This window comes from Kitasatospora sp. NPDC058492 (assembly GCF_042720685.1).
In the GTDB taxonomy this organism is placed as follows: Bacteria; Actinomycetota; Actinomycetes; order Streptomycetales; family Streptomycetaceae; genus Kitasatospora.
Genome location: NZ_JBHXMU010000025.1, coordinates 55050 through 109456 on the forward strand (window position 1 = coordinate 55050; position 54407 = coordinate 109456).

Below are 54407 nucleotides of genomic sequence, written 5' to 3' on the forward strand. Positions count from 1 at the left end.
TGTGCGCGGGCCTGCTTGACCACGACCTCGGCGCCGCTCGCGGCCTCCCGGCCGAGGAAGACCCCGCCCTTGGTGCTGTGCCGTACGGCGGCGGTGATCGCGTACCGCTCGGCGAGCAGCACGCCCGTGCCGCGTTTCACCCCCGGCCGGGCCGCACCGGTCTCCAGCGGGTCCCTGGCCCAGGTCGGCGCCCGGTAGGAGGCGCCGCGCACGTCCTCGGCCCGTTCGCCGTCCGGCCCGTGCAGGACGGACCGGTACTCCCCGTCGTGGCCGAGCTCGGCGCGGGCCGCGAAGGCGCCGTACCGGTAGTGGACCAGGCTGCCGGGCCGGTAGGGGCGGTCGGAGAGCACGGCGGGCCCGGGCAGTCCGGCGGTGGCCCGGTCGAGTCCGGCGGCCAGCCGCCGGAACTGGGCGTCGTCGGCCGGGTAGACGGTGATGAACTTTCCCGCCGAACCCCGATCGCTGTCACGGGAGTTGAGTTCGCGCAGCCGCTGCTCCCCGGCGGCGAACTTGAACGGGCACGGGTCGTCGGCGAGAGCCCGTACGACGGCCGCGAGCACTGCTTCGCCCGCCGCCGAGGCCGCGCTGACGTGGAGCTTCCAGCCCTGCTCCGGGAGTGGAACCGACGCGGGCGGCCTGGCCGTGCACCAGAAGCCCCCGGCGGTGACCTCCCAGTCGCCGCCGCCTCCCCGGCCGCCGGCCTCCGCCAGCGCCGCCCGCGTCGTCTCCGGCCACGGTCCGGCCGCATCCGGCCCGTGGCCCGCCGATTCCCCGCCCCCGGCCGTACGCAGCGATGTGCCCGCCGCCATTCGCCACCACATCCCTTCGTCTCGTCCGCCGCCCGCGGGTGCCCACCTGCTCCGGCACCCGGGCGTGCGGCCCGGCCTGATCGGTTTCCTCGGAAGGAGCGGGAGTGCCGCCCCTGAACGGGAGTGCCGCCTCGGTGTGGCGTGCCGCCCCGGTGCGGCGCACCGCCCTGGTACGGCGGTGCCGCGCCTGGGGCAGGAGCCCCGGCCGTGCCCGCCCCGGGCCCGGTCTCGCCAGGGCCCGTGTCCGGCGGAGCGCCTTCCCGACCCCCGGTCGGGGCAACTGTCGGGGCAACTCCCGTTCGCAGGACTGAAGTTACTTTCGAGGCGGGAGTGGCTCAACGTAGAGCCGGTCACTTCACTCGTAAGGGTGATCAGGAAGCGGTTTCGAATTCGTGCGAGGGCTCCCGTGTGAGCAGTGGGCGCCGGGCGCGCGGGCGCATGCGACCGGCGCCGGCCCCTCCCGGGCGCCCCCGCCGCAGGTTGACGCGCGTCCGTACGCCATCGGCACCCGTGTCCGAACCGCGCCGCCACCGCGCCGCCGCCGCATCCCCGCTGCACCGGCCGCCCCGCTGCCGCCGCCCCGCCGCCCAGGTCGCCGAACGGCCGAGGCCCGACCGCCCCCGCGCGCACGGTAGTCTCGACAGGTGCCGAAACTGTCCGACGTCATCACCGCGCTCGAAGAGGTCTACCCGCCGCAGTGGGCGGAGGCCTGGGACGCCGTCGGCCTGGTCTGCGGAGACCCCCAGGCCGAGGTCGGCCGCGTGCTGTTCGCCGTCGACCCCGTGCAGACGGTCGTCGACGAGGCCGTCGAGTGGGGCGCCGACCTGGTGGTCACCCACCACCCCCTCTATCTGCGCGGCACCACCAGCGTCGCCGCGACCACCTTCAAGGGCCGGGTCGTGCACACGCTGATCAGCAACGGCATCGCCCTGCACGTCGCGCACACCAACGCCGACCACGCCGACCCCGGCGTCTCGGACGCGCTCGCCGAGGCCGTGGGCCTGCGGGTGACCGGCCCGCTGGTGCCGGACCCGACCGACCCGCTGGGCCGCCGCGGCACCGGCCGCATCGGCCTGCTGGAGCCCCCGCTGCCCCTGTCGGCCTTCGCCGCGCAGGTGGCCGAGGGCCTGCCGGCCACCGCCGCGGGCGTCCGGGTCTCCGGCGACCCGGACCGGCTGGTGAGCCGGGTCGCGGTGTGCGGCGGCTCGGGCGACAGCTTCTTCGCCGAGGTGCGGGCGGCCGGGGTGGACGCCTACCTCACCGCCGACCTGCGCCACCACCCCGCGTCCGAGGCCGCCGAGGCGGCGCCGGTCGCCCTGGTCGACGCCGCGCACTGGGCCACCGAGTGGCCCTGGCTCGCCCTGGCCGAGCGGGCCCTGCACACCGCCGCCGACCGGTGCGGCTGGGCCGTGGAGACCAAGGTCTCCCACCGGGTCACCGACCCGTGGACCGCGCACGCTTCCATGTCCTTCACCGCCTGACCCGATTCACAGGAGCCTTCCCCTTGAACGCCGCGCCCGCCGACCAGATCCGCCTGCTCGACCTCCAGGCCTTCGACTCGAAGCTCGACCAGCTGGCCCACCGGCGCCGGAGCCTGCCCGAGCACGCCGAGATCGAGAAGGCCTCCGCCGACCACACCGCGCTCAAGGACCTGGTGGTCGCCGCCGAGGCCCAGCAGGGCGACACCACGCGTGAGCTGACCAAGGCCGAGCAGGACGTGGAGCAGGTCCGCGCCCGGTCCGCCCGCAACCAGCAGCGCCTGGACTCCGGCGCGATCACCTCGCCGAGGGACCTGGAGAACCTCCAGCACGAGATCGGCTCGCTGGCCAAGCGCCAGGGCGACCTGGAGGAGATCGTGCTGGAGGTCATGGAGCGGCTGGAGAGCGCCCAGACCCGGGTCACCGAGCTGACCGCGCGCCTGCAGCACTCCACCGTCGTCCTCACCGAGGCCGAGACCCGCCGGGACGCCGCCTTCGCCGAGATCGACACCGAGGCCGACAAGGTCAAGCGGGACCGCGAGACCGTCGCCGCCGTCGTCCCCGCCGACCTGCTGAAGGTCTACACCAAGCTGCGCCAGACGCAGGGCGGCGTCGGCGCGGCCCGCCTCTACCAGCGCCGCTGCGAGGGCTGCCGCACCGAGTTCTCCATCACCGAGTTCAACGCCATCAAGGCCGAGCCGGCCGACAAGGTGGTCCGCTGCGAGAACTGCTCGCGGATCCTGGTCCGCACCGCCGATTCGGGCGCCTGACCCGGTGGCGGCTCGCTTCATCGTCGAGGCGGACGGCGGGTCCCGGGGCAACCCGGGGCCGGCCGGCTACGGCGCGGTGGTCCGGGACGGCGACACCGGACAGATCATCGCCGAGGCCGCCGAGTTCATCGGCCACGCCACCAACAACGTGGCCGAGTACAAGGGCCTGATCGCCGGCCTCAAGGCGGCCCGGGAGCTCGACCCGGACGCCTCGGTGGACGTCCGGATGGACTCCAAGCTGGTCGTCGAGCAGATGTCCGGGCGCTGGAAGATCAAGCACCCCGACATGCAGCCGCTCGCCGCCGAGGCCCGCACGATCCTCCCGCGTGCCCGGGTGACGTACACCTGGATCCCGCGCGAGCGGAACAAGGACGCCGACCGGCTCGCCAACGAGGCGATGGACGCGGGCAAGGCCGGCCGCCAGTGGGAGCCCAGGCCGCGGGCCGCCGCGGTGGTGGACGAGCCGCCGCTGGAGACCGCCGCCCCCAAGGCCGGCTGGGCCGCCCCCGCCGACCTCGGCACGCCGACCACCTTCGTCCTGCTCCGCCACGGCGAGACCGCGCTGACCCCGCAGAAGCGCTTCTCCGGCAGCGGCGGCAGCGACCCGGAACTGTCCGACAAGGGCCGCTGGCAGGCCGCGCGGGCCGCCGAGGAACTGGCCGCCCGCGGCAGCATCCAGGCCGTGGTGGCCTCGCCGATGCGCCGCACCCGGGAGACCGCCGAGATCGTCGCCGCCCGGCTCGGCCTGGAGGTCCGGTACGAGGACGGGCTGCGCGAGGTCGACTTCGGCGACTGGGAGGGCCTGACCTTCGCCGAGGTGCAGGAGCGCCACCCGGAGGACCTGGCGGCCTGGCTCGGCTCGGCGAAGGCCAAGCCCACCGGCAGCACGGAGAGCTTCACCACGCTCACCCACCGGGCCGGCGTCGCCCGGGACAAGATCATCGCCCGGCACCCCGGCAGGACCGTGCTGGTGGTCTCCCACGTCAGCCCGATCAAGACGCTGGTCCGGCTGGCGCTCGGCGCCCCGCCGGACGCGCTGTACCGGATGGAGCTGTCCGCCGCCTCGTTCTGCGCCGTCCAGTACTACGCGGACGGCAACGCCTCGCTGCGGCTGCTCAACGACACCTCGCACCTGCGCTGAACACCCGGGGCTGAACGCCTGGCTCCGGGGACCGCCCCCCGGAGCGGGCTCAGTGCACCTCGGTGACCACCACGTCCAGCTGCCACGGCTTGCGCGCCGTGCCTTCGGCGGCGAGCTCCACCCGGTGCCCCAGGCCCCGCAGCGCGTCCAGCAGCTCGCCCGGCGTCTTCGGCTCGATCCCCGCGACCAGCAGGTCCCGCACCAGGCGCCCCTTGGTCGCCTTGTTGAAGTGGCTGACGACCGTGCGCTTGCCGTTGCGCTCCTGGAGCACCCGGACGGTCGCCGTCCGGGACGCCACCTCGCCGGCCGGCTTCCACGCCGCCGCGTACGCCGAACTGCGCAGGTCCAGCACCAGCCCGTCCGCCGCCTCCGGCAGCACGGACGCCATCGCGCCCCGCCAGTACGCGCCGAGCGCCCCCGGGCCGGGCAGTTTCACGCCCATCGAGCAGCGGTAGGGCGGGATCCGGTCGGAGATCCGTACGGCGCCCCACAGACCGGAGAAGACCAGCAGCGACCGCTCGGCCCGGCCGTACGCGGCCGCGTCCAGCGTGGCCAGACCCAGGTTGTCGAACAGCACCCCGGTGTACACCTCGCCCGCCGGACGGGCACCCGCCGCCGGCAGCCCGGCGTTGCGGGCGATCTCGCCGCGCAGCCCGGGGCTGAGCCCCAGCACCTCCGCGGCGGTGTCCTCGTCACCCCGGCAGAGACCGACCAGCGCGTCCAGCACCTCGCCGCGCGCGGCCGTCAGCCCGGGCAGCGACAGCCGGTCGAGCGCCACCGGCACCCCGTCCCCGGACGCGGCCTTGCCCTCCGAAGGCGGCAACAGCACCAGCACAGCGGACTCCTCAACACTCTGTGGCGGATGAACCCCGCCACCCTACGCAAAACCGGCCTGCCCCGGGCGGCCCGTCCTGCCCGTCCTGCCTGTCCGGCCCCGAGACGGTTGCCCCGGCCGCGGCTACTCGGCGCCGCCGGCCCCCGCGACCACGGCCGTCCCGGCCGCCAGCGCCAGGCAGAGCGGCGAGTAGTACCGGGTGTCCAGCCGCTTGAACCGCTCCGAGCGCTCGACGGCCCTCCCGAACAGCACCAGGCCGCCGGCGCCGCGCGCCAGCATCACCCCGGCCACCGCCCGCACCCCGGCCCGCCGCAGCCGCCGCGGCCCCACCGCCGGCAGCACCCCGGCCTCCGCCCCCACCAGGTACGCGGCCGTCCCGAGCAGCCCCGCCACCGCGACGCAGGCCGCCGGGGACGGTGGTCCGTCGCCCGCGCCGACCACGGTGTCCGCGAACTCCTCCGGCGTCCGCAGCGGCCACGGCGTCACCGCCCACACCGCGTGCAGCGCCCCCGTCGCCGCCAACACCCCCGACACCGCCGCCCCGGTCACCTTCACCGCACCCATTGCCCGAACCCCCTTCGTGAACGACCACTTGACCCCAGCCTACGAGTGCTCACACCCGGGCCCCACCCCGCCCGGGGGGTGGAAATCCGGTGGGGCCGCCCGGCGTTCGCCACTACGGTGAGCAGCGAGGAGAGTGAGCGAGATGACCCTGCGACCCCTGGACCTGGTGCCCGGCGACGACGACGCCGTGGAGGAGTCCCTGTCCGTGCGCCTGCCCGCCGGCCTGCCGGCGGAGACCCGGCAGGCCCTGGAGTTCGCGGTGCGGGCCGCCGCCGAGGCCGTGATGGCCGGGCGGGTGCGGGTGACCGAGGCCCCGGCCGGGTCGGACACCGCCGAGCTGGCCTTCGAGGTCCGCCAGTCCGAGGTGCCGGACGCGCTCACCGATCAGTCGCAGGAGCCCGGCCGGCAGAGCCGGTCCGAGCGCCGGGCCGCCATGGTCGCCCGGATCCGTGCCGCCAACGCGGAGACGCTGGAGAGGCTCAAGGACCTGTGACCGAGTACCTGGACCTGGAGGACGTCACCTACCTGGCCGGCGGCCCGGAGAACATCCGGGACCTCGGCGGCCTGCTCTCGGCGATCGCCCGCCCGCAGGCGAGCCTGTTCGGCGGGGACGCCTACCCGGACCCGTGGACCAAGGCCGCCGCCCTCGGCCAGAGCCTGTCCCGCAACCACCCGCTGATCGACCGGAACAAGCGCACCGCCTTCGAGGCGATGCTGCTGTTCCTGGACTACAACGGCGAGCCGTACACCGACCCGCACCCGGACGACGCGGTGGCCTTCATGCTCCGGCTGGCCACCGGCGGCTACGACGACGCCGTCGTGCTCGCGGGCAAGGACCTGAAGTCGCTGCTGGGGCGCTGAGCCCACCAGCACCGGCCGCCCAGTGGTACCGGCAGCACCGGCAGCACCGGCAGCACCGGCCGCCCGGCCGCCCGGCCGCCCGGCGCGTCCGGCGGGGTGATCCGTCCGGAATCACCCGATTCGCCCTACGCTGCCTGCATGCCTCGCCGAAAACTGCGCGTCAAGGCCGCCGACTCCGCCCGGATCAACACCGAACTGACCGAACTCCGTGCCCGCCTGGAGATCCACACCGAGTGGCCGGAGCCGGTGCTGGCCGAGGCGGAGGAGGCGGCCGAGCGCCCCCGGCTGCCCGAGCACGACGCCACCGACCTGCCGCTGTTCACCGTCGACCCGCCCGGCTCGCGCGACCTCGACCAGGCCATGCACCTGCTCCACCGCCCCGGCGGAGGCTACCGGGTGTACTACGCCATCGCGGACGTCGCCGCCTTCGTCCGCCCGGGCGGCGCCATCGACGCCGAGGCCCGCCGCCGGGTCGAGACCCTGTACTTCCCGGACCACCGCGTCCCGCTGCACCCCGCCCGGATCTCCGAGGACGCCGCCAGCCTGCTGCCCGGCGAGCCCCGGCCCGCCCTGCTCTGGCAGCTGGACCTGGACGCCGACGGCGCCGTGGTGCTCGCCGACCTGCGCCGCGTCCTGGTCCGCTCGCACCGCCGCCTCGACTACGCGGCCGTCCAGCGCGCGGTGGACCTCGGCGGCGCCGACGAACAGCTCGCCCTGCTCGCCACCGTCGGCCGGCTGCGCGAGGAGCAGGAGCGCGCGCGGGGCGGGATCAGCCTCCCGGTGCCCGAGCAGGAGGTCGAGGAGACCCTGCACGGCTACGTCCTCGGCTACCGCGCGCCCGGCCCCGCCGACGGCTGGAACGCGCAGATCTCGCTGCTCACCGGCCTGGCCGCGGCCGACCTGATGCTCGACGCGGGCGTCGGCCTGCTGCGCACCCTGCCCGCCGCGCCCGCCGCCGCGTACGAGCGGCTGCGCCGGATCGCCGCCGCGCTGGACGTGGACTGGCCGCAGGCGCTCCCGTACCCGGAGCTGATCCGCTCCCTGGACCCGGACGCGCCGATGGACGCCGCCTTCCTCAACGCGTGCACCGGCCTGCTGCGCGGCGCCGGCTACCACGCCTTCGACGAGTCCCGGGGCCTGCCCGCCCCGGCCGACCCGGGCCACGCCGCGCTCGCCGCGCCGTACGCGCACTGCACCGCGCCGCTGCGCCGGCTCGGCGACCGCTTCGCGCAGGAGGTGTGCGCGGCGGTGGCGGCGGGGGAGGAGGTGCCGGACTGGGCGCGCGAGGCGCTGCCCGCCGTGCCGGGCCTGATGGCGAGCGGGGACCGCCGCGCGGCCGAGGTCGAACGGGCCTGCGTGGACCTGGCGGAGGCGGAGCTGCTGGCCGGCCGGGAGGGCGAGGACTTCACCGCCGTGGTGATCGACGTGGACGAGCGGCGGCCCGCGGCCGGCACGGTGCAGCTGCGCCGGCCCGCCGTCCGGGCCCGCTGCGACGGCGCCGATCCCGGGGCGGTGCTGCCGCTCGGCGGGCTGATCCGGGTCCGGCTGACGCAGGCCGACCCGCTCACCCGCACCGTCCGCTTCGCCGCCGTCTGACCCCCTCCGCTTCCACACGCCCCCGGCGCCCGCCCGGCGCCGCCACCCGGACGGTCCGTCACACGGCCCCCGAGCACCGCCCAGGTGGGAGGATCGGTCCCGTGCCCGAAGCCCAGCCCTCCGTCGCCCCGGGGCGCCGCCGCCGACTGCTCGTCCTGGCGATCTGCTGCCTGAGCCTGTTCATCGTCGGCCTGGACAACACCGTGGTGAACATCGCCCTGCCGGCGATCCAGCGGGATCTGGACGCCCCGGCGTCCGGGCTGCAGTGGATCATCGACGCCTACACCCTGGTCCTGGCCTCGCTGCTGATGCTGTTCGGCTCGGTGGCCGACCGCTTCGGCCGCCGCCGGGTGTTCCAGACCGGGCTGCTGTGCTTCGCGCTCGGCTCGCTGCTGTGCAGTCTGGCGCCGAGCCTGGAGTGGCTGGTGGCGTTCCGGGCGTTGCAGGCGGTCGGCGGTTCGATGCTGAACCCGGTGGCGATGTCGATCATCACCAACACCTTCACCGACCCGAAGGAGCGGGCCCGGGCGATCGGCGTCTGGGGCGGCGTGGTCGGCATCTCGATGGCGCTCGGCCCGCTGCTGGGCGGCTTCCTGGTGGACGGCGCGGGCTGGCCGTCGATCTTCCTGATCAACGTTCCGGTCGCCGTGGTCGCGATGCTCCTGACCGCCCGTTACGTCCCGGAGTCGCGCTCGCCCCGGCCGCGCCGGCTGGACCCGGTCGGGCAGCTGCTGATGATCGTCCTGCTGGGCTGCGGCACCGCGGCCATCATCGAGGGCCCGGGCAGCGGCTGGACGTCCCCGCTGATCCTCGTCCTGGCGGTCGCCGCCGTGGCCGCGCTGGTCGCCTTCCCGCTGTGGGAGCGGAGGGTGGCCGAGCCGCTGGTGGACCCGCGGTTCTTCGCCAGCGCGCCGTTCACCGGCGCCACCGTCACCGCGGTCTGCGCCTTCTCGGCCCTGGGCGGCTTCCTCTTCCTCAACACGCTCTACCTGCAGAACGTCCGGCACTACGACCCGTTCGAGGCGGGCCTGTGGACGCTGCCGATGGCCGCGATGATGCTGGTCTGTGCGCCGCTGTCCGGCCGGATCGTCGGCAGTCGGGGTCCGCGCGGCCCGCTGGTGGCGGCCGGGCTGGGCCTGGTCGCGAGCGGGCTGCTGCTGACCAGGCTGGCCGCCGACTCCCCGGCGGCGCTGCTGCTGGCGGCGTACGCGCTGTTCGGCTTCGGCTTCGGCATGGTCAACGCGCCGATCACCAACGCGGCCGTCTCCGGCATGCCGCGCGCCCAGGCGGGGGTGGCCGCGGCGGTCGCCTCGACGAGCCGCCAGATCGGCCAGTCGCTGGGGGTGGCGGTGATCGGTACGGTCGTCACCTCGGCCGTGGTCGGCCCGGTGGCGACGGGCTTCGCCCCGGCCAGCCACGCCGGCTGGTGGATCCTGGTGGGCCTGGGCGGCGCGATCCTCCTCCTCGGCCTGGCGACCACCACCCCGTGGGCGACCGCGACCGCCGTCCGGGTGGCCGCCCGCCTCGGCGGCGAGCCGCCCGTGGTCCGCTCCGGTGTACGGGAGGCCCCACCCGAGCGGCTACGATGACCACTACGGCGGAAGAGCCGGCCGGGCGGCCGCGACGGGTCCTTGACCCGCCGAGGAACGTCCGGGCTCCACAGAGCAGGGTGGTGGGTAACGCCCACCCGGGGTGACCCGCGGGACAGTGCCACAGAAAACAGACCGCCCACCGCTTCGGCGGCGGGTAAGGGTGAAACGGTGGTGTAAGAGACCACCAGCGACCGGGGTGACTCGGCCGGCTCGGTAAACCCCACCTGGAGCAAGGTCAAGATCGGCGCCCTCGGGCGCCGTGCGCGGATGACTGAGGGCTGCTCGCCCGAGTCCGCGGGTAGACCGCACGAGGCTGTCGGCAACGGCAGTCCTAGATGGATGGCCGCCTCCCCGGGCCGCGCGAGCACCCCGGGAGACAGAACCCGGCGTACAGGCCGACTCTTCCGCCGCCCTAGCTTGACTGAGGCCCCCTGATCTGCGAAGCCGCAGGTCAGGGGGCCTTTGTCGTGGGGCCGCCCCGGTCGCGCGAGCGGCTCGGGAGACAGAACCGGGGGTACAGGCCGACTGTTCCGCTTCCCGCCGTTACGCGGGGCGGGCGCCGACGGCGTCGCGGATCTGGTCGCCGAGGCCGCCGTTGACGCGGGCGCAGTTGGCGCAGCAGAAGAAGCGGCCGGCCACTTCGACGCCGTGGCCGACGATGCGGACCTGGCACTGCTCGCAGCGCGGCGCGAGCTTCTCCATCGCGCACTCGAAGCTGTCGAAGGTGTAGGTGTCGCCGGTGATGGTCTTGATCTCGAAGGCGAGCCAGTAGTCGTTGCCGCAGGTGACGCAGGTGGCCATGGCGGCCGTCTCCTTCCGGTGGGGGCCGGCCGGCCGGGGTGGCCGGGCAGCCGTTCCCAGTGTCGGAGGGCCGTGCGGGGGCGGCCACTCGGCGGCGTCGTCAGGCGGAGCGGCCGGCCAGTTCCTCCAGGGCCCGGACGGCGCGGTCGGCGTCGTCGGCGGTGACGAACAGGTGGTCGTGGTGGAAGCCGGCCACCACGTTGCAGCTGATCCCCTCCTCGGCGAGGCGCCCGGCGACGGCCGCGGTGAGGCCGACGGCCTCCAGGGCGGAGTGGATCTGCAGGGTGATCCAGGCGGCCACGTACTCGTAGCGCAGCCCGAGTGCGTCGGCCTCCTCCTGGGCGACGACGACCGTGACCCCTTCGGGTTCGGCGACGGTCACCACCGGCCGCATGCCCGCGGGCACCTTGGCGGGCAGCGTGCAGTACACGTACCGCCCCGGGTTGAGCAGCGGGCGCATCCCGTGCAGCAGCTTCGCGAGGTCTCGTTCACCGGCCATGCCCGTCACCGTAGCGGCCGGACGGGGCCCGGGCGGCGGGGTGGGGCGCCGGTGCGCCGTTCGTGTCGGAATCCGTTGACGAGCGACAGTCGCCGATATATCGTCGAGCTATCGAGACAGTAACTCGACTGGCTCGGTGAACGAGGAGGTGAGCGCCATGCGCTCAGGAAACCGAGGAAATCCGGGAATGCGGTTCAGCGGCGAGGGTCCGCGCGGTGGCTGGCGCCGCGGGCCGGGGCCGGACTTCGAAGGGCGGGAGTTCGAGGGCCGGGAGGCCTTCGGCGGCTTCGGCCCGCCGCCGTTCGGCGGCGGTGGCCCAGGGCGGCCGATGGGCGGTCCGTTCGGGCACGGCTTCGGCGGGCACGGCGGGCGCCGCGGCGGTCCGCACGGGCGGCGCGGCGGCCGGGCGCGGCGCGGGGACGTCAGGGCCTCGCTGCTGGCGCTGCTCAAGGAGCGGCCGATGCACGGCTACGAGATGATCGCCGAGATCTCCGAGCGGACGGGTGGGGCCTGGCGGCCGAGCCCGGGCTCGATCTACCCCAACCTCCAACTGCTGGAGGAGGAGGGCCTGATCACCGCGGAGGAGGTCGGCGGCAAGCGGCTGGTGTCGCTCACCGAGGCGGGCCGGGCCGAGGCCGAGGCGGGGCCCGCCGAGCCGTGGGCGGAGGCCGGCCGGGAGGTCGACTGGGAGGCCGTCCAGGAGGTCGGCCAGGCGCTGGCCGCGGTCGACCAGGCGATCCGCCAGGTGATGGCGACGGGCACCGAGGCGCAGCGCGCCAAGGGCCTGGCGGTGCTCACCGAGGCGCGCAAGAAGCTCTACCTGATCCTCGCCGAGGAGGACTGACCGGCGTGGGGGGCTGGGCACAGGCGGTGCGGCTGCTCAGGGGTGGACCGTGAACAGGGCCACGCAGGCGAGCAGCAGCACCGCCCAGCCGAACCAGAGCCAGCCGTTCGGGCCGATCACCACGGTGTAGACGCACACCGCCACCAGCAGCGCCCCGGTGACGCCGGCGACCTGCCGGTTGTGGTGCGCGACCGCCTGGGGGCGGCTGCGGGGGTGCCGTGCCGTTCTCGCCATGCCGTCCTCCCGGGGAGGCTGGGGGCGGCGGCCGGCGCGGGCGGTGCGGCCGTCAGCCGGACGCGCGGGCGGTGGCCGCCTCGTCGAACTCGTAGCGCCAGTGCCAGCTGATGCCCCGCACCTGCTTGGACCGGACGTACACCAGTGTGCGCGCGGGGGAGTCGCCGTGCGCGGGGACCGGCACCTTGTAGGTCTTCGGCACGCCGAACATCGGCCCCAGCGGGATGGGGAGGATGCGGCCGTCCAGGGGGCCGCCGACGAATTCGGTGTCCGCGCTCTTCACCCCACCAGGGTCTCACCTCCGCACGGGTGACCGGCGCACACGCCCGGGCCCGTCCGGCGGATCCTGCCGGGTGCGGGGAGTGTGACCGGAGAGGCACCGCCCCCGGTCATCCGGAGGCCCCGCGCACCCTTATCCTTCCTGTTACGCCCCCGGGGTTCACCCGGGTCAGCGGGCCCCGTACGGGCCGGGCGGGGCGCGGATCCGCGCGCCCTCCGGCCGACCTGGCGCGGACAGCGTGCTGCCGCGACTGCGTACCGTGACCCGGGCGTCGGCCCTCCGGTGACCCCGGTTCCCGGTCGGCAGGGCGTGGACAGCAGGGCCGAGCACCGCCCCGGGAAGCAGCGGGGGGCGCTGTGCGTTGCGTCGGAGTGGTACGTCGAACGCTGTGCCGCACCAGGTACGGCAGTGCGCGGAAGGGGCCCGATGGAAGCCGGCGGCAGGTGGACGACCTGGTGGCAGAAGCGTGAGCGTCAGCGGGCCCGGTCGGGTGACGTGGACGGCCCCGCCGCCCGACTCGATCAGCTGCTCGGCGCGGTGCGCGCCGGATTCCCGCTCGCGCCGGCCGCGCATCCGGCCGGCTACCGCTGTTCCTGCGACCGGGTGGCCTGTCCGGCCCCCGCCCAGCACCCGGTCTCCTTCGCCTGGCAGACCCAGGCCACCACCGATCCCGAGCAGCTCGCCCGCTGGCTCGCCCGCGATCCGCAGACCAACTTCATCACCGCCACCGGGCGCGCCCACGACGTGCTGGACGTCCCGGTCGAGGCCGGCCGGCTGGCCCTGGAACGGCTGACCGAGCGGGGCGTCGAGGGCCCGGTCGCCGCCGTCGGCGAGGACCGCTACCTGTTCTTCACCGCCACCCGGGGCACCCCGCAGGACGAGGACGAGTGGTGGCCGAGCGTCCTCGACTCCACCCCGGACACCATGTCCGAGCACCCCGGCCTGCGCTGGCACTGCCGCGGCTCGTACACCCTGCTGCCGCCGGCCGCGCTGCCGGACGGCTCGCAGGTGCGGTGGCTGCGCGGGCCCGAGCAGCCGCTGCCGGACCCGCTGCGCGTCCTGGACGTGCTCACCGACGCCTGCACCGAGGTGGGCGCCGTCGCCGAGGAGCAGTGGCTCATCGGCTGAACCGGCGCCCCACGGCTCGGCGGCTCGGCGGTTTCCAGGGGCCGCCCGGCGCCCGGCCGGGGTCACGGCAGGGTGAGGACCTCCGCGCCGTCCGCCGTGACCACCAGGGTGTGCTCGAACTGGGCGGTGCGCTTGCGGTCCTTGGTGACGACCGTCCAGCCGTCCGGCCAGATCTCGTAGTCGTAGGTGCCCAGGGTGAGCATCGGCTCGATGGTGAAGGTCATCCCCGGCTTGATCACCTCGGTGGCCCGCTCGCTGTCGTAGTGCGGGATGATCAGGCCGGAGTGGAACGACGTGTTGATGCCGTGCCCGGTGAAGTCCCGCACCACGCCGTAGTCGAAGCGCTTGGCGTAGGACTCGATGACCCGCCCGATCACGTTGATCTGACGGCCGGGCTTGACGGCCTTGATCGCCCGGTCGAGGGATTCGCGGGTCCGCTCGACCAGCAGCCGGGACTCCTCGTCGACGTCGCCGACCAGGTAGGTGGCGTTGAGGTCGCCGTGCACCCCGTGGATGTACGCGGTGGCGTCGATGTTGACGATGTCGCCGTCCTGGAGCACGGTCGAGTCCGGGATGCCGTGGCAGATCACCTCGTTGATCGAGGTGCAGACCGACTTGGGGAAGCCGCGGTAGCCGAGGTCGGACGGGTACGCGTCGTGGTCGCACATGTAGGTGTGGGCGACGGCGTCCAGCGCGTCGGTGGTGACGCCGGGGGCGATCAGCTTGGCGGCCTCCGCCATCGCCTGGGCGGCGATCCGGCTCGCGATCCGCATCTTCTCGATCGTCTCGGCGGTCTGCACCTCGGGCCCGGTGTACGGCGTCGGGGCGGGCCGCCCGACGTACTCGGGGCGCGCGATGTGCGCCGGGACCTTGCGGGTGGGGGACTGGATGCCGGGTACGAGAGCCATGGCCGCGAGTCTAACGGCCGCCCCCGGCGCGCCCGGGCGGTGTGCGCGGAGGCCCCGGCCGGGGAATGATCGGTACGACCCCATCGCGTCGACGGGAGGGCACCATGCCCCTGGGATTCCACCGCAAGCCGACCGGAAAGCCCGGCGAGTGGTTCTACTGCATCAAGCACGGCAAGGTCGAGGAGGGGCCGGAGTGCCCCGCCAAGGACCGCCTCGGCCCGTACGACAGCCCGGAGGAGGCCGCGCACGCCCTGCAACTCGCCGACGAGCGCAACCGGGAGTGGCGGCAGGGGGACGAGCGCTGGAACGACACGCCGAAGGACGGCGGCGGCGAGTAGCGGCCGGGGCGGCGTCCGGCTTTCTGCTGTCAAGCCGGCGCCGTCAGCAAGTCGGCGTCAGTCCGTCGCCGCGGCGGCCTCCCGCTCGCCTTGCTGCCCCCGCTCGCGCTGCTGTTCCCGCTCGCGCTCCGCGCGCTCGTGCCCGGCGCGGACGGCGGCGGTGTGCGGGTCGGTGCGGTCGTCGTAGGCGAGCAGCTTGGGCAGCGCGGCGGCCACCACGAGGACGGCGGCGACGCAGATCAGACCGCCGCTCCAGACGGCGGCGCGGACGCCGACCAGCCCGGCCATGGTGCCGGCCCGGACCTGGCCGAGCTGGGGGCCGACGGAGTAGCTGAGCAGTTCGACGCCGGCCATCCGGCCGCGCACCTCGTCCGGGATGGACTGGTTCCACATGGTCGAGCGGGCCAGCCCGCTGATCTCGTCGGCGCCGCCGGCCAGCGCCAGGCCGAGCAGCACCAGCCAGATGCTCCCGGACAGGCCGGCCAGGGCCATGGCCGCACCCCAGCCGACGGCGGCGACCACCAGCAGTCGGCCGTGCCGGTGGATCCGGGACGTCCAGCCGCTGGTCGCCCCGACCAGCAGGGCGCCGGCCGCGGAGGCCGCGTACATCGGGCCGAGCGCCCAGTCCGCGCCCAACTCGGAGGCCAGGAAGGGGAAGACGGCCACCGGGAAGGCGAACAGCATCGCGCAGAGGTCGATCGTGTAGGTGCCGAGCAGGTCCTTGCGGCTCCACGCGTACCGGATGCCGGTGAGCACCGCCCGCACCGACGGCCGCTCGGCGCCGGTGGCCGGCGGCACCGCCCGGATCCGGACGAGCAGCAGCAGCGAGGCGGCGAAGGTGAGCACGTCCAGCGCGTACGCCGTCCCCACCCCGGAGAACGCCACCACGACGCCGGCCAGCGCCGGCCCGGCCACCGAAGCGGCGTTGCGGTACAGGGAGTTGAGGGCGAACGCGGCGGTCAGGTGCTGGTGCGGGACGATCCGCGGGGTGAGCGAGTCCAGGGCCGGGCGCTGCAACCCGTCGCAGGCCGCGACCAGCGCGGCGACCAGGTAGATCGGCCAGAGCAGCGGGGACGGCAGCAGCGCGTTGAGCAGCAGCAGGCCGGCGAGCAGGCCCAGCCCGGCCTCGGCGCGCAGCACCAGCTTCCGGCGGTCCAGGGCGTCGGCGAGGGCGCCGCCCCACAGGCCGAAGACGATCAGCGGGACGAGCTCGAAGGCGCCGATCAGGCCGACCGCGAAGGAGGAACCGGTCAGTTCCTTGATCTGCATCGGTACGGCGACGTAGGTCAGGTAGCTGCCGAAGCTGGTGACGCAGCCGGAGAGCCAGAGGAAGCGGAAGTCGCGGGAGGCGCGCCAGGGCGAGAGGTCGGGCGCGAGCGAGCGCAGCAGCGTGCGAGACCGTCCGGAGGTGCCGGGGGGATGCGGGGGTTCGTCGTCGTTCACGAACCAGCATCCTCGAACGCGGGCCGCCGGGTTCGCAAAGGGTTTTTCAGCCCGGCACACGGCCGTCACGGTCGGCGTCCGGCCGTCACGGCCGGGCCGGGGTGGGCCGGGGTGGGCCGGGCCCGGCCCGGGCTACCAGCGGCTGATCGCGGGCGGTACGGTCAGCCGGCCGGCGAGTTCGGCGAGCCGGTCCAGCGCGGTGCGGCGGCCCGGGGGCCGCCCGGCGGCGGCGCTGACCAGGTGCTGGGCGAGGTCGAAGGGCTCCTCGTCGGCGGTGCCGACGGCGAGCCGCTCGTGCGCGAGCCCGCCGAGGTCGCCCGGCTCGGCGGGGGCGGCGCCGTCCAGTGCGAGCACGGTCGCGCCGTGCCGGCGGGCGTCCTGCACCCGTTCCAGCAGTGTCGGGCCGGCCGCCTCCGGCGCCACCACCAGGACGGTGGCGCCGCGCCCGGCCGCGGTGAGCCGGCGCAGGCCGTGCGCGAGGTGCGTCGGGGCGCCGGCCGGCGGAGCGTGCCGCAGCAGGGTGGGCACCAGTCGGGGGACGGCCGACCAGGCGGCCTCGTCCGCCAGGTGCGCGGCCAGATGCCAGGGCTCGTACGCCTCGGTGCCGACCAGCAGCAGCTCGCCGGCCCCGCGCCGCGACACCGAGCGCCGCAGCGACCCGGCGAAGCCGCCGACCGCCTCCAGCCAGCCGGTGCCCGCCAGGTGCTGCCGGAGTGCCGAAACTCTCACCGCGTCCATGCGGCCCACAATGTCGCGTCCGGCCGGGGGTTTGACAGGATCGGCCCATGACTTCCCTCGATTCAGCGACAAACCCGGCCCACGAACTGCCGGACGTCTCACAGCTGGTGATCGGTGTCCTCGGCGGCACCGGCGACCAGGGGCGCGGCCTGGCCCTGCGACTGGCCAAGTCCGGCCAGCAGGTGATCATCGGCTCGCGCGACGCGGCCCGGGCCGAGGCCTCCGCCGCCGAACTGGGCCGCGGCGTGCGTGGCGCCGACAACGCCACCGCCGCCCGGGAGAGCGACGTGGTGATCGTCGCGGTGCCCTGGGACGGGCACGCCGCGACCCTGACCGCGCTGCGCGAGGAACTGGCCGGCAAGATCGTGGTCGACTGCGTCAACCCGCTCGGCTTCGACAAGCAGGGCGCGTACGCGCTGAAGCCGGAGGAGGGCAGCGCCGCCCAGCAGGCCGCCGCGCTGCTGCCGGACTCCCGGGTCACCGCCGCCTTCCACCACCTCTCGGCGGTGCTGCTCCAGGACGAGTCGGTGGAGCAGATCGACACCGACGTCATGGTGCTCGGCGAGGAGCGGGCCGCCACCGACATCGTGCAGGCGCTGGCCGGCCGGATCCCCGGCATGCGGGGGATCTTCGCGGGCCGACTGCGCAACGCGCACCAGGTGGAGTCGCTGGTGGCCAACCTGATCTCGGTCAACCGCCGCTACAAGGCCCACGCGGGCCTGCGGGTGACGGACGTCTGAGACCGGACCGTCTGAGATCGGACGGTCCGGGAGCGAACGGTCTGGGACCGGACCGTTCGGGACAGTCCGCTCCGAGATCCGGTCGAGCCGTGTCGGCCTCACCCCTGGACCAGTTCCGGAGGTGAGGTCGGCGACAATGGGTGCGGCCGTAATCCGGCCGACCGCACCCGGCCCTAGGAGCCTCCCGCCATGCCCCGCACGTCCCTCTTCGCCCTGATCGTCGTCGTCCTCGCGCTGGCGGCCGCCGTGGTCTCGCTGACCCAGGGCTTCTGGCTGGGCCTGATCTGGCTCCCGATGGCCGGTGTGGCGAGCAACGTGCTCTGGATGAACCGCCGCCGCGCGAAGATCGCCGAGGCCACGGCCGCCGCGGCAGCCGAGCAGGGCTAGCCGAGCTGGCTAGTTCTTCCAGAAGCTGAACAGGTACCGGCCGAGCGTCGCGTAGTCCTGGTCCACGCCGAACAGGCTCATCAGGTCGTGGATGACCCCGAAGAAGAACGAGTTCACCTCGGGCTGCCACAGCAGCGCGAACACGGCCAGCAGCCCGTACGGCGCGAACGGCTCGACCGCGCGCCGGGTCTTGTAGGACAGCCAGGGCTCGACGATCCCGTAGCCGTCCAGGCCGGGCACCGGCAGCAGGTTCAGCAGGGCGGCGCTGAGCTGGAGCAGGCCGAGGAAGCCGAGCGCGGCCGCGAACGGCGAGACGTTCAGCTCGTAGCCGTTCCAGACCGCGTGCACCGTCGGGTCGTCCAGCCAGCCGGCGCCGATCGGGACCAGCAGCAGGGCCGCGCACACCACGTTCACCAGCGGCCCGGCCGCCGAGATCAGGCTGTGCTTGAGCCGGCCCTGGATCCGGTCCCGCTCGATCCAGACCGAGCCGCCGGGCAGGCCGATGCCGCCCATGATCACGAACACGATCGGCAGCACGAAGCTGAGCAGCACGTTGGTGTACTTCAGCGGGTTGAGCGTGAGGTAGCCCTTGGCGCCGACGCTGATGTCGCCGCCGTGCAGCGCGGTGCGCGCGTGCGCGTACTCGTGCAGGCACAGCGAGACCATCCAGCCCGCCACCACGAACAGGAACACCCCGAACGAGGCGTTCCCGTAGCCCGAGTACACCGCCCAGCCGGAGGTGGCGAGGACGGCGAGGAGCACCCAGAACACCGGGCTGATCCGGCGGTCCTCGCTGCGTGAGCGCTGCGTGGCGGCGAAGGTCATGGTGTGGGTGCTCCGGGTGTCCGAGGAAAAGCGGGCAGGGGATCGATCATGCCGGGCGGGCCGGTGACCGGACAAGCCGTCCCGGGTGAACGTCCGAGGGCCCCGTCCGGGTTCCGCCGCCGGTGAGGGGCCCCTGGACAATTGTGCGCCCCGAGCGCCGCCCATCGACCAGAATGGACCGGTGTACTACGGCATCCTCGGGACCACGACGGCCCACCACGACGACGGCACCCCGGTGCCGCTAGGCGGCGCCCGGCTGCGGGCACTGCTCACCGCGCTCGCCCTCCGGCAGGGCCGCCCGGTGCCCGCCGACCTGCTGGTGGACGAGGTGTGGGAGGCCGAGCCGCCCCAGGACTCCTCCGCCGCGCTCCAGACCCTGGTCGGCCGGCTGCGCCGGACCGTCGGCCGGGACGAGATCGGCTCCGGCCCGGCCGGGTACTGGCTGACCGACCCGGCCACCGACCTCGCCGAGTTCCAGCGGCTCGGCGCCGAAGGCCGCCGCGCCCTCGACACCGGGGACCACGCGCTCGCCGCCGACCGGCTGCGCGCCGCCCTGGCGCTGTGGCGCGGCCCCGCCCTGGCCGACCTGCCGGACCGCAGCGGCCCGGCCGCCCGGCTGGAGACCCAGCGCGAGGAGGCCCGCCGCCACCGGATCACCGCCGAGCTAGGGCTCGGCCGGGCCGCCGAACTGGTCGCCGAGCTCACCGAGCTCTGCGAACGGCAGCCGCTGGACGAGCCGTTGCAGCAGCTGATGATCCGGGCGCTGCACGAGAGCGGCCGCACCGCCGAGGCGCTGCGCCACTACGAGCGGACCAGGCGCGCCCTCGCCGACGAGCTCGGCGTCGACCCGGGGCGCCAACTCCAGGCCCTGTACGCCACGTTGCTGACCCCGGCCGAGGTCGAACCGGCCCCCGCGCCGACCGCGCCCGCGACCGTGCCCGCGCCGGAGCCCATACCGGCCCCGCCGGCCGCCGAACGGTCCGGGGCGCTCCAGCCCCCGCGCGTCGGCGGAAACCTGCGCGGCCGGCTGACCAGCTTCGTCGGCCGCGAGGGCGATCTCGCCGCGCTGCGCGGAACGTTGACGAACAGTCGGCTGATCACCCTGACCGGCCCCGGCGGCTCCGGCAAGACCAGGCTCTCGATCGAGGCAGGCCGCGCCGAGCAGTCCGCCGGGCACTGGCCGGACGGCGTCTGGGTGGCCGAACTCGCCCCGCTGGAGAGCCCGGACGCGGTGCCCGCCGCCGTCGTCTCCGCGCTCGGCCTGCGCGAGATCGTGCTGCACAGCGGCGGCATGGTCGCCGAGGTGATCGAGAAGCGCGCCGAGGACCCGGTCCGCCGGCTGGTCGAGCACTGCGGCCACCGCCGGATGCTGCTCGTGCTGGACAACTGCGAGCACCTGATCCAGGCCGCCGCCGACCTCGCCGACGTCCTGCTCGCCGAGTGCCCCGAACTGACCGTGCTCGCCACCAGCCGGGAGCCGCTCGGCGTGCCCGGCGAGACCGTGCTGCCGGTCGAGCCGCTGCCCGACCCGGTGGCGCTGCGCCTGCTCACCGAGCGCGCCATCGCCGCCCGCCCCGGCTTCGACCCGGACACCGACCCGGCGGCCTGCGCCGAGATCTGCCGCCGCCTGGACGGCCTGCCGCTGGCCATCGAACTCGCCGCCGCCCGGCTGCGGGTGATGACGGCGCGCCAGATCGCCGACCGCCTGGACGGCCGGTTCGCCCTGCTCACCGCGGGCAGCCGCACCCTGCTGCCGCGCCAGCAGACCCTGCGCGCGGTGGTCGACTGGAGCTGGGACCTGCTGGGCAAGCGCGAACGGGCGGTGCTGCGCCGGCTCTCGGTGTTCGCCGGCGGCTGGCAGCTGGAGGACGCCGAGGCGATCTGCGCCGACGGCACCGAGGTGGTCGGCGGGGAGGTCGCCGACCTGCTGCTGTCGCTGGTCGACAAGTCCCTGCTGGTCGCCGACCTGGACGACGGCAGCCTGCCGCGCTACCGGATGCTGGAGACCATCCACGAGTACGCGACCGAGCGCCTCGCCGAGTCCGAGGAGGAGCGCGACGCGACCGGGGCCCGCCACCTGGCGCACTTCCGGAGCGTCGTCGCCACCGCCTTCCTGAACATGCACGGCCCCCAGCAGCTGCACTGGCTGACGGTGCTGGAGCGCGAGCTGGACAACGTCCGGGCCGCGCTGAGGCGCGCCATCGACCTCGCGGACGAGGAGCAGTCGCTGGTCCTCACCCTCGGCATGAGCTGGTACTGGTCGCTGCGCGGCTACAGCATGGAGGCCCGCGGCTGGTACGACGCCGTCGCGGCGCTCGGGCCGGATCCGTTCGGCCCGCAGCCGCCCGTACCGCTGGAGCGGGACGTGCTCTCCTACGGCCTGCCGATGCCCGAAGGGGTCGTCGAGGAGGCCCGCCGACTGCTCGCGATGTACCGGCTGATGGGCATGTTCGAGGGGAACCTGGACGTGCTCGGCAACCCGGTGGCGATCGCCGTCGCGGAGCAGCTGCTGGACGTCTACACCCCGGAGCTGCCGCAGGCCTACCGGTTCCCGGGCCTGATACGGGTGTTCGGGGCGTTCCTGGCCGGCCGGCTGGAGCTGATGAAGAGCCTGCTGGACGACGCCGTCCGCGGCTGCGAGGAGCACGGCGGGCCGAACGACCTCGCGTTCATCCTGCAGCTCCGGGCCAAGATGCTGAACGACTGGCCGGGCGGGGCCGACCAGGGAATCCTGGACGGCGCGCGCTCCCTGGAGCTGTACGAGCGGGCCGGCAACCTCTGGGGGGTCTCCCAGGCGCTGGCGGCCCAGGGCGAGTCGCTGGCCAACCGGGGCGATCCGGCGGCCGCCGCCGCAGCGTACGAGCGGGCGATCGAGCTGGCCGAGGAGCTGGGGACACCGCACGAGGTGCCGATGCTGCGGGTGAACCTCGGCTCCGCCCTGCTGGAGCAGGACATGGAGCACGGCGAGCGGATCATCCGGGAGGCGCTGGCCGGGCTGGACTCCCACAGCGCGGACCACTCCTCCACCGGCGCGCTGCTGTTCGGCGGCCTCACACTCTGCGGCGTCCACATGCTGCGAGGCGAGCACGAGCAGGCGCTGGCCGAGCTGGACCGGATGGAGGCGACCAGCGTCGGCAGCTTCGCCCCCGGGATCGTGACCGGGATGCTGACCACCACCCGGGGCTGGATCACCGCCCGGGCGGGCCGGCCGGACGAGGGGCTCGCGGCGCTGCGCGAGGGGCGGACGCTGCTCCGTCAGACGGCGAGCACCAGTGGCTTCGGCGAGCAGATGACGGTCATGGTGGTGCCCGCGGTGGTGGGCGTGCTGCGTTCCTTCGCCGAGCGCGACGGTGACCTGGAGCGGGCCCGGCAGGCCACCGTGCTGCACGGGGCGCACCACGTGCTGAACGGCCCGAAGGGCGGCTACCTGGACCGCGTCGAGCGCGGCCGGGCGGCGGCCTCCCTGCGGGCCCTGCTGGGCGACGCCGCGTTCGAGGCCGCCCACGCCGCCGGCGAGGGCCTGACCCCGGAACAGATCCGGGAGCGGATGTACGAGTGGATCGGCTGACCGGCGTCCGTCCCTGGTCACCGGTCAGCCGTTCCGTCGGCCGGCCCCGTCCCCTGGTGCCGGCCGGTCGCCCCCCGGCCCTCCCCCGCGGAGGGCCGGCGGCCGTTCTCAGGTCCGCTTGCGGAAGCGGGCGACGGCGAGCGGCGCGAAGATCGCGGTGGTGGCCACCGACCAGATCAGCACGACCATCACCGGGTGGGCCAGCGGCCCCTGGCCGTTGAGCAGGGAGCGGGAGGCGTCGGCGAGCGCCGACAGCGGGTTGACCTTGGTGAAGGCCTGGAGCCAGCCCGGCATGGTGTCGGTCGGCGCGAAGATCGAGCTGCCGAACTGCATCGGCATCAGGACCAGCATGGCCACGCCCTGGACGGCCTGGGCGCTGCGCAGCGCCATGCCCAGCAGCATCGAGACCCAGACGATCGACATGCCGAACACCAGCGACAGGCCGACCGCGGCCACGACCTCCAGCGGACCGGTCTTCACCTCGAAGCCGATGCACATCGCGAAGCCGATCAGGATCACGAAGGAGAGCAGCGCCCGGCAGGTCTCGGCGGCCATCTTGGAGAGCAGGACGGAGGCCCGGCCGATCGGCAGGGTCCGGAAGCGGTCCATCACGCCGGTCTGGAAGTCGCTGTTCAGGCCGGTGCCGACGGCCATCGCGAGGGTGAGGCCGGTCTGCCCGAGCAGGCCGGGGATCATGTACTGCTTGTAGGAGTCCTGGTTGCCGGAGACGGCGCCGCCGAAGACGTAGACGAACAGCACCGTGAAGATGACCGGCATCAGCACGGCGTCGAACATCGACTCCGGGTCGGCCTTGATCCGCATCAGGTTGCGCCGGGTCAGCGCGCCGACGTGGCGGAAGGTGCCGGACAGGCCGACCCGGGAGTCCTCCACCCGGGCGGGGGCGATGGTGGCGGTGGTCATGCGACGGGCTCCTTGGCGAGGCTGGGGACGGCGTCCGCGGTGTCGGCGGGCTTGCCGGTGATGGCGAGGAAGACCTCGTCGAGGCTGGGCACCTTGGTGTCGATGCCGGCTATCGCGAAGCCGCGGCCGCCGAGCACCCCGATGACGGTGGTCAGCTGCTCGTCGTCGGTGATCGGCACGGCGAGCAGGCCGGTGTCGGTGGAGACGGTGGCGCTGGTGATGCCGCGGTCGTGCAGGCAGCGGGCCATCTCGGGCAGCTCGGCCGGGTGGGCGGCGCGGATCTGGAGGGTCTGGCCGCCGACCTTGGCCTTGAGCTCGGCCACGCCGCCGTTGGCGATCACCCGGCCGCGGTCGATGACGGTCAGCTCGTCGGCGAGCTGCTCCGCCTCCTCCATGTACTGGGTGGTGAGCAGCACGGTGCTGCCCTCGGCGACCATCCGCTGGACCTCGTCCCAGACCTCGTTGCGGGTGCGCGGGTCCAGGCCGGTGGTGGGCTCGTCCAGGTAGAGCACCTTGGGGCGGCCGATCATGCTGGCGGCCAGGTCGAGGCGGCGGCGCATGCCGCCGGAGTAGGTCTTGGCGGTCCGCTTGGCGGCCTCGGTGAGCGAGAAGCGCTCCAGCAGTTCGGTGGCCCGGGCCTTGGCCTCGCGGCGGGGGAGGTCGAGCAGCCGGCCGATCAGGTAGAGGTTCTCGTACCCGGAGAGGAGTTCGTCGACGGAGGCGTACTGCCCGGTGAGGCCGATGGTGCGGCGCAGCTGCTTGGGCTGGCGCAGGACGTCGTAGCCGCCGACGAACGCGGTGCCGGCGTCGGGCTTGATCAGGGTGGAGAGGACCCGGACCAGGGTGGTCTTGCCGGCGCCGTTGGGGCCGAGCACGCCGAGCACGGTGCCCTCGCGGACGGTGAGGTCGACCCCGTCGAGGGCCTTGGTGGTGCCGTAGTGCTTGACGATGCCGCGGACTTCGACGGCGTTGCCCGCGGCGGTACCCCGGTCGTTCGGGGCGGTGGCGATTCGTGTCATGCCCCCAGGCTGTCCGGCCCTGCTGTCAGCGGGCTGTCATGAGGGGGGCGGGCCCGGCGCCGCGCTGTCAGACCGCTGTCACCGGGGGAGCGGGCACGGCAGCGGCCCCGCTCCCCGGGCGGGGGAGCGGGGCCGTCGGGGGCCGTCAGTGGAAGCTGTGCTCCGCCGCCGGGAAGGCGCCGCCGCGGACGTCCTCGGCGAACGCGCGGGCGGCGTCGCCGAGGACGGTCCGCAGGTCGGCGTACTGCTTGACGAACTTGGGCACCCGGCCCGCCGTCATGCCGGCCATGTCGGTCCAGACCAGGACCTGGGCGTCGGTGTCGGGCCCGCCGCCGATGCCGACGGTCGGGATGGTCAGCTGCTCGGTGACCTGGGCGGCCAGCTCGGCCGGCACCGCCTCCAGCACGACCGCGAAGGCGCCCGACTGCTGGACGGCCTTGGCGTCGCGCAGCAGCTGGTGCGCCGCCTCGTCGCCGCGGCCCTGCACGGGGTAGCCGCCGAAGGCGTGCACGGACTGCGGGGTGAGGCCGATGTGCGCCATCACCGGGACGCCGGCCTCGACCAGCAGCTCGATCGAGCGGGCGCTGCGCTCCCCGCCCTCCAGCTTGACCGCGCCGACCCCGGCCTCCTTCATCAGCCGGGCCGCGTTGCGCATGGCCTGCGCGGGGGACTCCTGGTAGGAGCCGAACGGCAGGTCGGCGACGATCATCGCGCGCTTGGTGCCGCGGACGACGGCGGCGGAGAGCATCACCATCTGATCCATGGTCACGGGCACGGTGGTCTCGTAGCCGAGGTGGCAGTTGCCGGCGGAGTCGCCGACCAGCAGGACGGGGATGCCGGCCTCGTCGAACACCCCGGCGGTGAGGGCGTCGTAGGCGGTGAGCATCGACCACTTCTCGCCGCGCTGCTTGGCGGTGGCGAGGTCGCGGACGGTGATGCGGCGGTTGGTGACCCCGCCGTAGAGGGTGGCGGTCGCCGCCTGGTTCTGGGCAGGCGAAGGCGAAGAAGCGTTCATCGAACGGACTCCTGAAGGGTTGTCGTCTCGTGGCGCCGTACGGCGTCCCCGGATCACCTCCATGCTTGCACGCCCCGGCGTGCGCGCAAAGGGGCGTGCAGGCGCGCGGGTGCGATCTGCGGCACACCGGCCGCCGGCCGGCGGGCTTTGCCGCGTTTTTACGAAACGGATTCGTCTCGTATCGAAATGGCCGCTACCCTGGTGCCGGGGGGTTACGAGACGACCATGGCTCGGAATTGCCCGCCAGTGCCACACCACCACGGACGGGAAGACCAATGACCACCGCAGCCGCGCCACCCCGCGTGCCGGAAGCCATCCACCGCCGCCGCTGGGCGATCCTCTGCACCCTGGTGCTCGCCCTGCTCGTCGTCGTCCTCGACAACTCGATCCTCAACGTCGCGATGAAGACCATCGCGACCCCCGCGCCGGTCGGGCTCGGCGCCAGCCAGAGCGACCTGGAGTGGTCGATCAACTCCTACACCCTGGTGTTCGCCGGGCTGCTCTTCACCTCCGGCCTGCTCGGCGACCGCTTCGGCCGCAAGCGCGCGCTGCTCGGCGGCATGGTCGTCTTCGGCATCGCCTCGCTGCTCTCCGCACTGGCCGCCTCGCCCGGTGAACTCGTCGGCTACCGCGCCCTGATGGGCGTCGGCGCCGCGCTCGCGATGCCCGCCACGCTGGCCATCATCATGAACGTGTTCGAGCGCTCCGAGCAGCCCAAGGCGATCGGCATCTGGGCCGGCGCGGTCGGCCTGGCCATCGCCATCGGCCCGATCACCGGCGGCCTGCTGATCGAGCACTTCTGGTGGGGCTCGGTCTTCCTGGTCAACGTCCCGATCGTGATCGTCGCGGTGATCGCGATGGTCGTCCTGGTGCCCGAGTCCAAGGACCCGAACCCCGGCAAGCTCGACCCGATAGGCGTGCTGCTGTCGATCATCGGCCTGGTCGCGCTGATCTACGGCATCATCAAGGGCGGCGAGCTGGCCGACTTCACCGCCGCCGAGGCCTGGGTGCCGACGCTGATCGGCGTGCTGGCGCTGGCCGCCTTCGTCTGGTTCGAGCGCCGCACCCGCTTCCCCGCGCTGGACGTCACCTGGTTCCGCAACAAGGTGTTCAGCGCCTCCGTCGTGGTCGTCGGCGTGGTCTTCTTCGCGCTGATGGGCGTCTCCTTCTTCGGCGTCTTCTACATCCAGAGCGTGCGCGGCTACAGCGCGCTCCAGGCCGGCCTGCTGATGCTGCCGCTGGCCGTCGCCCAGCTGCTGTTCGCGCCGCGGGCCCGGCTGGTGGTCGACCGCTTCGGCGTCGCCGCCACCGCCGCCGTCGGCATGCTGCTGATCGCGGTCGGCTTCGTCGGCTACACCCTGCTGGGCGTCGACACGCCGATCTGGGTGCTGATCGTGCTCGGCCTGCTGATGGGCACCGGCATGGCGCACGTCATGCCGCCGGTCACCGTCGCGATCATGGCCTCGCTGCCCCGCGAGAAGGCCGGCGCGGGCTCGGCCGTCAACAACACCTTCCGCCAGGTCGGCGGCTCGCTCGGCGTCGCCGTGCTCGGCGCGGTGCTCTCCACCGTCTACCGCGACGGCATGGCCGACACGCTCAACCAGCTGCCCGACGACCTGCGCGGCAAGGCCGGCGAGTCGCTGGAGGCCACCCTGGCCATCGCCGAGCGGATGGGCCCCAAGGGCGCCGCGCTGATCGGCCCGGCCGACGACGCCTTCGTCAGCGCCATGCACGTGGTGGCCTCGCTCTCCGCGGGCATCACGGTGGTCGGCGCGCTGATCGCCTGGTTCCTGCTGCCGCGCCGGTCGGCCGCCCCCGGCGGCCCGGCCGGGAAGGCCGCCGAGCAGCCCGACCAGAGCCGCAAGGCCGTGGCCGCGGACGCCTGACCCGCGATCGCGCTGAGCGACAATGGCCCTGTCACCCGGGTGGATCCCCGGGTGGCAGGGCCGAGGTCCAGGACGGCGGCCGCCACCCGGCCCGGTCCACGGACCACCATCGGAACCCGGTCCACGGACCACCATCGGAAACGGAACGGCGCTCGTGCGCCACGCGGACAGCGAGGGAGTACAGCGGGGATGAAGACGGACACCCCGGCCGCCGGGGCCGGACAGCCCTGCGCCGCCGTACGCCGCGGCCGCCCGCGCAGCGAGGCCGCCGAGCAGGCCATCTTCGTCGCCGTCGAGGACCTGATGGCCGGCGGCACCGCGCTGTCCGAGCTCACCATCGAGGGCATCGCCGCCGCGGCCGGCGTCGGCAAGGCCACCATCTACCGGCGCTGGCCCAACAAGGAGGCCCTGCTGGTCGACGTGGTCAGCCGGCTGGAAGTCCCGATGCCCGCGCCGACCGACGGCACCGCCCGGGACCACCTGATCGAGATGGTCGACTACATGCGCCGGCGCGGCCTCGCCAAGCGCTCCCGCTGGGTGCTCAAGGCCGCCCTCGGCCAGATGCAGAGCCTGCCCGACCTGTACAGCGCGTACCGAGACCGGGTGATCAAGCCCCGCAGGGAGGCGGGGCTCGCCCTGATCCGCCGCGCCATGGACGAGGGCGTGCTGCGGACCGACCTCGACGTCGAGCTGCTCGGCGACATGCTGATGGGCCCGATCCTGTACCGCAGCATCCTCTGGGACGACTCCGACCTGGAGGACCCGGACCTGGCCCGCCGGATGGTCGACTCGCTGCTCGAAGGCCTGGCGCCGCACGCGGCCTCCGGCTCCCGCGGCTGAACGCGCTCCCGCGCCCCGGACCCCGCGCCCCGGTCCCGTACCCGCAGCGACCTGCACCGACCTGTGTCCGACCCGCGCCCGGCGTGGCCTGGCTCACCAAACCGGGCCACGCCGGAACCCGCTCCGACGGCCCCGCGTCTGTCCCGGCATAGGCTGAGCCGGGTATCCGATCAAACCGGCACCAGTCCGGCACCCGCCCGTACCGCACGGGCCGGACACCGGACCGGCGACGGCACGAACAACGGGAGCCACGGATGACGCAGGCGGACAGGACCGACCGGAGCACGGCCGGCCCCTGGGACGAGGCGGGCGCCCCGGCCCCCGCGGGCCGTCCCGGAGGATTCCTGGGCCTGCGGCACTGGGGCCGGGACGGCCGCGGCGCCACCACCTGGCGGCGCGGCCTGGTCGTCGCGGTGCTGGCCGTGCTCGCCGCCCTGCTGATGGCCCTCCACGCCGACGTCCCCAACAGCGCCGGCAACCTCGGCAGCCTGCTGGAGACCTTCCTGCCCTGGATCGGCCTGGCCGTCCCGGTGCTGCTGGTCCCCGCGCTGCTGCGCCGCTCCGCCACCGCGCTGATCGCGCTGCTGCTGCCCGTCGCGATCTGGCTCAACCTGTTCGGCGGCCTGCTCAGCGACAAGAGCGGCGGCACCGGCGACTGGACGGTGGTCAGCCACAACGTCGCCGCCGCCAACCCCGACGTGCCGGGCACCGTCCGCGGCCTGGTGGCCTCCGGCGCCCAGATCGTCGCCCTCCAGGAACTGGCCGGCAAGCCGCTGCGCGACTACGAGAGCGGGCTCGCCGAGGCGTACCCGTACCACGAGGTGGAAGGGACGGTCGGCCTCTGGTCGAAGTACCCGATCAGCGGAGTCTCGCCGGTGGACCTCAAGATGGGCTGGACCAGGGCGTTCCGGGCCCAGGTCGCCACCCCGCAGGGCCCGGTCGCGGTGTACGTCGCGCACCTGCCGTCGGTGCGGCTGAAGGCCGAGGGCGGCTTCACCGTCGACCAGCGGGACGTCAGCGCGCAGGCGCTCGGCGACGCGATCCAGGCCGAGCCGGTGAAGAAGGTCCTGCTGCTCGGCGACCTCAACGGCACCATGAACGACCGCAGCCTGGCGCCGGTCACCTCGCAGATGCGCTCGGCCCAGGGCGCCGCCGGGGACGGCTTCGGCTTCAGCTGGCCGGCGTCCTTCCCGATGGCCCGGATCGACCAGATCATGAGCAAGGGCGGCCTCGCGCCGGTCGACTCCCGCACCCTGCCCCGGGACGGCAGCGACCACCTCGCGGTGGCCGCCACCTACCGGTTCAACTAGGGGCCCTCAGCCCCGCCGCCAGCGGTTGGTGATCGGCAGGCGGCGGTCCCGGCCGAAGTTCTTGACCGAGATCTTGGGGCCCGGCGGGTACTGCCGCCGCTTGTACTCGGCCGTGTCGACCAGCCGGACCACCCGGTCCACCACGGCCGGGTCGAAGCCGGCCGCGACGATCGCGTCCCGCCCCTCGTCGCCCTCGATGTAGCGGGCCAGCACGCTGTCCAGCAGGTCGTAGTCGGGCAGCGAGTCGCTGTCCTTCTGGTCCGGCCGCAGCTCGGCGGACGGCGGCTTGGAGATGGTGTTCTCCGGGATCGGCGGCACCTCGCCGCGCCGCCCGGCCTCCTCGTTGCGCCAGTGGGCCAGCCGGAAGACCAGCGACTTGTAGACGTCCTTGATCGGCCCGAACGCGCCCACCGAGTCGCCGTACAGGGTCGAGTAGCCGACGGCCAGCTCGCTCTTGTTGCCGGGCGCGAGCACGATGTGCCCCTCCTGGTTGGAGATCGCCATCAGCAGGGTGCCGCGCAGCCGGGACTGCAGGTTCTCCTCGGCCAGGCCGGTCAGCTCGGTCGCGCCCAGGTAGGCGTCGAACATCGGGGCGATGGAGACGGTGCGGTAGTGCAGCCCGGTCCGGCGGGCCAGCTCGGCCGCGTCGTCCCGGGAGTGCTGCGAGGAGTAGCGGCTCGGCATCGAGACGCAGTACACGTTCTCGGCGCCGATCGCGTCCACCGCGATGGCCGCCACCAGCGCCGAGTCGATGCCGCCGGAGAGGCCGATCAGCACCGACCGGAAGCCGTTCTTGGTGACGTACGCCCGGGTGCCGGAGACCAGCGCGGCCCAGATCTCCGCCTCGTCGGACAGCCGCGGCGCCACCTCGGGGGCCGGGGCGTGCGCGGGCGCGGCCTGCGGCTCGCCGCCCAGGTCGGTGCGGACGAGGTGCAGCCCGTCGCTCAGCAGCAGGCCGTCGGTGTGGTCGTCGCCGGCGGCCGGCAGGTCGAGGTCCAGCACCAGCAGGTGCTCCTCGAACTGCGGGGAGCGGGCCAGCACCTCGCCGTCCGCGCCGACCACGATCGAGTCGCCGTCGAAGACCAGCTCGTCCTGGCCGCCGACCATGTTGACGTAGGCCAGTGGGCAGCCCGCCTCGGCGGCCCGGCGCCGGACCAGCTCCAGCCGCTGGTCGTCCTTGTTCCGCTCGTACGGCGAGCCGTTGACCACCAGCAGCAGCCCGGCCCCGGCCTCGCGGGCCGCGGTGACCCGGCCGCCGTCCTGCCAGATGTCCTCGCAGATGGCCAGCGCGACGTCCACTCCGTGCAGCCGCAGCACCGGCAGCTGCTCGCCCGGGACGAACCAGCGGTACTCGTCGAACACGCCGTAGTTGGGCAGGTGGTGCTTGGCGAAGCGGGTCACCACCTCGCCCCGGTGCAGCACGGCGGCGCAGTTCTGCGGGGAGCCGGCCGGGCGGCCGAACCTCGGCGAGGCGTGCTCGGAGCGTCCGAGGTAGCCGACCACCACCGGCACCTCGCCCAGCCCGTCGGCGGCCAGCCGCCCGGCCAGCTCGACCAGCGCGCCCCGGGACGCCTCGACGAAGGAACTGCGCAGGGCGAGGTCCTCGACGGGGTAGCCGGTCAGGGCCATCTCGGGGAAGGCGACCAGCTGGGCGCCGGCCTCCACGGCCTGCCTGGTCCAGCGCACCACCTCATCGCTGTTGCGGGCGATGTCACCGACCCAGGGGTCGATCTGGCTCAGGGCGAGACGGAGATTGGGCATGCCCCCGAGTGTAATCGTCGAACTGACGCAATGTGCTGTCCGGGGGGTCGGACCAGGGTCCGGACTGCCGTCCCGCGCGGTGATCGGCCATGATGGGGGCAGTCGCGTCCGGGGGTCTTCCGGGCGTAACACGAGCGTAAAGAGCAGAGGTGAGACTGTCCCCATGGGCAAGCAGCAGCAGTTCGTGCTTCGGACGCTTGAGGAGCGTGACATCCGGTTCGTCCGGCTGTGGTTCACCGACGTGCTCGGGTTCCTGAAGTCGGTCGCGGTGGCTCCGGCCGAACTGGAGCAGGCCTTCGAGGAGGGCATCGGCTTCGACGGCTCGGCGATCGAGGGCTTCGCCCGGGTCTACGAGTCCGACATGATCGCCAAGCCGGACCCGACCACCTTCCAGATCCTGCCGTGGCGCTCGGAGACCCCCGGCACCGCCCGGATGTTCTGCGACATCCTGATGCCCGACGGCTCGCCGTCCTACGCCGACCCCCGGTTCGTGCTCAAGCGCACCCTGGAGAAGGCCTCCGCCCAGGGCTTCACCTTCTACACCCACCCCGAGATCGAGTTCTTCCTGCTGAAGAACCTGCCCGGCGACGGCACCCCGCCGATCCCCGCCGACCAGTCCGGCTACTTCGACCACACCCCGCGCGGGGTCGGCCACGACTTCCGTCGACAGGCCATCACCATGCTGGAGTCGATGGGCATCTCGGTGGAGTTCTCCCACCACGAGGGCGCCCCCGGCCAGCAGGAGATCGACCTGCGCTACGCCGACGCGCTGTCCACCGCCGACAACATCATGACCTTCCGTCTGGTCATGAAGGAGGTCGCGCTGGAGCAGGGCGTGCACGCCAGCTTCATGCCCAAGCCGTTCTCCGACCACCCCGGCTCGGGCATGCACACCCACCTGTCGCTGTTCGAGGGCGACCGCAACGCCTTCCACGAGACCGGCGCCGAGTACCAGCTCTCCAAGGTCGGCCGCTCCTTCATCGCCGGCCTGCTCAAGCACGCCGCCGAGACCGCCGCCGTCACCAACCAGTGGGTGAACTCCTACAAGCGGATCTGGGGCGGCTCCCAGCGCACCGCCGGCGCCGGCGGCGAGGCCCCGTCCTACATCTGCTGGGGCCACAACAACCGCTCGGCGCTGATCCGGGTGCCGATGTACAAGCCCGGCAAGCAGGGCTCCACCCGGATCGAGGTCCGCTCCCTGGACACCGGCTGCAACCCGTACCTCGCCTACGCCGTCACCCTCGCGGCCGGCCTCAAGGGCATCGAGGAGGGCTACGAGCTCCCGCCGGGCGCCGACGACGACGTCTGGGCGCTGACCGACTCCGAGCGCCGCGCCCTCGGCATCCAGCCGATGCCGCAGAACCTCGGCGAGGCGATCGACCTGATGCAGCGCAGTGAGCTCGTCGCCGAGACCCTCGGCGAGCACGTCTTCGACTTCTTCCTGCGCAACAAGCGGCAGGAGTGGGAGGAGTACCGCTCCGAGGTGACACCGTTCGAGCTGCGCAAGAACCTCCAGGTGCTCTGAGCGCCTGAGCGGCTCAAACACCTTCGGGCCCGCTGTCGTTCGATCGGATGACAGCGGGCCGTCCGCTCGGGTGGATCGTTTCCCCAATGGCGGCATGTGAAGATCCTGTGACGGACGGTTGTGGTCCGATGGGCGTGCTCGTCCGTTCCGTCCCGAGAGGATCCCATGCCCTCCTCCGCTGTCAGCCGCGCCGCCGCGGCCCGTCTGCTCGCCCGCCGGACCGTCGTCGCGGGCGCCGCCCTCGCCGCCGTCGCGAGCCAGCTGCTGGCCACCCCGATCGCCGACGCCCGTGGCTCCGGCTCCGGCTCGTCGAACCCGCACCCGCGCGCCGAGACCATCTCCGAGAACCCGCTGCCGTTCACCACCCGCTTCCAGGGCGACTTCCACGGCTCCGTCACCAGGATCAGCAACTCGCTGATGACCTGTGACGAGACCAAGGCACCCCTCGACCCGGAGCAGCCGCCCTGCGAGGACGCCCGCAAGGGCCTCGGCAGCATGCCGATCAACAACAAGTACGAGATGAAGTACATCAACATCGACCCGGGCTCCATCGGCCCGCTCGGTGACCCGATCTACTCCGCCAGCTCCGCCGACCTCGGCCTGATCGACGGCTCCAAGGTCAAGTACGCCCGGCTGTACTGGGGCGGCACCCGCGGCATCGGCGACACCGTGCTGCCGGAGAACCAGATCGACGAGGTGTACCTCAAGGTCCCGGGCGAGAAGCAGTACCGGGACATCGCCAACGACCAGCCGTCCATCGGCTACATCACCACCGACGTGGAGAGCAGCTACCAGGCCTCCGCCGACATCACCGACCTGGTCAGGAACGCCGGCAACGGCACCTACACCGTCGCCAACATGGACTCGGTGGTGAAGCCGCACAGCTGGGGCGGCTGGACGATCGTCGTCGCGTACGAGAACGACTGCAAGCCGATGCGGCACATCCACCTGTGGGACGGCTTCCAGGTCGAGCTGCCGGACAGCCCGACGCGGCAGATCAAGCTCGCGGGGCTGCAGACGCCGCAGAGCGGTCAGCTCCACGGCAAGCTCGGCTGGGTGGTCTACGACGGCGACCTCAAGTGGACCGGCGACACCCTGTCGGTCAAGTCCACCAACGGGCCCGAGACGCTGTTCTCCGACATCAACCACGCGCCGAACGACGCCTTCAACTCCACCATCGAGGAGTTGACCCCGGAGGACCAGTTCGTCCGCAACCCGTACAACCGCAACAACTTCGGCTACGACTCCAACCGCTGGGACATCTCGCCGTACCTGCGCAACGGGGACACCGACCTCACCGCCACCTTCAACACCCAGAAGGACGGCTACGACATCGGCGTCTTCTACGCCTACGTCAACCTGGACGGCTCCACCGACGCCTGACCGGCCGCCGCCCGGCGCCGCTGCCGCCCCACCCGCACCGCGCGGGCCGGCAGCGGCGCCGCCGCGTTCCCGCCGGGCCGGCGCGGCGAGCCGCGCAGCAGCCGCTCGCACGGCCGCTCCACCCAGCGGTACAGGCCCGCCGCCACCGCCAGCGACCCCCCGGCCAGCAGCAGCCAGACCCCGAGCGCCGCCGCCCCGGGCGCCGGGCGGCCCAACTCGGCGAGCCAGCAGCGGATGCCGATCTCGTGCACCAGGTACCAGGCGTAGGACCACTCGCCGAGCCGCACCGCCGTCCGCCCGGCCAGACCCCGTCCGACCGGACCCTGTCCTCCTGGCGGCCGGGGCGCCGCACCGGCCGCGTCCCGCTGGGCCGCCGCCACCAGCAGCGCCGCGAACAGCGCCGCCGGCACCAGCTGGGAGGCGCTGTAAGGGCCCCACCACAGCGCGTCCGGGACGGCCGCGTGCCAGGGCGCCAGCAGCAGGTGCCAGCCCGCCACCGCCGCGGCCGCCGCGCCGAGCCGCACCCGGGGGACCATCCCGTGCCGCACCGCCAGCCCGACCGCCACCCCGAGCACGAACTGCGGGGTACGGGCCAGCGGCAGGTAGTCCAGCAGCCAGCCGCGCACCGTCGGATCGGCCGGCAGCAGCGGGCCCGCCGCCCACAGCGCCGGGCCGAGCGCCGCGCACACCGCCGCCACCGGCAGCCAGGCCCGGCGGCGCGGCGCCAGCAACCGCAGCAGCAGCGGGAACAGCAGGTAGAACCAGGCCTCGGCGCCCAGCGACCAGGACGCCGGATTGCCGCCGTACACCGTCGCCTGCGCCCACGGATGCACCAGCAGCAGCGACCAGAGCGTGGCCGCCACCGGCAGCGCCGTGCCGATCGCGGCGTCCGCGCCCAGCGACAGCACGGTGCTCAGCACGTGCAGCGGCCAGATCCGGGCGAACCGGCGGCGGGCGAACGCCCCGGCGGGGACGGGCGAGCCGCCGTACGTCCAGGCCAGGACGAAACCGGACAGGACGAAGAAGAACGTCACCCCCGAACGCCCGTACCAGGCGAGCGGGTCGAGCACCGGCAGCCCGCCGACCTTGCGGGACAGGTGGTAGAGCACCACCAGCAGGGCCGCCCAGAAGCGCAGCCCGGTGAGCGAGGGCAGGCGGCTGGGCATCGGCGCTCCGGAACGGGATGGGACGGGGGTGGCACGGGATGGGACGGGGTGGCACGGTCTGCGCGGGGAGAACGAGCGCGGCGGGCCCGAGGTCACGGACGGACGGCGCGGCGCGCGGCGGCGGGCCGTCCGGCGGTCGTGTCCGGCGCCGGGCCGTCAGGGCGCGTAACCTGCTGGGGCGGACGGATGGAGGGGCCATGGCGGTGGACGAACAGCGGGCCGGGAGCCGGGTCAGCCGGCCGGAGATCAGACTGGTCAGGCGCGGGTTCACCGACCCGGCGCAGGCGGTGCGGCTGCTGGCGGGCCCCGGCCTGGAAGGCCTGGCCGACGACCCCGTGCTGCTGGACGCGCTCGGCGCCACCGCCGACCCCGACCTCGCCCTGCTCGGTCTGGCCCGGCTGCTGGAGGCCGCCGACCAGGCCGAACGGCACACCCTGCGCGACACCCTCACCACCTCCAAGCCGCTGCGCGACCGGCTGCTCGGCGTGCTCGGCGTCTCCACCGCGCTCGCCGACCACCTGGCCCGGCACCCGCACGACTGGCACATGCTGGTCACCTTCGAGCTGCGCGACATGCACCCCGGCCCGGAGGACTTCCGCCGCGCGCTCGCCGAGGGCGTCCGGCGCGGCCGGGAGGGCGGCCGCAGCCCGGCGGACGCGCTGCGCGTCGCCTACCGCCGCTGCCTGCTCGCCATCGCGGCCCGCGACCTCACCGGCACCACCGACCTCGCGCAGACCGCCGCCGAACTCGCCGACCTGGCCGGCGCCACCCTGCAGACCGCCCTGGACCTCGCCGCCGAGCAGGACCAGGACGCCGCCCGGGCCTGCCGGCTCGCCGTGATCGGCATGGGCAAGTGCGGCGGCCGCGAACTCAACTACGTCTCCGACGTGGACGTCATCTTCGTCGCCGAGCCGCGCGAGGGCGTGGACGAGCACGAGGCCGTCAAGGCCGCCACCAGGCTCGCCGCCGCCCTCACCCGGCTCTGCGCGGACACCACCGGCGAGGGCACCATCTGGCCGGTGGACGCCAACCTGCGCCCCGAGGGCCGCAACGGCCCGCTGGTGCGCACCCTGGCCAGCCACCTCGCCTACTACCAGCGCTGGGCCAAGACCTGGGAGTTCCAGGCGCTGCTCAAGGCCCGCCCGGTCGCCGGGGACGCCGAACTCGGCGCCGCCTACCTGGAGTCGCTGGCCCCGATGGTCTGGCAGGCCGCCGCCCGGGACAACTTCGTCACCGACGTGCAGCAGATGCGCCGCCGGGTCATCGACTCGATCCCCGCCACCGAACTGGACCGCCAGCTCAAGCTCGGCCCCGGCGGGCTGCGCGACGTCGAGTTCTCCGTCCAACTGCTCCAGCTGGTGCACGGCCGCACCGATCCGGCGCTGCGCAGCGGCAACACCCTGGAGGCGCTGGCCGCGCTCTCCCGCGGCGGGTACGTCGGCCGGGCGGACGCCGTCTCGCTGGACACCGCCTACCGCTTCCTGCGCTCCCTGGAGCACCGGATCCAGCTCTACCGGCTGCGCCGCACCCACCTGATGCCCACCGGCGCGGAGGATCTGCGCCGGCTGGCCCGCTCGCTGGCCGCGCTGATCAACGACGACACCCGCTCCGACCCGGTGGCCGCGCTGCAGCGCGAGTGGAAGCGGCACGCGGTGGAGGTCCGGCGGCTGCACGAGAAGCTGTTCTACCGGCCACTGCTCGACGCCGTCGCCGAACTGCCGCCGGGCGCGGCCGGGTTGACCCCGGACGCGGCCCGGGCCCGGCTGGAGGCGCTGGGCTACGCGGACCCGGCCGCCGCGCTGCGCCACCTCAGTGCGCTCGCCTCCGGGGTGAGCCGCAAGGCCGCGATCCAGCGCACCCTGCTGCCGGTGCTGCTCGGCTGGTTCGCCGACTCGGCCGATCCGGACGCCGGGCTGCTCAACTTCCGCCAGGTCTCCGACGCGCTCGGCCGCACCCCCTGGTACCTGCGGCTGCTGCGCGACGAGAGCGCCGCCGCCGAGCAGCTGGCCCGGGTGCTGTCGGCCGGCCGGCTCGCCCCCGACCTGCTGCTGCGCGCCCCCGAGGCGGTCGCCATGCTGGGCGACCCGCAGGGCCTGGCGCCGCGCGGCCGGGCCGCCCTGGAGCAGGAGATACTGGCCGCCGTCGGCCGGGCCGGATCCACCGCCGCGGCCGTCGCCGCCGCCCGCTCGGTGCGCCGCCGGGAGCTGTTCCGTACCGCCGCCGCGGACGTCCTCGGCCGCCTCGGCGAGGACCCGGCGGAGGCGCTGGACACCGCGGGGGAGGCGCTGACCGCGCTGAACGCCGCCACCCTCCAGGGCGCGCTGCGCGCCTGCACGGCCGGCTGGGAGGCCGAGCACGGCGACCTGCCGACCCGGATCGCGGTGATCGCGATGGGCCGGTTCGGCGGCCACGAGCTGGGCTACGGCTCGGACGCCGACGTGCTCTTCGTCCACGAGCCGCTGCTCGGCTCGCTGGAGCAGGACGCCGCCCGGGCCGCCCAGGCGGTCTGCAACGAGCTGCGGACCCTGCTCGGCGCGCCGTCCACCGAGCCGCCGCTGCTGGTCGACGCCGACCTGCGGCCGGAGGGGCGCAGCGGCCCGCTGGTGCGCACCCTCGCCTCGTACGCGGCGTACTACCGGCGCTGGTCGCACGCCTGGGAGAGCCAGGCGCTGCTGCGCGCCGAGCCGGTGGCCGGGGACGAGGAGCTGGGTGCGCGGTTCCGGCAGCTGATCGACCCGCTGCGCTACCCGGGCGTCGGGGTGCCGGAGCGGGACCTGGTGGAGATCCGCCGGATCAAGGCGCGGATCGAGGCCGAGCGGCTGCCGCGCGGCGCCGACCCGACCACGCACACCAAGATCGGCCGCGGCGGGCTGGCCGACGTGGAGTGGACGGTGCAACTGTTCCAGCTCCAGCACGGGCACGAGCTGCCGGCCCTGCGCACCACCCGGACCAGGGCCGCGCTGGCGGCCGCCGCCGGGGCCGGGCTGGTCGGGCGGTCGGACGCGCAGGTGCTGGACGCGGCCTGGGTGCTGGCCTCCCGGGTGCGCTCGGCGGTGATGCTGGTGCGCGGCCGGCCCGGCGACAGCTTCCCCGGGGAGGCCCGGGAGCTGGCCGGGGTGGCCCGCTACCTCGGGTACGGCGCCGGGCACAGCGGCGAGCTGGTGGACGACTACCGGCGGACCACCCGGCGGGCCCGGGCGGTGGTGGAGCGGCTGTTCTACGGCGGCTGAGACCGGCGGCTGAGGCCCGGGGGCTGAGGCCGGCGTCGAGGCCCGCGGCTGAGGCCCGGGCATGCGAAAGGGGCCCCGGGTGGGGCCCCTTCGGTTCGTCCAGGTCCGGCAGCTCTACCGGCGGGCGCTGCTCACCGCGGGTTCGCTCCACTGCTCGGGGACGGTGATCGGCTCCTCCGCCGTCTCCCGGGCGGGCACCTGGGGCAGTTTGTAGACCCAGGAGCGGTACATCCAGCGGGCGGTGAGGAAGCCCAGGGCGAGGCAGAGCTCACCGCCGACGGCGTCCATCCAGAAGTGGTTGGCGGTCGAGACGATCACCGTCAGGGTGGCCAGCGGGTAGAGCAGGCCGAGCACCCGGACCCACGTCCGGCGGGCCAGGTAGAAGATGGCCAGCCCGCACCACATCGACCAGCCGATGTGCATCGAGGGCATCGCCGCGTACTGGTTGGACACGTGCGCGGCGGGCCCGGAGGCCATCGAGCCCCAGGTGCCGTGGACCTTCACGGTGTCGATGAAGCCGCCGTCGGTCATCAGCCGGGGCGGGGCCAGCGGGAAGAAGTAGAAGCCGATCAGGGCGATCGCGGTGGTGGCGAACAGCACGGTGCGGGCGGCGACGTAGCGGCCGGGGTGGCGGCGGTAGAGCCAGACCAGCACGCCGATGGTCACGATGAAGTGCAGGGTCGCGTAGTAGTAGTTCATCCCGGTGATGAGCCACCCGACGCTGTCGACGGCGTGGTTGATCGAACGCTCGACGGCGATGCCCAGCGACTGCTCCAGGTCCCAGATCCAGCGCGTGTGCTTCTGGGCTATCGAGGCCTGCTCCGGGACGGCGTTGCGGATGATCGAGTAGATCCAGTAGCTGATCCCGATCAGGGCCAGTTCGAACCAGATCTTCGGCCGGGCCGGTGAGCGCCGTTGGTCGCGGATGCGGCCGCGCAGTGCGGCGATACGGGACTGGGTGGCGCGGGCGGCTCCGTCGGGCAGGCGTCCCGAGGAGGCCGGCCGTGCTCCGGAACCGTCACCGAGCGCCGCTTCGGCCCGCTGTGCGCGGCCGTGTTGGATCTTGGTCGGTTCCCCCATGGACGAGAAGTCTGCCAGACGTCCCGTCGCCGTCCGATCATCCCCTGGCAGTGGATTCTTCACCGGCTGTCCCCCTTGAGGGCTAGGGGGAGGCTCCCACCGGGGTAGGGGGTGAGGTCGGGTCTGGTGCTTACCGGTGGGACAGGCATGCGTCCCATTGTTACGCCGACCGCTCCAAGGGCGTAATCGGGGTGGCGGCAACGGTCCTGGCCTGGAGTTTCCCGGAAAGAAACCGTTTCTGCATCTTGCTGAAACATATTGCAGGCCGCTAGCTTCCAGGGAACTCGCTCACCCCTTCCCCTAAGGGAGACCCTCAGTGGCCGATGTCCGGCTCCGCCCCCGGCGGAGCACCCCCCGACGCAGACCCGGCCGCACGGCCGTCCTGCTGGCCGCCGCGCTGACCGCCGCCACCCTCGGCAGCGCCCCCGCGGCCCTCGCCGCCGCCCCGCCGCCCCCGCCCTCGGACGCCGCCCTGGCGGCCACCGCCGGGCGGCACGACCTCAGCCGCGAGCAGTTCTACTTCGTCCTGCCCGACCGCTTCGCCAACGGCGACCCCGCCAACGACACGGGGGGCATCACCGGCGGCCGGCTGGACCACGGCTTCGACCCGGCCGACAAGGGCTTCTACCACGGCGGCGACCTGGCCGGCCTGATCCAGCGGCTCGACTACATCCAGAACCTCGGCACCACCGCGATCTGGATGGCCCCGATCTTCAAGAACAAGCCGGTCCAGGGCAGCGGCGACCAGGCCTCGGCCGGCTACCACGGCTACTGGATCACCGACTTCACCCAGGTCGACCCGCACTTCGGCACCAACGACCAGCTCAAGGACCTGATAGCCAAGGCCCACGCCCGCGGCATCAAGGTCTTCTTCGACGTCATCACCAACCACACCGCCGACGTCATCGACGACGCCGAGCAGCAGCACGGCTACCGCTCCGTCGGCGCCTACCCGACCCTCGACGCCGACGGCAACCCCGTCGACGAGACCGCGACCGCCGACGCGGGCGCGCCCTGGCCGCGGCTCACCAAGGACTCCTTCCCCTACACCCCGGTCTTCCGCAAGCCCGCCGACGCCACGGCCAAGACCCCGTCCTGGCTCAACGACCCCGCGCTCTACCACAACCGCGGTGACTCGACCTTCGTCGGCGAGTCCGCCACCGAGGGCGACTTCAGCGGCCTGGACGACCTCGACACCCAGAACCCCCGGGTGGTGAAGGGCTTCGAGAAGGTCTACCAGCAGTGGGTCAAGGACGCCGGCGTGGACGGCTTCCGGATCGACACCGTCAAGCACGTCAACATGGCGTTCTGGCAGCAGTGGGCGCCCGCGCTCAAGGACTTCGCCGCCAAGCAGGGCAACAAGAAGTTCTTCATGTTCGGCGAGGTCTACTCCGGCGACCCGGCGATCACCTCGCCGTACGTCACCAAGGGCAAGCTCCAGGCCACCCTGGACTTCCCGTTCCAGGGCGCCGCCCGCGGCTACGTCTCCCAGGGCGGCTCGGCGAAGAACCTCGCCGACGTCTACGGCCAGGACTACCGCTACACCACCGCCGACACCGACGCGTACGAGCTGCCGACCTTCCTCGGCAACCACGACATGGGCCGGTTCGGCTCCTTCCTGCTCGCCGACAATCCGGGCGCCGACGAGGCCACCCTGCTGAAGAAGGACCGGCTCGGCACCGAGCTCCAGTTCCTCACCCGCGGCCAGCCCGTCGTCTACTACGGCGACGAGCAGGGCTTCACCGGCGCGGGCGGCGACCAGGACGCCCGACAGGACATGTTCGCCTCCAAGACGCCCTCCTACAACGGCGACCGGGTGCTCGGCGGCCCCTCCGGCCCGGCCGACCGGTACGGGCAGGGCGGCGCGCTCTACCAGGACGTCGCCGCGCTGGCCAAGCTGCGCCGCGACAACCCGGCGCTCGCCGACGGCGCCCAGATCGAGCGCTACGCCGCCGACGGCGCGGGCGTGTACGCCTTCTCCCGGATCGACGCCGGGCAGCGGACCGAGTACCTGGTGGCGGTCAACAACGCCGCCGAGGCGAAGACCGTCACCCTGGACACCTTCTCCGCCGGGATGGGCTTCGACCGGATCTACCCGGCAACGGGCGGGAAGGCGACCTCCGGCGCCGACCGCAAGGTCACCGTGACCGTGCCGGCGCTCTCCTCGGTGGTGTTCAAGGCCGGCGCCGGGCTCGCCCCCACCACGGCGGCGCCGCAGCTCTCCGTGCAGCCGCCGGCCGACGGTTCGAGCGGCACCGTCACCGTCGGCGCCACGACCGGCGGCGGCTTCAACCGCGTCACCTTCGCCGCCCAGATCGGCACCGGGCCCTGGCAGACCCTGGGCACCGCAGACACCGGGAAGAACCTGGTCACCCAGGACCTGGGCGCCACCGCCCCCGGCACGGCCGTCCGCTACAAGGCCGTCGTCCAGGACTCCAGCGGCCGGCTGCGCTCCGCCACCGCGAGCTTCACCACCGGCGCCCCCGCACCCAAGCCGGTGCCCACCGCCGCCGCCCGCCCGTACGCCGTCGTGCACTACAACCGGCCGGACGGCGACTACGACGGCTGGAACCTCTACGCCTGGGGCGACCTCGCCGACGGCGAGGCCACCCCGTGGCCCGCCGGGCACGCCTTCACCGGCCGGGACGCGTACGGGGCCTTCGCCTACGTGAAGCTCAAGCCCGGCGCCTCGGACGTCGGGTTCGTCGTCGAGAAGAACGGCGTCAAGGACGTCGACGCCGACCGCCACGTCGACGTCGGCGCCACCGGCGAGGTCTGGCTCCGGCAGGGCGACCCGGCCGTGCGCACCGCCGACCCGGGCCCGGTGAACACTCCGCCCGCCAACACCGCCGTCCTCCACTACAACCGGGCCGACGGCGACTACGACGGCTGGGGCCTGCACGACTGGACCGGCGCCGCCACCCCCACCGACTGGGGCAAGCCGCTGATGCCGGTGCGCCGCGACGCCTTCGGCGCCGTCTTCGAGGTGCCGCTGGCCCCCGGCGCGACCAGCCTCAGCTACATCCTGCACAAGGGCAACGACAAGGACCTGCCCACCGACCAGTCCCTGGACCTCGCCGTCGACGGCCGCGAGGTGTGGCTGCTCGGCGGCCGCGAGGGCCACCTGCTGCCGCAGAACGCCGCCGCCTCCGCGCAGGTGGACCTCGGCAGCGCCAAGGCCCAGTGGATCGACGCCAGGACCGTCGTCGTCCCGGCGGCCTACGGCGCGGGCGACGCGGCCCTGGCCGGCGGCACCAGCGCCCAGCTGGTGTACGACCCCGAGGGCGGCATCCGCGCCGACAAGGGCGTGCTGACCAAGCCCGGCCGGTGGATCCGGCTCAACGCCGCCCAGGGCGGCCTGACCGCCGCGCAGAAGGCCGCGTTCCCGCACCTGGCGGGCTACCGGGCCTTCACCGTGGACGCCCGGGACACCGCCCGCGTCCCGGCCGCGCTGCGCAGCCAGCTGCTGTTCACCGAACACCTGCCCAGCGGCGCCGTGCTGGCCGCCACCGGCGTGCAGACCCCCGGCGTGCTGGACGACCTCTACGCGCGCCGCACCGGCCGGGTGGACTTCGGCCCGGCCTACTACAACGGCAAGGTGGCGCTGTCGGTGTGGGCGCCGACCGCGCAGGAGGTGTCCGTCCAGGTCTTCGACAGTGCGACCGGCGGCACCCCGAAGACGCTGCCGCTGAAGCTGGACGACGAGACCGGCGCCTGGGAAGTCGTCCGCGACAAGGGCGAGTTGGACGGCAAGTACTACCTGTACCAGGTGAAGGTCTGGGCGCCCTCCGTCCAGCAGGTGGTGGTCAACACCGTCACCGACCCGTACTCGGTCGCGCTGTCCACCGATTCCAGGCGCAGCCTGGTCGCCGACCTCGCCGCCAAGGAGCTCAAGCCCGCGGGCTGGGAGGAGCAGAACGTCCCCAAGCCCGTCCCGCCGGCGCAGCAGCAGATCCAGGAACTGCACGTCCGGGACTTCTCGGTGGAGGACACCACCGTCCCGGCCGCCGAGCGCGGCACCTACCTGGCGTTCACCGAGTCGCAGTCGGCCGGCATGCGGCACCTGCGGGAGCTCGCCCAGGCCGGGGTGACCACCGTCCACCTGCTGCCGACCTTCGACATCGCCACCATCCGGGAGAACCGGGCCGACCAGAAGCTGCCGGCCTGCGACCTCAAGTCCCTGCCCCCGGACGGTCCGAAGCAGCAGGAATGCGTGGCGGCCGTCGCCGCCGACGACGCGTACAACTGGGGCTACGACCCGTTGCACTACACCGTGCCGGAGGGGTCGTACGCCACCGAGACGAACGGGACGGCGCGCACCGTCGAATTCCGGCGGATGGTGCAGGCGATGCACGAGGCCGGGCTGCGGGTGGTGCTCGACGTGGTCTACAACCACACCGCCGCCAGCGGCCAGGCCGAGCACTCGGTGCTGGACAAGGTCGTCCCCGGCTACTACCAGCGGTTGGACGACAACGGCAAGGTCACCGCGGACAGCTGCTGCGCCGACACCGCGCCCGAGCACGCCATGATGAACCGGCTCGTGGTCGACTCGGTGACCACCTGGGCCCGCGAGTACAAGGTCGACGGCTTCCGCTTCGACCTGATGGGCCTGGACCCGAAGTCCACCATGCTGGACGTGCAGGCCGCGCTGCGGAAGATGACGCCCGCCTCGGACGGCATCGACGGGAAGAACGTCTTCCTCTACGGCGAGGGCTGGAACTTCGGCGTCGTCGCGAACAACGCCCGGTTCGAACAGGCCACCCAGCTCAACCTGGCCGGCACCGGCATCGCCACCTTCGACGACCGGCTCCGCGACGCCGCCCGCGGCGGCAACTTCATGCTGAACTCCGCCCCGCAGCAGGGCTTCGCCTCGGGCCTGTACACCGACCCCAACGGCTCGCCCGCCAACGGCACCCCGCAGGAGCAGAAGGACCGGCTGCTGCACCAGATGGACCAGCTGAAGGTCGGACTGGCCGGTAACCTGGCCGGCTACTCCTTCACCGACAGCTCGGGCCGGGCCGTCACCGGCGCGCAGGTCGACTACAACGGCGCCCCGACCGGGTACGCGGCCAAGCCGGGCGAGGCGGTGGAGTACGTGGACGCCCACGACAACACCGACCTGTTCGACGCGCTCGCGTACAAACTGCCGACCGGCACCGCGCCCGCCGACCGGGCCCGGATGCAGGCGCTCGGGCTCTCGCTCACCGCGCTCACCCAGGGCGCGGGCTTCGCCCAGGCCGGCAGCGACCTGCTGCGCTCCAAGTCGCTGGACGCCAACTCCTACGACTCGGGCGACTGGTTCAACGCCATCCACTGGGACGCGACGCAGGGCAACGGCTGGGGCCGGGGCCTGCCGCCGGCGGCCGACAACAAGGAGATGTGGCCGACCGCGCAGTCCCTGCTGGCGAACCCGCGGCTGACCGTGGGGGCGGCCGAGATCCGTGCGACCTCCGCGCAGTACCAGGAGTTCCTGCGGATCAAGCAGTCCTCGCCGCTGTTCTCGCTGCCCACCCTGGCCGCCGTCCAGCAGCGGCTGTCCTACCCGCTCTCCGGCACGTCCGGTGAGACGCCCGGGGTGATCACCCTGCACCTGGACGGCACCGGGCTGAAGGGCGCCGAGAAGGGCGTCACCGTGGTGTTCAACGCCACGCCCACCGCGCAGGCGCAGACCGTGGCGGCCCTGAAGGGGACGGGCCAGGCCCTGCACCCGGTCCAGGCGGGCGGCGCGGACGCGGTGGTGAAGCAGTCCGGCTTCGACGCCGCGACCGGCACCTTCACCGTGCCGGGCCGCACCGTGGCGGTGTTCGTCCAGGGCTGATCGACGAACTCCGGAACCCCCGGGTCCCGCACCGCCGTTGTGGCGGCGCGGGACCCGTTTCGTTTTGGCCGCCCGGTGGCCGGAAAGCACCGATGGCACGGCCGGAAGCGTGATGTGCCGCCCCCGCCCGGTGCCGTCGGCCGCCGGGTGGCGCGGGTGGGGGCCCTGAGCGCTGGTCAGTGACTTCCGGAAGTGATCGAACATTCCCCGGATCATGAAAACCGTGTTCATGAGTTCTCAAAGGGGTAACACAACTGATGAACAGTCATGCATACGGTTTCGGTAATGAATCGGCCATTCCGTGGCATGCATCTGTCATTGACGACTCGTTTGCTGCCACGATTCCTGCGGCTGCAGACGAGGGGGCCCCACCCCCCGGTGCAGCCGACCAGATCAGGTGCAGCGCGTCCCAAACCTGCCACGACTTGTGAGCACCGCAACCGCACCCCCGTCGCACACCCCGGGCGGGGGCCCCCACTGCGCCGCAACCCCGCGGCCCAGGTTTCTCTCCACCGGTGCGAACCCGCGCCGGTCGGAAAAGGAGTCCGCATGTCCCGTTACGCTCACGCCCGGAAGGCCGCGGTTGTCATGGCCGCAACCACCGCGCTGCTGGTGACCGGCATACCGGTCATCGCGCAGGCCGCGACGCCCGACGCCCCGTCCGCCGTCGCCGCCCAGCAGTCGGACCGGGCCGCGCTGATCGCCTCCGCGAACCAGCAGTCCGCGTCCTTCGCCCAGGCCCTCGGCCTGAGCGGCCAGGAGAAGCTGGTCACCAAGGACGTCGTCCTGGACACCAACGGCGGCCGCCACCTGCGCTACGAGCGCACCTACGCCGGACTCCCGGTGCTCGGCGGCGACCTGATCGTCCACCAGGACGCCGCGGGCGCCACCAAGAGCGTGACCAAGGCCAGCGAGGCCAACCTCAGCGGCGTCAGCACCACGCCGGCCCAGGCCGCGCCGAAGGCCCAGGCCGCCGCGCTCGCCGCCGAGCAGGGCGCCGCCGTCGACACCGCGCCGCGCCTGGTCGTCTGGGCGGCCGACGGCACCCCGAAGCTCGCCTGGGAGACCGTCGTCTCCGGCCGCGAGTCCGACGGCACCCCGAGCAAGCTGCACGTGGTCACCGACGCCGCGACCGGCGACGTGCTCAGCAAGGCCGACGGCATCAAGCGCGGCTCCGGCAACGGCGTGTTCGTCGGCAACGTGCCGCTGACCACCACCCAGAGCGGCTCGACGTACTCGCTGAAGGACGCCACCCGCGGCGGCCAGTACACCACCGACATGAAGAACGGCACCTCCGGCAACGGCACGCTGTTCAGCAAGTCGAGCGACACCTGGGGCAACGGCCAGGCCAGCAACCGCGAGTCCGCCGCCGTGGACGCCCAGTTCGGCGCGGCCGCCACCTGGGACTTCTACAAGAACACCTTCGGCCGCAACGGCATCCGCAACGACGGCGTCGGCGCCATGAGCCGGGCCCACTACGACACCGGCTACGTCAACGCGTTCTGGGACGACAGCTGCTTCTGCATGACGTACGGCGACGGCTCGGGCGACACCCACCCGCTGACCGAACTCGACGTCTCCGGCCACGAGATGAGCCACGGCGTCACCTCGGCCACCGCCAACCTGAACTACTCGGGCGAGTCCGGCGGCCTCAACGAGGCCACCTCGGACATCTTCGGCTCGATGGTCGAGTTCTACGCCAACCTGCCCGCCGACAACCCGGACTACCTGATCGGCGAGCTGATCGACATCAACGGCAACGGCACGCCGCTGCGCTACATGGACAAGCCCTCCAAGGACGGCACCTCCGCCGACTCCTGGTACTCGGGCGTCGGCAACCTGGACGTGCACTACTCGTCCGGTGTCGCCAACCACTTCTTCTACCTGCTGGCCGAGGGCAGCGGCGCCAAGGTGATCAACGGCGTCAGCTACAACAGCCCGACGGTCAACAACATCACCGTCGGCGGCATCGGCCGGGACAAGGCCCAGCAGGTCTGGTACAAGGCGCTGACCGCGTACATGACCTCCACCACCAACTACGCCGCCGCCCGCACCGCGACCCTGAACGCGGCCACCGACCTGTACGGCGCGAACAGCGCCGAGTACAACGCGGTCGCCACGGCCTGGGCCGCCGTCAACGTCGGCTCGCTGCCCAACCCCGGCGGCATCACCGTCACCAGTCCGGGCAACCAGTCCACCGCGGTCGGCGGTGCGGTGAACCTCCAGATCAAGGCCTCCGGTGGTACCGCGCCGCTGTCGTACAGTGCGACGGGCCTGCCGGCCGGGCTGGCGATCAACGCCTCCACCGGCGCGATCACCGGTACCGCCACCACGGCGGGTTCGTCGAACGTGACGGTGACGGTGAAGGACTCGGCGGGCAAGTCGGGTACCGCGAGCTTCACGTGGACGGTGACCGGTGGCGGTGGCGGTACCTGCACGCCGGCGCAGCTGCTGGGCAACGCGGGCTTCGAGACGGGTTCGGCGGCGCCGTGGACGACCAGCTCCGGTGTGGTGGACAACAGCTCCTCGCAGGCGGCGCACGGTGGTTCGTGGAAGTCGTGGCTGAACGGCTACGGTTCCTCGCACACCGACACGCTGGCGCAGACGGTGACGATCCCGGCGGGCTGCAAGGCGACGCTGAGCTTCTGGCTGCACATCGACACCGCTGAGTCGGGCAGCACCGCGTACGACAAGCTGGCCGTGTCGGTGAACGGCACCACGTTGAAGACGTACTCCAACGCGGACGCCGCGGCGGGCTACCAGCAGCGGACCTTCGACCTCTCGTCCTACGCGGGCCAGACGGTCACCCTGAAGTTCACCGGCACCGAGGACGCCTCGCTGCAGACGAGCTTCGTGATCGACGACACCTCCATCCAGACCGGCTGAGTCCGGACCGGGCCCCCGCGGGCCCGGTGAACCAGGACAGGTGAGGGGCCCGGCGGCTACGGCTGCCGGGCCCTTGTCGTGCGTCCGGGCCCAGGCGGTGCAGAAACGTTTATCCCAGGCCCTTGACGCTCTCTCCCGGCGGCCCTAGGTTCAGCGCTGCAAGTTTCCGGCAAGTTACAGAAACTTCCTGCACAGCTCTTCCTGCACAGCTCATCCCCGGCTGCCCCCACCCCAGCCACCCCCAGGAGACGACGTGGTCACCACCGCCCCCACCCGCCGGACCGCCCGCGCGGCCGGCGCCCTCGCCGCCTCGGCGGCCCTGGCGCTCTCGCTCGCCACCTCCCTCGGCGCCCCCGCCGCCCAGGCCGCCCCACCCGCCAACAACGGCAAGGACGTCACCGCCACCCTCTTCGAGTGGCGCTTCGACTCCGTCGCCCAGGCCTGCACCTCGACGCTCGGCCCGAAGGGCTACGGCTTCGTCGAGGTCTCGCCGCCCCAGGAGCACATCCAGGGTCCGCAGTGGTGGACCTCCTACCAGCCCGTCAGCTACCGGATCGCCGGGCGGCTCGGCGACCGGACGTCCTTCAAGAACATGGTCGACACCTGCCACGCCGCCGGGGTCAAGGTCATCGCCGACGCCGTCGTCAACCACATGACGGCCGGCTCCGGCACCGGCACCGGCGGCACCGCGTACACCAAGTACGCCTACCCCGGCACCTACCAGGACCAGGACTTCCACTCCTGCCGCCAGCCGATCACCAACTACCAGGACCGCTCCAACGTGCAGAACTGCGAGCTGGTCAACCTCGCGGACCTCGACACCGGCAGCGCGTACGTCCAGCAGACCATCGCCCGCTACCTGGACGACCTGGGCTCCCTCGGCGTCGACGGCTACCGGATCGACGCCGCCAAGCACATCGCCGCCGGCGACCTCGCCGCGATCAAGGCGAAGACGGCCAACCCCAAGGCCTACTGGGTGCAGGAGGTCATCTACGGCGCCGGCGAACCGGTCCAGCCCAGCGAGTACACCGGCACCGGCGACGTCGACGAGTTCCGCGTCGGCACCGACCTCAAGCGGATGTTCACCAGCGACAAGCTCGCCAACCTGTCCGGCTGGGGCGCCTCCTGGGGGTACCTGCCGAGCGGGCAGGCGCGCTCCTTCATCGACAACTGGGACACCGAGCGCAACGGCTCCACCCTCAACTACACCTACGGCAACACCTACACGCTGGCCAACGTCTTCCTGCTCGCCTCGCCGTACGGCGCGCCCAACGTCTACTCCGGCTACGCCTTCACCAACAACGACGACGGCCCGCCCAACGGCGGCACCGTCAACGCCTGCTACCAGGACGGCTGGAACTGCACCCACGCCTGGCGGCAGATCGCCAACATGGTCGGCTTCCGCAACGCCGTCGCGGGCACCGGCGTGACCAACTGGTGGTCCAACGGCAACAACGCGATCGCCTTCGGCCGCGGCAACAAGGGCTACGTCGCGCTCAACCACGAGAGCGGCCCGATCACCCGGACCTTCCAGACCGGGCTCGCGGCCGGCACCTACTGCGACGTCCAGCACGGCGACCCGCAGCCGGGCGGCGGCTGCACCGGCCCGACCTACCAGGTGGGCGCCAACGGGCAGTTCACCGCGACGGTCGGCGCGGGCGACGCGATCGCGCTGTACGTCCCGGGCGGGGCGGCCAGCACCTCCGGCGCCTCGTTCAACGTCAACGCGACCACCGTCAACGGCCAGAACGTCTACGTGGTCGGCGACGTCGCCGCGCTCGGCGGCTGGGACCCGGCCAAGGCGCTGCCGCTCTCCTCGGCCGGCTACCCGGTCTGGTCGCTGTCGCTCGCGCTGCCGGCCGGCACGGCCTTCCAGTACAAGTACGTCCGCAAGGACGCGAGCGGCGCGGTGACCTGGGAGTCCGGGGCCAACCGGACGGCGACCGCGCCGGCCTCGGGCCTGGCCACCCTGAACGACACCTGGCGGCCGTAGGCCCTGTCCGGCCACCCTCGGGCCGCCCCTGGACCCCCGTCGGCCTGGCCTGACGGGGGTCCCTCGTGCGGGTGGCCTGCCGGTTCAAACCTCGGCCGGCGAGGCGGCGCTGACACGATCGCGGGATGAGAACCACCCCCCTCGTCCTCTCCGCTACCGCCACTCGCACGACGAGTGATCGCCATCGGGTCTAACTCCCGGCCCTGGACGTGGGGTTGGGTTAGGGTGGGGACATGGTTGCAAACTGCAAGGAAGAAGTGGCCGTGAACGAACCGGAGTTCGTCAGCGCTCCCGCCCTGATTCTTCAGTCCCTCGCCGCCGACCCCGACCGGCGGGCCATCACCACCGCCGACGGCATCGAACTCACCGCGGGTGACTTCGCCGCCGCCACCTACCGCCTCGCCCACGAGCTCATCGCCCGGGGCGTGGTGCGCGGCGACACCGTGACCCTGCTCGCGGGCAACACCGCCGAGGCGCTGAGCGGCCGTTACGCGGCAGGCCTCGCGGGTGCGCGGGTGGTGAACCTCTACGACGGCATGAGCGCCTCGACCCTGGCCGAGATCGCGACGAGCGTCGACACCGCAGTCCTGCTCGTCGACGCCGAACGGTACCCGGTGGCCGCCGAGTTGCTGCCCCTGATCGACGTGCCGACCGTCCTCCGTCTCGGCCCCGGACCGGCGGCCATCGGCGAGGACGTGATCGCTGCTGCGGCCCACCGGCCCGCCGAGCCGCCGGCCGTCCGGGTCGACCCGGACGACGACTGGGGCATCCGGCACACCGGCGGGACCACCGGAATCCCGAAGGGCATCCGCAGCCTGCACGGCGCCTACCGGAAGGTCTTCGACACTCCCGGCCGCATGGAGAGCGACGCACCCCGCTTCCTCGCCGCCACCTCGCTCGCCCACCTCGCCGGGCTCTTCTCCGACCTGACGCTCCACCACGGCGGCACGGTGGTCCTCCAGCGGTCCTTCGACCCCGGCGCGGTGCTGGCCGCGATCGAGCGCGAGCGCATCACCGACCTGTGGGTGCTGCCGCCGCTGCTCTACCAGCTGCTCGACCACCCGGCGATCGGCCGCACCGACCTGTCCAGCCTGCGCCGGGTCTCGTACGGCGGCTGCGCGGCCTCGCCCACCCGGGTGCGCGAGGCGCTCAAGGTGTTCGGGCCGGTCCTGTGGAGCGGCTACGGGCAGTCGGAGGCGCAGAACATCTGCATGCTCGCCCCGCACGAGCACGACCGGGTCGGGCACGGCGGCCAGATCGCGGTCGGCCGCCCCCTCCCGGGCATCGAGGTGGCGATCCGGTCCGCCGACGGCACCGAGTTGTCGACGGGGGAGCAGGGCGAGATCCACGTCCGCTCGGACACCGTCATGGCCGGGTACTGGAAGCGGCCCGACCTGACCGCCGAGGTGCTGCGCGACGGCTGGCTGAACACCGGCGACATCGGCTACTTCGACGCGGACGGCTACCTCTACCTGGCCGACCGGCTCAAGGACAAGATCATCGTGGTCGGCGGGCACGTCTACCCGTCCGAGGTCGAGGACCTGCTGCTCACCCACCCGGCGATCGCGCAGTGCGCGGTCTTCGGGGTGCGCGACGCGCAGGAGGCGGAGCACGTCCACGTCGCCGTCGTCGCCGCGTCGGGGCAGCGGCCGGACCTGGAGGAGGTCCGCGCGTTCGTCACGGCCCACAAGGGGCGGATCTACGCGCCGGAGGCCCTGCACGTCGTGGCCGCGATCCCGCTGACGGCGGTGGGCAAGCCGGACAAGAAGCGGCTGCGCGAGTCCGTGGCGGGCTGACGGCGGGAGGCCGGTGCCGGGCCTCAGACAGGCAGCCCTAGCCCCGTCCGACGTACGGCATGGCGGTCGCCATCACGGTGGCGAACTGCACGTTGGCCTCCAGCGGCAGTTCGGCCATGTGCCGGACGGTGCGGGCCACGTCGGCCACGTCCATGGTCGGCTCGACCGCGAGCTGCCCGTCCGCCTGCCGCACCCCGGTGCTCATCGCGGCTGTCATGTCGGTCGCCGCGTTGCCGATGTCGATCTGCCCGCAGGCGATCCGGTACGGGCGGCCGTCCAGCGACAGCGACTTGGTCAGCCCGGTGACGGCGTGCTTGGTCGCGGTGTAGGCGATCGAGTGCGGGCGCGGGACGTGCGCCGAGATCGAGCCGTTGTTGACGATCCGGCCGCCCTGCGGGTCCTGCGCCTTCATCTGCCGGAACGCGGCCCGGGCGCAGAGGAACGCCCCGGTCAGGTTGAGGTCGACCACCGCCCGCCAGGCCTCGACCTCCAGGTCCTCCACCGGCACGGCCGCGCCGAAGGTGCCGGCGTTGTTGAACAGCAGGTCCACCCGGCCGAAGCGCTCGACGGCTGCGGCGAACAGCGCGTCCACCGCCGCCGGGTCGGTGACGTCGGTCGGCACCACCGCGGTCGGCGTGCCGCTCAGGCGGGCGGTCTCCCGCAGCGGCTCGGCCCGCCGGCCGGCCAGCACCAGCCGCCAGCCGGCCGCGGCCAGTTCGACCGCCACGGCCCGGCCCACTCCGCTCCCGGCTCCGGTGACGACGGCGATCTGCTGGGGCATGGCGTTCTCCTGGGTCTGCTCGGGTCGGTTCGGCTTCGGCTTCGGCTGGGCGCGGGTCGGTTGGGGCGTGAGCCGATCGTTGCGGATACGGGGGCCGCCGTCACTGGTCGAAGGCCCCAAAATTCGCACCCCCGGACAGGCCGCGGACCGTGCTCCCCGCCGTCCGGCCCCCGCCGTTCGGGGGGAGTGGTGAAGGCCTTTACCTGATCGCGAACAAACATTGGATTTCCGGTGGCCACCGCGCAACCGGGCCACCCCGGTCCACGTCATAAGATCGCAGGAAGGCGCGCCACCGCGAGGGAGGACGCGCCGCCACCCCGGGGACCGCACCAGCGCCGCGCCCCCGGGTCTGTCCGGCCCCACCGGGGGGCCACAGCCCGGTCAGACGGACCGGGCGTGTCATCGGTCGGAGAGTCCTCACCGTGCTTAGGCAGTCGTCCCGTTCCCGCGCCGTCCTGACCGGCGCCGCCGTGCTCGCCCTGGCCGCCTCGCTCGCGGCCTGCGGGAGTTCCGGCGGCGGGAAGGGGGACGGCGGCAAGGCGGCCGGCACCCCGGGTGCGACCGGTACCGCTGCCACGGGCGGCTCGCCCGGCGCGGGTGGCGGCGGTACGCCCGCGCCCACCACCGCGGAGCCCGCGGCCGCCACCGGGAAGGTGCTGATGCCCACCGGTCCGGCCGCAAACCTGAGCAAGGCCCGGGACACGTCCGCCGGTCCGATCATGATGACCACGGTGACCGGCGCGAAGTCCGGCGTCTCCGGCAAGGTCTGGGTCTGGCTGCCGCCCGAGTACAACGACCCCAAGTTCGCCAAGACCGGCTTCCCGGTGCTCACCCTCTTCGCGGGCGGCCAGAGCAACGGCTACAACACCTGGACCGACAACCAGCTGCCGATCCAGGAGGAGAACGAGCAGCTGGTCAAGGCGGGCAAGTCCCACCCGTTCATCATGATCATGCCGGTGCAGAACTTCAACAGCGACGAGCACAACGCGCTGGACTGCTCCGACATCCCGGGCCAGCCCAAGATGGGCACCTGGATGTCCCAGGACCTCCCGGACTTCGTCCGCGCCAACTTCCGCACCGTGAAGGGCCGCGACGGCTGGGGCGTGATGGGCGCCTCCACCGGCGGCTTCTGCAGCGCCAAGCTCGCCCTCCAGCACCCGGACGTCTACAAGGCCGCCGTCCCGATCGACGGCTACTACGTTCCCGACTCGGGGCTGTGGAAGGGCCACGACGCCGAGCGGCAGGCCAACAACCCCGACGTGCTGGTCGCCCAGGGCAAGGCCGACGTGAAGATGCTGGTCACCGCGGGCGGCGCCAACCCGTACGAGACCAAGCTGGTCAAGGGCTGGGTCGCCAAGGCCGCCCCGCCGGTGTCGCTGGAGTACTACGAGCAGCCCGGCGGCAAGCACCTGACCTCGGACTTCAAGAAGATGATCCCGGACACGCTGCAGTGGCTCACCAAGAACCTGGCGGGCCCGGAGGCCGACTGATCCCAGCGGCGCGACGACCCGTACGGCCGTCTGTACAGCCACCCGCACGACGACCCGCACGCCGTGGGGCCGGGGGGGCCCCCGGGGCCCGGGCCCCCCGCGGCGGGGGGGGGGGGCGGGCCCCCCCC

42 protein-coding genes and 1 other RNA gene (1 of these 43 only partly in view) are annotated in these 54407 nt (G+C 73.3%); 25 read left to right on the forward strand and 18 right to left on the reverse strand.

What is annotated here, in order from left to right; translation table 11 throughout:
- Positions 1 to 809: the start of a lanthionine synthetase LanC family protein gene (locus tag ACFWPI_RS18450; RefSeq protein ID WP_380370557.1), read on the reverse strand. Its footprint begins 2413 nt before the window's first position; 809 of the gene's 3222 nt are visible here — the first part of the coding sequence; it begins with the start codon at positions 807 to 809; its stop codon lies beyond the left edge, outside the window.
- A gap of 644 nt (positions 810 to 1453) precedes the next feature.
- Here ACFWPI_RS18450 and ACFWPI_RS18455 point away from each other — a divergent pair.
- The 3 genes from ACFWPI_RS18455 to ACFWPI_RS18465 are packed head-to-tail and all read left to right on the forward strand — an operon-like array spanning position 1454 to position 4198.
- A complete protein-coding gene (locus ACFWPI_RS18455; RefSeq protein WP_380370560.1) occupies positions 1454 to 2290 on the forward strand; it encodes a Nif3-like dinuclear metal center hexameric protein in 837 nt (278 codons plus the stop codon).
- A gap of 23 nt (positions 2291 to 2313) precedes the next feature.
- A complete protein-coding gene (locus ACFWPI_RS18460; RefSeq protein WP_063347374.1) occupies positions 2314 to 3057 on the forward strand; it encodes a zinc ribbon domain-containing protein in 744 nt (247 codons plus the stop codon).
- Between the two features lie 4 nt (positions 3058 to 3061).
- The gene (locus ACFWPI_RS18465; protein WP_063347373.1) at positions 3062 to 4198 is read left to right on the forward strand and encodes a bifunctional RNase H/acid phosphatase; all 1137 of its coding nucleotides are present in this window, start codon (positions 3062 to 3064) and stop codon (positions 4196 to 4198) included.
- Between the two features lie 49 nt (positions 4199 to 4247).
- Here the strand turns inward: ACFWPI_RS18465 and yaaA are convergent, their stop codons facing one another.
- Together yaaA and ACFWPI_RS18475 are read right to left on the reverse strand one after the other, a co-directional pair.
- Positions 4248 to 5033, reverse strand: coding sequence for a peroxide stress protein YaaA (gene yaaA, locus ACFWPI_RS18470; RefSeq protein WP_380370563.1), 786 nt, complete (start codon positions 5031 to 5033; stop codon positions 4248 to 4250).
- 123 nt (positions 5034 to 5156) lie between these two features.
- Positions 5157 to 5597 (reverse strand): DUF3995 domain-containing protein, encoded by a 441-nt coding sequence (locus ACFWPI_RS18475; RefSeq protein ID WP_079135552.1) that lies wholly within the window; start codon positions 5595 to 5597, stop codon positions 5157 to 5159.
- Between the two features lie 142 nt (positions 5598 to 5739).
- Between ACFWPI_RS18475 and ACFWPI_RS18480 the strand changes: the two genes are divergently transcribed.
- From ACFWPI_RS18480 to rnpB, 5 genes are all read left to right on the forward strand, one after another.
- A complete protein-coding gene (locus ACFWPI_RS18480; RefSeq protein ID WP_380370566.1) occupies positions 5740 to 6090 on the forward strand; it encodes a hypothetical protein in 351 nt (116 codons plus the stop codon).
- Positions 6087 to 6458 (forward strand): type II toxin-antitoxin system death-on-curing family toxin, encoded by a 372-nt coding sequence (locus ACFWPI_RS18485; RefSeq protein ID WP_063347370.1) that lies wholly within the window; start codon positions 6087 to 6089, stop codon positions 6456 to 6458. Before ACFWPI_RS18480 ends, ACFWPI_RS18485 begins: the two co-directional genes overlap by 4 nt.
- A 138-nt stretch (positions 6459 to 6596) precedes the next feature.
- Positions 6597 to 8054 carry an RNB domain-containing ribonuclease gene (locus ACFWPI_RS18490; RefSeq protein WP_380370568.1) on the forward strand — a complete coding sequence of 486 codons (1458 nt, stop codon included), beginning with the start codon at positions 6597 to 6599 and terminating at the stop codon, positions 8052 to 8054.
- A 101-nt stretch (positions 8055 to 8155) separates the two neighbouring features.
- Positions 8156 to 9643, forward strand: a complete 1488-nt coding sequence (locus ACFWPI_RS18495; RefSeq protein WP_380370571.1) for an MFS transporter — start codon at positions 8156 to 8158, stop codon at positions 9641 to 9643.
- Positions 9644 to 9656: 13 nt separating this feature from the next.
- Positions 9657 to 10053, forward strand: an RNA gene (rnpB, locus tag ACFWPI_RS18500) — RNase P RNA component class A.
- 136 nt (positions 10054 to 10189) lie between these two features.
- Here rnpB and ACFWPI_RS18505 read toward each other — a convergent pair.
- Complete coding sequence (locus tag ACFWPI_RS18505; RefSeq protein WP_063347367.1) at positions 10190 to 10447, reverse strand: hypothetical protein; 258 nt, start codon at positions 10445 to 10447, stop codon at positions 10190 to 10192.
- A 100-nt stretch (positions 10448 to 10547) separates the two neighbouring features.
- The gene (locus ACFWPI_RS18510) at positions 10548 to 10946 is read right to left on the reverse strand and encodes an ACT domain-containing protein (protein WP_063347366.1); all 399 of its coding nucleotides are present in this window, start codon (positions 10944 to 10946) and stop codon (positions 10548 to 10550) included.
- Between the two features lie 187 nt (positions 10947 to 11133).
- Between ACFWPI_RS18510 and ACFWPI_RS18515 the strand changes: the two genes are divergently transcribed.
- Positions 11134 to 11790 (forward strand): PadR family transcriptional regulator, encoded by a 657-nt coding sequence (locus tag ACFWPI_RS18515; RefSeq protein WP_107452848.1) that lies wholly within the window; start codon positions 11134 to 11136, stop codon positions 11788 to 11790.
- Positions 11791 to 11826: 36 nt separating this feature from the next.
- Here ACFWPI_RS18515 and ACFWPI_RS18520 read toward each other — a convergent pair whose 3' ends face one another.
- Positions 11827 to 12024, reverse strand: coding sequence for a hypothetical protein (locus tag ACFWPI_RS18520; protein WP_063347364.1), 198 nt, complete (start codon positions 12022 to 12024; stop codon positions 11827 to 11829).
- A 52-nt stretch (positions 12025 to 12076) separates the two neighbouring features.
- Complete coding sequence (locus ACFWPI_RS18525; protein WP_063347363.1) at positions 12077 to 12307, reverse strand: hypothetical protein; 231 nt, start codon at positions 12305 to 12307, stop codon at positions 12077 to 12079.
- 423 nt (positions 12308 to 12730) lie between these two features.
- On the opposite strand from ACFWPI_RS18525, the gene ACFWPI_RS18530 reads away from it, so the two are divergent.
- Entirely contained in the window at positions 12731 to 13432 is a 702-nt protein-coding gene (locus tag ACFWPI_RS18530; protein WP_063347362.1) for a bifunctional DNA primase/polymerase, read from the forward strand.
- Positions 13433 to 13494: 62 nt separating this feature from the next.
- On the opposite strand, the gene map is transcribed toward ACFWPI_RS18530, so the two are convergent.
- A complete protein-coding gene (map, locus tag ACFWPI_RS18535; protein WP_380370577.1) occupies positions 13495 to 14340 on the reverse strand; it encodes a type I methionyl aminopeptidase in 846 nt (281 codons plus the stop codon).
- 104 nt (positions 14341 to 14444) lie between these two features.
- Here map and ACFWPI_RS18540 point away from each other — a divergent pair, with 104 nt between their 5' ends.
- Complete coding sequence (locus ACFWPI_RS18540) at positions 14445 to 14678, forward strand: hypothetical protein (protein ID WP_063347360.1); 234 nt, start codon at positions 14445 to 14447, stop codon at positions 14676 to 14678.
- A gap of 57 nt (positions 14679 to 14735) precedes the next feature.
- Here the strand turns inward: ACFWPI_RS18540 and ACFWPI_RS18545 are convergent, their stop codons facing one another.
- Entirely contained in the window at positions 14736 to 16121 is a 1386-nt protein-coding gene (locus ACFWPI_RS18545; RefSeq protein WP_380370581.1) for an MFS transporter, read from the reverse strand.
- A gap of 132 nt (positions 16122 to 16253) precedes the next feature.
- Complete coding sequence (locus tag ACFWPI_RS18550; RefSeq protein WP_380370584.1) at positions 16254 to 16859, reverse strand: hypothetical protein; 606 nt, start codon at positions 16857 to 16859, stop codon at positions 16254 to 16256.
- 47 nt (positions 16860 to 16906) lie between these two features.
- Here ACFWPI_RS18550 and npdG point away from each other — a divergent pair, with 47 nt between their 5' ends.
- On the forward strand, positions 16907 to 17599 hold the full coding sequence (gene npdG / locus ACFWPI_RS18555) for an NADPH-dependent F420 reductase (protein ID WP_380370587.1): 693 nt from the start codon (positions 16907 to 16909) through the stop codon (positions 17597 to 17599).
- Between the two features lie 189 nt (positions 17600 to 17788).
- Positions 17789 to 17986 (forward strand): hypothetical protein, encoded by a 198-nt coding sequence (locus tag ACFWPI_RS18560; RefSeq protein WP_063347357.1) that lies wholly within the window; start codon positions 17789 to 17791, stop codon positions 17984 to 17986.
- 9 nt (positions 17987 to 17995) lie between these two features.
- Here ACFWPI_RS18560 and ACFWPI_RS18565 read toward each other — a convergent pair whose 3' ends face one another.
- Positions 17996 to 18811, reverse strand: a complete 816-nt coding sequence (locus tag ACFWPI_RS18565; RefSeq protein ID WP_063347356.1) for a site-2 protease family protein — start codon at positions 18809 to 18811, stop codon at positions 17996 to 17998.
- A 181-nt stretch (positions 18812 to 18992) separates the two neighbouring features.
- On the opposite strand from ACFWPI_RS18565, the gene ACFWPI_RS18570 reads away from it, so the two are divergent.
- Positions 18993 to 22379 carry a BTAD domain-containing putative transcriptional regulator gene (locus ACFWPI_RS18570; protein ID WP_380370591.1) on the forward strand — a complete coding sequence of 1129 codons (3387 nt, stop codon included), beginning with the start codon at positions 18993 to 18995 and terminating at the stop codon, positions 22377 to 22379.
- Between the two features lie 108 nt (positions 22380 to 22487).
- On the opposite strand, the gene ACFWPI_RS18575 is transcribed toward ACFWPI_RS18570, so the two are convergent.
- The 3 genes from ACFWPI_RS18575 to panB all read right to left on the reverse strand — a co-directional run bounded on the left by ACFWPI_RS18575 (position 22488) and on the right by panB (position 25334).
- The gene (locus tag ACFWPI_RS18575; RefSeq protein ID WP_363372188.1) at positions 22488 to 23300 is read right to left on the reverse strand and encodes an ABC transporter permease; all 813 of its coding nucleotides are present in this window, start codon (positions 23298 to 23300) and stop codon (positions 22488 to 22490) included.
- Entirely contained in the window at positions 23297 to 24319 is a 1023-nt protein-coding gene (locus tag ACFWPI_RS18580; protein ID WP_063347353.1) for an ATP-binding cassette domain-containing protein, read from the reverse strand. Before ACFWPI_RS18580 ends, ACFWPI_RS18575 begins: the two co-directional genes overlap by 4 nt.
- 145 nt (positions 24320 to 24464) lie before the next feature.
- Positions 24465 to 25334 (reverse strand): 3-methyl-2-oxobutanoate hydroxymethyltransferase, encoded by an 870-nt coding sequence (gene panB / locus ACFWPI_RS18585; RefSeq protein ID WP_063347352.1) that lies wholly within the window; start codon positions 25332 to 25334, stop codon positions 24465 to 24467.
- A gap of 275 nt (positions 25335 to 25609) precedes the next feature.
- Between panB and ACFWPI_RS18590 the strand changes: the two genes are divergently transcribed.
- The 3 genes from ACFWPI_RS18590 (at position 25610) to ACFWPI_RS18600 (ending at position 29370) form a co-directional block, all read left to right on the forward strand.
- Positions 25610 to 27220: an MFS transporter gene (locus ACFWPI_RS18590; RefSeq protein ID WP_063347351.1), complete on the forward strand. Its 1611-nt coding sequence runs from the start codon at positions 25610 to 25612 to the stop codon at positions 27218 to 27220.
- Between the two features lie 189 nt (positions 27221 to 27409).
- Positions 27410 to 28060: a TetR/AcrR family transcriptional regulator gene (locus ACFWPI_RS18595; protein WP_380370596.1), complete on the forward strand. Its 651-nt coding sequence runs from the start codon at positions 27410 to 27412 to the stop codon at positions 28058 to 28060.
- A 440-nt stretch (positions 28061 to 28500) separates the two neighbouring features.
- Positions 28501 to 29370, forward strand: a complete 870-nt coding sequence (locus ACFWPI_RS18600) for an endonuclease/exonuclease/phosphatase family protein (protein ID WP_363580978.1) — start codon at positions 28501 to 28503, stop codon at positions 29368 to 29370.
- 6 nt (positions 29371 to 29376) lie between these two features.
- On the opposite strand, the gene ACFWPI_RS18605 is transcribed toward ACFWPI_RS18600, so the two are convergent.
- Positions 29377 to 31131, reverse strand: a complete 1755-nt coding sequence (locus ACFWPI_RS18605; protein ID WP_380370598.1) for an NAD+ synthase — start codon at positions 31129 to 31131, stop codon at positions 29377 to 29379.
- A 163-nt stretch (positions 31132 to 31294) separates the two neighbouring features.
- Between ACFWPI_RS18605 and glnA the strand changes: the two genes are divergently transcribed.
- Both glnA and ACFWPI_RS18615 read left to right on the forward strand, forming a co-directional pair.
- On the forward strand, positions 31295 to 32656 hold the full coding sequence (gene glnA / locus ACFWPI_RS18610) for a type I glutamate--ammonia ligase (protein ID WP_063347345.1): 1362 nt from the start codon (positions 31295 to 31297) through the stop codon (positions 32654 to 32656).
- A 165-nt stretch (positions 32657 to 32821) separates the two neighbouring features.
- On the forward strand, positions 32822 to 34039 hold the full coding sequence (locus tag ACFWPI_RS18615) for a hypothetical protein (RefSeq protein WP_063347344.1): 1218 nt from the start codon (positions 32822 to 32824) through the stop codon (positions 34037 to 34039).
- On the opposite strand, the gene ACFWPI_RS18620 is transcribed toward ACFWPI_RS18615, so the two are convergent.
- Entirely contained in the window at positions 34006 to 35205 is a 1200-nt protein-coding gene (locus ACFWPI_RS18620; RefSeq protein WP_380370601.1) for an acyltransferase family protein, read from the reverse strand. The genes ACFWPI_RS18615 and ACFWPI_RS18620 overlap by 34 nt on opposite strands.
- Before the next feature lie 197 nt (positions 35206 to 35402).
- On the opposite strand from ACFWPI_RS18620, the gene ACFWPI_RS18625 reads away from it, so the two are divergent.
- Entirely contained in the window at positions 35403 to 38435 is a 3033-nt protein-coding gene (locus ACFWPI_RS18625) for a bifunctional [glutamine synthetase] adenylyltransferase/[glutamine synthetase]-adenylyl-L-tyrosine phosphorylase (RefSeq protein ID WP_380370603.1), read from the forward strand.
- 114 nt (positions 38436 to 38549) lie between these two features.
- Here ACFWPI_RS18625 and ACFWPI_RS18630 read toward each other — a convergent pair whose 3' ends face one another.
- Positions 38550 to 39515, reverse strand: a complete 966-nt coding sequence (locus ACFWPI_RS18630) for a phosphatase PAP2 family protein (RefSeq protein WP_063347341.1) — start codon at positions 39513 to 39515, stop codon at positions 38550 to 38552.
- Positions 39516 to 39831: 316 nt separating this feature from the next.
- On the opposite strand from ACFWPI_RS18630, the gene pulA reads away from it, so the two are divergent.
- The 4 genes from pulA to ACFWPI_RS18650 all read left to right on the forward strand — a co-directional run bounded on the left by pulA (position 39832) and on the right by ACFWPI_RS18650 (position 52008).
- The gene (gene pulA / locus ACFWPI_RS18635) at positions 39832 to 45333 is read left to right on the forward strand and encodes a pullulanase-type alpha-1,6-glucosidase (RefSeq protein ID WP_380370606.1); all 5502 of its coding nucleotides are present in this window, start codon (positions 39832 to 39834) and stop codon (positions 45331 to 45333) included.
- A 549-nt stretch (positions 45334 to 45882) separates the two neighbouring features.
- Positions 45883 to 48219: a M4 family metallopeptidase gene (locus ACFWPI_RS18640; RefSeq protein WP_380337588.1), complete on the forward strand. Its 2337-nt coding sequence runs from the start codon at positions 45883 to 45885 to the stop codon at positions 48217 to 48219.
- A 253-nt stretch (positions 48220 to 48472) separates the two neighbouring features.
- Positions 48473 to 50212 (forward strand): carbohydrate-binding module family 20 domain-containing protein, encoded by a 1740-nt coding sequence (locus ACFWPI_RS18645; protein WP_380380865.1) that lies wholly within the window; start codon positions 48473 to 48475, stop codon positions 50210 to 50212.
- A 263-nt stretch (positions 50213 to 50475) separates the two neighbouring features.
- Positions 50476 to 52008, forward strand: coding sequence for an AMP-binding protein (locus tag ACFWPI_RS18650; protein WP_380380863.1), 1533 nt, complete (start codon positions 50476 to 50478; stop codon positions 52006 to 52008).
- 37 nt (positions 52009 to 52045) lie between these two features.
- On the opposite strand, the gene ACFWPI_RS18655 is transcribed toward ACFWPI_RS18650, so the two are convergent.
- Positions 52046 to 52789: an SDR family oxidoreductase gene (locus ACFWPI_RS18655; protein WP_380380861.1), complete on the reverse strand. Its 744-nt coding sequence runs from the start codon at positions 52787 to 52789 to the stop codon at positions 52046 to 52048.
- Positions 52790 to 53211: 422 nt separating this feature from the next.
- On the opposite strand from ACFWPI_RS18655, the gene ACFWPI_RS18660 reads away from it, so the two are divergent.
- Entirely contained in the window at positions 53212 to 54279 is a 1068-nt protein-coding gene (locus ACFWPI_RS18660) for an alpha/beta hydrolase (protein ID WP_380380859.1), read from the forward strand.
- Positions 54280 to 54407 lie beyond the last annotated feature (128 nt).

What these genes read in the sequence shown, in the direction of transcription:
- ACFWPI_RS18480 (WP_380370566.1), top strand. Translation starts at nt 5,740, where the DNA reads ATGACCCTGCGACCCCTGGACCTGGTGCCCGGCGACGACGACGCCGTG.
- ACFWPI_RS18515 (WP_107452848.1), top strand. Translation starts at nt 11,134, where the DNA reads ATGCGGTTCAGCGGCGAGGGTCCGCGCGGTGGCTGGCGCCGCGGGCCG.
- ACFWPI_RS18475 (WP_079135552.1), bottom strand. Translation starts at nt 5,597, where the DNA reads ATGGGTGCGGTGAAGGTGACCGGGGCGGCGGTGTCGGGGGTGTTGGCG.
- ACFWPI_RS18605 (WP_380370598.1), bottom strand. Translation starts at nt 31,131, where the DNA reads ATGCCCAATCTCCGTCTCGCCCTGAGCCAGATCGACCCCTGGGTCGGT.
- ACFWPI_RS18655 (WP_380380861.1), bottom strand. Translation starts at nt 52,789, where the DNA reads ATGCCCCAGCAGATCGCCGTCGTCACCGGAGCCGGGAGCGGAGTGGGC.
- ACFWPI_RS18560 (WP_063347357.1), top strand. Translation starts at nt 17,789, where the DNA reads ATGCCCCGCACGTCCCTCTTCGCCCTGATCGTCGTCGTCCTCGCGCTG.
- ACFWPI_RS18510 (WP_063347366.1), bottom strand. Translation starts at nt 10,946, where the DNA reads ATGGCCGGTGAACGAGACCTCGCGAAGCTGCTGCACGGGATGCGCCCG.
- ACFWPI_RS18590 (WP_063347351.1), top strand. Translation starts at nt 25,610, where the DNA reads ATGACCACCGCAGCCGCGCCACCCCGCGTGCCGGAAGCCATCCACCGC.
- ACFWPI_RS18520 (WP_063347364.1), bottom strand. Translation starts at nt 12,024, where the DNA reads ATGGCGAGAACGGCACGGCACCCCCGCAGCCGCCCCCAGGCGGTCGCG.
- ACFWPI_RS18565 (WP_063347356.1), bottom strand. Translation starts at nt 18,811, where the DNA reads ATGACCTTCGCCGCCACGCAGCGCTCACGCAGCGAGGACCGCCGGATC.
- ACFWPI_RS18600 (WP_363580978.1), top strand. Translation starts at nt 28,501, where the DNA reads ATGGCCCTCCACGCCGACGTCCCCAACAGCGCCGGCAACCTCGGCAGC.
- ACFWPI_RS18640 (WP_380337588.1), top strand. Translation starts at nt 45,883, where the DNA reads ATGTCCCGTTACGCTCACGCCCGGAAGGCCGCGGTTGTCATGGCCGCA.
- ACFWPI_RS18580 (WP_063347353.1), bottom strand. Translation starts at nt 24,319, where the DNA reads ATGACACGAATCGCCACCGCCCCGAACGACCGGGGTACCGCCGCGGGC.
- ACFWPI_RS18540 (WP_063347360.1), top strand. Translation starts at nt 14,445, where the DNA reads ATGCCCCTGGGATTCCACCGCAAGCCGACCGGAAAGCCCGGCGAGTGG.
- ACFWPI_RS18550 (WP_380370584.1), bottom strand. Translation starts at nt 16,859, where the DNA reads ATGGACGCGGTGAGAGTTTCGGCACTCCGGCAGCACCTGGCGGGCACC.
- ACFWPI_RS18620 (WP_380370601.1), bottom strand. Translation starts at nt 35,205, where the DNA reads ATGCCCAGCCGCCTGCCCTCGCTCACCGGGCTGCGCTTCTGGGCGGCC.
- ACFWPI_RS18530 (WP_063347362.1), top strand. Translation starts at nt 12,731, where the DNA reads ATGGAAGCCGGCGGCAGGTGGACGACCTGGTGGCAGAAGCGTGAGCGT.
- glnA (WP_063347345.1), top strand. Translation starts at nt 31,295, where the DNA reads ATGGGCAAGCAGCAGCAGTTCGTGCTTCGGACGCTTGAGGAGCGTGAC.
- npdG (WP_380370587.1), top strand. Translation starts at nt 16,907, where the DNA reads ATGACTTCCCTCGATTCAGCGACAAACCCGGCCCACGAACTGCCGGAC.
- ACFWPI_RS18575 (WP_363372188.1), bottom strand. Translation starts at nt 23,300, where the DNA reads ATGACCACCGCCACCATCGCCCCCGCCCGGGTGGAGGACTCCCGGGTC.
- ACFWPI_RS18615 (WP_063347344.1), top strand. Translation starts at nt 32,822, where the DNA reads ATGCCCTCCTCCGCTGTCAGCCGCGCCGCCGCGGCCCGTCTGCTCGCC.
- panB (WP_063347352.1), bottom strand. Translation starts at nt 25,334, where the DNA reads ATGAACGCTTCTTCGCCTTCGCCTGCCCAGAACCAGGCGGCGACCGCC.
- ACFWPI_RS18490 (WP_380370568.1), top strand. Translation starts at nt 6,597, where the DNA reads ATGCCTCGCCGAAAACTGCGCGTCAAGGCCGCCGACTCCGCCCGGATC.
- map (WP_380370577.1), bottom strand. Translation starts at nt 14,340, where the DNA reads ATGGCTCTCGTACCCGGCATCCAGTCCCCCACCCGCAAGGTCCCGGCG.
- ACFWPI_RS18505 (WP_063347367.1), bottom strand. Translation starts at nt 10,447, where the DNA reads ATGGCCACCTGCGTCACCTGCGGCAACGACTACTGGCTCGCCTTCGAG.
- ACFWPI_RS18630 (WP_063347341.1), bottom strand. Translation starts at nt 39,515, where the DNA reads ATGGGGGAACCGACCAAGATCCAACACGGCCGCGCACAGCGGGCCGAA.
- ACFWPI_RS18595 (WP_380370596.1), top strand. Translation starts at nt 27,410, where the DNA reads ATGAAGACGGACACCCCGGCCGCCGGGGCCGGACAGCCCTGCGCCGCC.
- ACFWPI_RS18625 (WP_380370603.1), top strand. Translation starts at nt 35,403, where the DNA reads ATGGCGGTGGACGAACAGCGGGCCGGGAGCCGGGTCAGCCGGCCGGAG.